The sequence below is a fragment of the Flavobacterium ovatum genome (assembly GCF_040703125.1).
Classification (GTDB): Bacteria; Bacteroidota; Bacteroidia; order Flavobacteriales; family Flavobacteriaceae; genus Flavobacterium; species Flavobacterium ovatum.
Map to the genome: position 1 here is coordinate 2,076,168 of NZ_CP160035.1, position 53,833 is coordinate 2,130,000.

General features: G+C 34.5%; 45 protein-coding genes, 5 tRNA genes and 2 rRNA genes (2 of these 52 only partly in view). 28 read left to right on the forward strand and 24 right to left on the reverse strand.

The genetic code is table 11. The annotated features are described in order from the left end of the window. Positions 1–449, forward strand: the 3' portion of a protein-coding gene (locus ABZP37_RS08860; RefSeq protein WP_366187377.1) for a hypothetical protein. Its footprint begins 1,357 nt before the window's first position; only the last 449 of its 1,806 coding nucleotides appear in the window; its start codon lies beyond the left edge, outside the window; the stop codon is at positions 447–449. A 492-nt stretch (positions 450–941) separates the two neighbouring features. Here ABZP37_RS08860 and ABZP37_RS08865 read toward each other — a convergent pair whose 3' ends face one another. Next, the gene (locus ABZP37_RS08865; protein WP_366187379.1) at positions 942–1,622 is read right to left on the reverse strand and encodes a Crp/Fnr family transcriptional regulator; all 681 of its coding nucleotides are present in this window, start codon (positions 1,620–1,622) and stop codon (positions 942–944) included. A 107-nt stretch (positions 1,623–1,729) separates the two neighbouring features. On the opposite strand from ABZP37_RS08865, the gene ABZP37_RS08870 reads away from it, so the two are divergent. From ABZP37_RS08870 to ABZP37_RS08910, 9 genes are all read left to right on the forward strand, one after another. Beyond that, the gene (locus ABZP37_RS08870) at positions 1,730–4,117 is read left to right on the forward strand and encodes a heavy metal translocating P-type ATPase metal-binding domain-containing protein (RefSeq protein ID WP_366187381.1); all 2,388 of its coding nucleotides are present in this window, start codon (positions 1,730–1,732) and stop codon (positions 4,115–4,117) included. Between the two features lie 84 nt (positions 4,118–4,201). After that, a complete protein-coding gene (ccoS, locus tag ABZP37_RS08875) occupies positions 4,202–4,420 on the forward strand; it encodes a cbb3-type cytochrome oxidase assembly protein CcoS (RefSeq protein ID WP_366187383.1) in 219 nt (72 codons plus the stop codon). 12 nt (positions 4,421–4,432) lie between these two features. Next, positions 4,433–6,610 carry a cytochrome-c oxidase, cbb3-type subunit I gene (ccoN, locus tag ABZP37_RS08880; protein WP_366187384.1) on the forward strand — a complete coding sequence of 726 codons (2,178 nt, stop codon included), beginning with the start codon at positions 4,433–4,435 and terminating at the stop codon, positions 6,608–6,610. Positions 6,611–6,698: 88 nt separating this feature from the next. Beyond that, the gene (locus ABZP37_RS08885) at positions 6,699–6,878 is read left to right on the forward strand and encodes a CcoQ/FixQ family Cbb3-type cytochrome c oxidase assembly chaperone (protein WP_366187386.1); all 180 of its coding nucleotides are present in this window, start codon (positions 6,699–6,701) and stop codon (positions 6,876–6,878) included. An 18-nt stretch (positions 6,879–6,896) separates the two neighbouring features. Continuing rightward, positions 6,897–7,787, forward strand: coding sequence for a cbb3-type cytochrome c oxidase N-terminal domain-containing protein (locus ABZP37_RS08890; RefSeq protein ID WP_366187388.1), 891 nt, complete (start codon positions 6,897–6,899; stop codon positions 7,785–7,787). Positions 7,788–7,804: 17 nt separating this feature from the next. Further along, positions 7,805–9,223 carry a cytochrome c oxidase accessory protein CcoG gene (gene ccoG / locus ABZP37_RS08895; protein ID WP_366187390.1) on the forward strand — a complete coding sequence of 473 codons (1,419 nt, stop codon included), beginning with the start codon at positions 7,805–7,807 and terminating at the stop codon, positions 9,221–9,223. 30 nt (positions 9,224–9,253) lie between these two features. Then, positions 9,254–9,754, forward strand: coding sequence for a FixH family protein (locus ABZP37_RS08900; RefSeq protein WP_366187392.1), 501 nt, complete (start codon positions 9,254–9,256; stop codon positions 9,752–9,754). A 398-nt stretch (positions 9,755–10,152) separates the two neighbouring features. Next, positions 10,153–10,854 carry a sulfite exporter TauE/SafE family protein gene (locus tag ABZP37_RS08905; protein ID WP_366187393.1) on the forward strand — a complete coding sequence of 234 codons (702 nt, stop codon included), beginning with the start codon at positions 10,153–10,155 and terminating at the stop codon, positions 10,852–10,854. Between the two features lie 270 nt (positions 10,855–11,124). Next, a complete protein-coding gene (locus ABZP37_RS08910) occupies positions 11,125–12,774 on the forward strand; it encodes a sulfatase (RefSeq protein WP_366187394.1) in 1,650 nt (549 codons plus the stop codon). 63 nt (positions 12,775–12,837) lie between these two features. Here the strand turns inward: ABZP37_RS08910 and hemN are convergent, their stop codons facing one another. Then, positions 12,838–14,202 (reverse strand): oxygen-independent coproporphyrinogen III oxidase, encoded by a 1,365-nt coding sequence (hemN, locus tag ABZP37_RS08915; protein WP_366187395.1) that lies wholly within the window; start codon positions 14,200–14,202, stop codon positions 12,838–12,840. A 275-nt stretch (positions 14,203–14,477) separates the two neighbouring features. Further along, complete coding sequence (locus ABZP37_RS08920) at positions 14,478–16,418, reverse strand: DUF349 domain-containing protein (protein ID WP_366187396.1); 1,941 nt, start codon at positions 16,416–16,418, stop codon at positions 14,478–14,480. Positions 16,419–16,867: 449 nt separating this feature from the next. On the opposite strand from ABZP37_RS08920, the gene ABZP37_RS08925 reads away from it, so the two are divergent. After that, positions 16,868–17,983, forward strand: a complete 1,116-nt coding sequence (locus ABZP37_RS08925; RefSeq protein WP_366187397.1) for a formylglycine-generating enzyme family protein — start codon at positions 16,868–16,870, stop codon at positions 17,981–17,983. Between the two features lie 186 nt (positions 17,984–18,169). Here the strand turns inward: ABZP37_RS08925 and ABZP37_RS08930 are convergent, their stop codons facing one another. Beyond that, on the reverse strand, positions 18,170–18,730 hold the full coding sequence (locus ABZP37_RS08930) for a DUF6642 family protein (protein ID WP_366187398.1): 561 nt from the start codon (positions 18,728–18,730) through the stop codon (positions 18,170–18,172). Positions 18,731–19,293: 563 nt separating this feature from the next. Between ABZP37_RS08930 and ABZP37_RS08935 the strand changes: the two genes are divergently transcribed. Both ABZP37_RS08935 and ABZP37_RS08940 read left to right on the forward strand, forming a co-directional pair. Further along, on the forward strand, positions 19,294–20,340 hold the full coding sequence (locus tag ABZP37_RS08935) for a DUF1852 domain-containing protein (protein ID WP_366187399.1): 1,047 nt from the start codon (positions 19,294–19,296) through the stop codon (positions 20,338–20,340). Positions 20,341–20,370: 30 nt separating this feature from the next. Beyond that, positions 20,371–21,417 (forward strand): methionine synthase, encoded by a 1,047-nt coding sequence (locus ABZP37_RS08940; RefSeq protein WP_366187400.1) that lies wholly within the window; start codon positions 20,371–20,373, stop codon positions 21,415–21,417. A 573-nt stretch (positions 21,418–21,990) separates the two neighbouring features. Here the strand turns inward: ABZP37_RS08940 and ABZP37_RS08945 are convergent. Continuing rightward, positions 21,991–22,983, reverse strand: coding sequence for a bile acid:sodium symporter family protein (locus ABZP37_RS08945; protein ID WP_366187402.1), 993 nt, complete (start codon positions 22,981–22,983; stop codon positions 21,991–21,993). A gap of 164 nt (positions 22,984–23,147) precedes the next feature. Between ABZP37_RS08945 and ABZP37_RS08950 the strand changes: the two genes are divergently transcribed. Then, positions 23,148–23,597, forward strand: coding sequence for an Lrp/AsnC family transcriptional regulator (locus tag ABZP37_RS08950; RefSeq protein WP_366187404.1), 450 nt, complete (start codon positions 23,148–23,150; stop codon positions 23,595–23,597). Positions 23,598–23,770: 173 nt separating this feature from the next. Here the strand turns inward: ABZP37_RS08950 and ABZP37_RS08955 are convergent. The 3 genes from ABZP37_RS08955 to ABZP37_RS08965 all read right to left on the reverse strand — a co-directional run bounded on the left by ABZP37_RS08955 (position 23,771) and on the right by ABZP37_RS08965 (position 24,080). Continuing rightward, a tRNA-Leu gene (locus ABZP37_RS08955) sits at positions 23,771–23,853 on the reverse strand. A 41-nt stretch (positions 23,854–23,894) separates the two neighbouring features. Further along, positions 23,895–23,967, reverse strand: a tRNA-Lys gene (locus tag ABZP37_RS08960). A 40-nt stretch (positions 23,968–24,007) separates the two neighbouring features. Beyond that, a tRNA-Lys gene (locus ABZP37_RS08965) sits at positions 24,008–24,080 on the reverse strand. 125 nt (positions 24,081–24,205) lie between these two features. Here ABZP37_RS08965 and ABZP37_RS08970 point away from each other — a divergent pair. Next, positions 24,206–24,724, forward strand: coding sequence for a shikimate kinase (locus ABZP37_RS08970; protein WP_366187406.1), 519 nt, complete (start codon positions 24,206–24,208; stop codon positions 24,722–24,724). Positions 24,725–24,946: 222 nt separating this feature from the next. On the opposite strand, the gene ABZP37_RS08975 is transcribed toward ABZP37_RS08970, so the two are convergent. Together ABZP37_RS08975 and ABZP37_RS08980 are read right to left on the reverse strand one after the other, a co-directional pair. Then, positions 24,947–25,444, reverse strand: coding sequence for a phosphoribosyltransferase family protein (locus ABZP37_RS08975; RefSeq protein WP_366187408.1), 498 nt, complete (start codon positions 25,442–25,444; stop codon positions 24,947–24,949). 49 nt (positions 25,445–25,493) lie between these two features. Then, on the reverse strand, positions 25,494–25,883 hold the full coding sequence (locus tag ABZP37_RS08980; RefSeq protein ID WP_366187409.1) for an RNA-binding S4 domain-containing protein: 390 nt from the start codon (positions 25,881–25,883) through the stop codon (positions 25,494–25,496). Positions 25,884–25,962: 79 nt separating this feature from the next. Here ABZP37_RS08980 and ABZP37_RS08985 point away from each other — a divergent pair, with 79 nt between their 5' ends. After that, complete coding sequence (locus ABZP37_RS08985; RefSeq protein ID WP_366187410.1) at positions 25,963–26,901, forward strand: FKBP-type peptidylprolyl isomerase; 939 nt, start codon at positions 25,963–25,965, stop codon at positions 26,899–26,901. A gap of 427 nt (positions 26,902–27,328) precedes the next feature. Here the strand turns inward: ABZP37_RS08985 and ABZP37_RS08990 are convergent, their stop codons facing one another. The 9 genes from ABZP37_RS08990 to ABZP37_RS09030 form a co-directional block, all read right to left on the reverse strand. Beyond that, entirely contained in the window at positions 27,329–28,282 is a 954-nt protein-coding gene (locus tag ABZP37_RS08990; protein ID WP_366187411.1) for a transketolase C-terminal domain-containing protein, read from the reverse strand. A gap of 35 nt (positions 28,283–28,317) precedes the next feature. Next, positions 28,318–29,166 (reverse strand): transketolase, encoded by an 849-nt coding sequence (locus ABZP37_RS08995; RefSeq protein WP_366187412.1) that lies wholly within the window; start codon positions 29,164–29,166, stop codon positions 28,318–28,320. Positions 29,167–29,428: 262 nt separating this feature from the next. Beyond that, the gene (locus ABZP37_RS09000) at positions 29,429–29,740 is read right to left on the reverse strand and encodes a rhodanese-like domain-containing protein (protein WP_366187414.1); all 312 of its coding nucleotides are present in this window, start codon (positions 29,738–29,740) and stop codon (positions 29,429–29,431) included. 4 nt (positions 29,741–29,744) lie between these two features. Next, positions 29,745–30,026: a rhodanese-like domain-containing protein gene (locus ABZP37_RS09005; RefSeq protein WP_366187416.1), complete on the reverse strand. Its 282-nt coding sequence runs from the start codon at positions 30,024–30,026 to the stop codon at positions 29,745–29,747. A 155-nt stretch (positions 30,027–30,181) separates the two neighbouring features. Continuing rightward, entirely contained in the window at positions 30,182–30,721 is a 540-nt protein-coding gene (locus ABZP37_RS09010) for a ferritin-like domain-containing protein (RefSeq protein ID WP_366187417.1), read from the reverse strand. A gap of 227 nt (positions 30,722–30,948) precedes the next feature. After that, positions 30,949–31,338 (reverse strand): hypothetical protein, encoded by a 390-nt coding sequence (locus tag ABZP37_RS09015; RefSeq protein WP_366187418.1) that lies wholly within the window; start codon positions 31,336–31,338, stop codon positions 30,949–30,951. A gap of 61 nt (positions 31,339–31,399) precedes the next feature. Then, positions 31,400–32,038, reverse strand: a complete 639-nt coding sequence (locus ABZP37_RS09020) for an HAD family hydrolase (protein ID WP_366187420.1) — start codon at positions 32,036–32,038, stop codon at positions 31,400–31,402. 11 nt (positions 32,039–32,049) lie between these two features. Further along, positions 32,050–33,486, reverse strand: coding sequence for a tetratricopeptide repeat protein (locus tag ABZP37_RS09025; RefSeq protein WP_366187422.1), 1,437 nt, complete (start codon positions 33,484–33,486; stop codon positions 32,050–32,052). 112 nt (positions 33,487–33,598) lie between these two features. After that, the gene (locus ABZP37_RS09030) at positions 33,599–35,161 is read right to left on the reverse strand and encodes a protein adenylyltransferase SelO (protein WP_366187424.1); all 1,563 of its coding nucleotides are present in this window, start codon (positions 35,159–35,161) and stop codon (positions 33,599–33,601) included. Positions 35,162–35,542: 381 nt separating this feature from the next. Between ABZP37_RS09030 and tgt the strand changes: the two genes are divergently transcribed. The 8 genes from tgt (at position 35,543) to ABZP37_RS09070 (ending at position 45,541) form a co-directional block, all read left to right on the forward strand. Continuing rightward, positions 35,543–36,673, forward strand: coding sequence for a tRNA guanosine(34) transglycosylase Tgt (tgt, locus tag ABZP37_RS09035; protein ID WP_366187426.1), 1,131 nt, complete (start codon positions 35,543–35,545; stop codon positions 36,671–36,673). A 69-nt stretch (positions 36,674–36,742) separates the two neighbouring features. Beyond that, entirely contained in the window at positions 36,743–37,831 is a 1,089-nt protein-coding gene (locus ABZP37_RS09040) for an LptF/LptG family permease (RefSeq protein WP_366187428.1), read from the forward strand. After that, complete coding sequence (locus tag ABZP37_RS09045) at positions 37,818–38,714, forward strand: DMT family transporter (protein ID WP_366187430.1); 897 nt, start codon at positions 37,818–37,820, stop codon at positions 38,712–38,714. Before ABZP37_RS09040 ends, ABZP37_RS09045 begins: the two co-directional genes overlap by 14 nt. 61 nt (positions 38,715–38,775) lie before the next feature. After that, on the forward strand, positions 38,776–40,710 hold the full coding sequence (locus ABZP37_RS09050) for a sulfatase-like hydrolase/transferase (RefSeq protein ID WP_366187431.1): 1,935 nt from the start codon (positions 38,776–38,778) through the stop codon (positions 40,708–40,710). Positions 40,711–40,722: 12 nt separating this feature from the next. Continuing rightward, a complete protein-coding gene (locus ABZP37_RS09055) occupies positions 40,723–41,316 on the forward strand; it encodes a dual specificity protein phosphatase family protein (protein WP_366187433.1) in 594 nt (197 codons plus the stop codon). Positions 41,317–41,499: 183 nt separating this feature from the next. After that, a complete protein-coding gene (locus ABZP37_RS09060; RefSeq protein WP_366187435.1) occupies positions 41,500–42,453 on the forward strand; it encodes an acetyl-CoA carboxylase carboxyltransferase subunit alpha in 954 nt (317 codons plus the stop codon). 139 nt (positions 42,454–42,592) lie between these two features. Beyond that, positions 42,593–44,137: a replicative DNA helicase gene (dnaB, locus tag ABZP37_RS09065; protein ID WP_366187437.1), complete on the forward strand. Its 1,545-nt coding sequence runs from the start codon at positions 42,593–42,595 to the stop codon at positions 44,135–44,137. Positions 44,138–44,278: 141 nt separating this feature from the next. After that, complete coding sequence (locus ABZP37_RS09070; protein ID WP_366187439.1) at positions 44,279–45,541, forward strand: asparagine synthetase B; 1,263 nt, start codon at positions 44,279–44,281, stop codon at positions 45,539–45,541. 36 nt (positions 45,542–45,577) lie between these two features. On the opposite strand, the gene ABZP37_RS09075 is transcribed toward ABZP37_RS09070, so the two are convergent. The 5 genes from ABZP37_RS09075 to thrS form a co-directional block, all read right to left on the reverse strand. Then, the gene (locus ABZP37_RS09075) at positions 45,578–45,952 is read right to left on the reverse strand and encodes a hypothetical protein (protein WP_366187440.1); all 375 of its coding nucleotides are present in this window, start codon (positions 45,950–45,952) and stop codon (positions 45,578–45,580) included. Between the two features lie 624 nt (positions 45,953–46,576). Next, positions 46,577–46,921 (reverse strand): 50S ribosomal protein L20, encoded by a 345-nt coding sequence (gene rplT / locus ABZP37_RS09080; RefSeq protein WP_086453231.1) that lies wholly within the window; start codon positions 46,919–46,921, stop codon positions 46,577–46,579. Positions 46,922–47,092: 171 nt separating this feature from the next. Further along, positions 47,093–47,290 (reverse strand): 50S ribosomal protein L35, encoded by a 198-nt coding sequence (gene rpmI / locus ABZP37_RS09085; RefSeq protein WP_022827375.1) that lies wholly within the window; start codon positions 47,288–47,290, stop codon positions 47,093–47,095. Between the two features lie 117 nt (positions 47,291–47,407). Further along, the gene (gene infC, locus ABZP37_RS09090) at positions 47,408–47,959 is read right to left on the reverse strand and encodes a translation initiation factor IF-3 (RefSeq protein WP_366187510.1); all 552 of its coding nucleotides are present in this window, start codon (positions 47,957–47,959) and stop codon (positions 47,408–47,410) included. A 23-nt stretch (positions 47,960–47,982) separates the two neighbouring features. Continuing rightward, complete coding sequence (thrS, locus tag ABZP37_RS09095; RefSeq protein ID WP_366187442.1) at positions 47,983–49,929, reverse strand: threonine--tRNA ligase; 1,947 nt, start codon at positions 49,927–49,929, stop codon at positions 47,983–47,985. 1,212 nt (positions 49,930–51,141) lie between these two features. On the opposite strand from thrS, the gene ABZP37_RS09100 reads away from it, so the two are divergent. The 4 genes from ABZP37_RS09100 to ABZP37_RS09115 form a co-directional block, all read left to right on the forward strand. Beyond that, positions 51,142–52,655 (forward strand): 16S ribosomal RNA (locus tag ABZP37_RS09100). A 221-nt stretch (positions 52,656–52,876) separates the two neighbouring features. Next, positions 52,877–52,950: transfer RNA gene (locus tag ABZP37_RS09105), tRNA-Ile, on the forward strand. 128 nt (positions 52,951–53,078) lie between these two features. Continuing rightward, positions 53,079–53,152: transfer RNA gene (locus ABZP37_RS09110), tRNA-Ala, on the forward strand. Between the two features lie 136 nt (positions 53,153–53,288). After that, positions 53,289–53,833: ribosomal RNA gene (locus tag ABZP37_RS09115) — 23S ribosomal RNA — on the forward strand (it continues 2,341 nt past the right edge of the window). The 16S and 23S rRNA genes sit together here with 2 tRNA genes alongside, the layout of an rRNA operon.

Genomic DNA, 53,833 nt, shown 5'->3' on the forward strand with positions numbered 1-53,833 from the left:
CTTGCTTGTGTGTAGGACTTGCCAACGCCTCATATCTAGAAAATGATATTAAGATCAAAGGTCAGGAGCAAGGGGTTATAATTTGTCCTGGACCCAATTTGGCATACTTTGACCATGAAGTTTCTTTGTCGGATATGGTACAACATATTTACGGAAATACGTCTGTTTTGAATGTGCCTAATCGTCCCAATTTATTTGTGAACGAATTGAAAATGTACGTGGATTATTTGAGAAATGAAATCTCAGATTTTACTGAAACACTTTCTGCGGGACAAGTGAAAAAATGGAAAGCTTTTAAAGAAAACATGCTAAACGGAATTCAGTATTACCAAGGTTTGCTGACTAATGCAACTGTTTTATCTGAAAGTAATTCAAAAGCGAAAGAACAATTTTCGTTTTATACGGCTGAGGTGGAAGCGATTGTGATTCCAGAATTGGCGGTGGCTTAGTTGGCGGTTTATTTTTTTGAACCATATAAGAAATAGAAGAACATTTAAGTTCTGGAAATCATAATAAACAGACAAAGTTTGTCATTCCGAAGGAATCTCACGGTCCGAAAGTGAAATGTACTTTAAACCATATAAGTCATTTAAGTTTTTGTACTTGTTTGACTAATTTCAGTTTAAAACATCTAAAGATGTAAGTTCATATAAGATAGGAGGATGTAGCTAGTTTAAAGAAATGATTATTGTTGTAAGGTTATAAAGTGATAAATATCGCCAAAATATACTTCCGTCACTTCGAGTGTTTTTTGCGAAACGGAGTGGAGAAAAAAATGTATCGAGAAGTCGTTAAGCTTTTCCAAAAGTTCTCGATACACTTCTATTTCCAAAAGCTAACGCATTTGTAAACAAAAGCACTCGAACTGACGTTTAGGGTAATTTTGATAAGTAATCAAAAAAACAGTAATAATAGTAAATGGTTGAATGATCTAAATTAGATTATTCAGCCATTTTTTTTAGGTTAGCGTGGTCTTTTATTATGATTCTTTTACCGTCTAGTTCAATGTAGCCTAGTTTTTTAAACTCAGATAATAAGCGAATGCAACTCTCTGTAGCCGTTCCTATCATACCCGAAAGTTCTTCTCTAGTCAATTGAATATGCAAAGAACTGTCTGGATTTTTACCAAAATTTGTTTCTAGGTTTAATAGTGTTTCAGCTAATCTGGATTTTACATTTTTCTGCGCCATTGAAATCATTTGGTCATCGGCTCCTTTCAAATCGCCACAAATGGATTTCATCACATTCATAGAGAATTGATTGTTTTTATCAAATAGTCCTAGTATTTCGGTTTTAGGAATAAAGCAAACTTGCATGTCTTCTAGCGCTATAGCGCTCAAGTTTGCAGGTTCATCGCTTATCATAGATCGTTGTCCTAATAGCTCTCCTGGTTTTACTAGTTTTACAATTTGATCTTTACCGTTTGCACTCAATTTGGATAATTTACAAACCCCTTCTTTAATGCAGTAAATTCCATTCACAGCTTCGCCTTCCGCAAAAATGGGATCTCCTTTTTTGATAGTGAAGGACGTTTTGCAGTCAGCTATTTGAAGCAATTCGTTTTTATTTAAAGCTTTTAGCGAACTAAATTCTCTAACGATACACTGTTCACATTTGCCCATTTGAATTGTAATTTGAATGATTTTCCAAATTTAAGAATTTATATGACAAATGTCATATTTTTTGTAATATTCATAACAGACCTTTGCAGTAGGTAAATGAGTAAATTATGGATGCATTAAATTGTTTCCATTGTGGATTAGAGATTGTAAAAGCAGATGAAATTGTTTTTGACGAGAGAAATTTTTGTTGTAATGGTTGTAAAACCGTCTACGAAATTTTTTCTGTTAATGATATGACATGCTATTATGATTTTGAAAATTCCCCTGGAGCAACCCCTTTAGATATTCAAGGCAAATATGACTTTTTGGATAATGACCAAATTGTGTCCAAACTATTAGAATTTGAGGAAGAACAAACGGCTATTGTATCGTTGAGTATTCCGCATATTCATTGTAGTTCGTGTATTTGGATTTTGGAAAACTTACAAAAATTAGAAAAAGGAATAAATAGCTCTCAAGTAAATTTCAATCAGAAAAAGGTTCGAATTGTCTATGATAAATCGGCTGTTGGTTTACAATCAATCGTGCTGTTATTGAGTAGAATTGGTTACGAGCCTTACATAAGTCTAGAGAATTATGAAACAGGAACAAAAAGCATTGACCGAAGTTTAACCTATAAATTAGGAGTGGCGTTCTTTTGTTTTGGTAACATTATGTTGCTTTCATTTCCGGAGTATTTTGAAGTAGGCGAATTTTGGTTAGACACCTATAAACCTTTTTTCAGAGGACTGATTTTTGCCATGTCTTTGCCAGCGTTTCTTTATTCTGCGAGTGGCTATTATGTTTCTGCATACAAAAGTATCAAAGCAGGACTGCTCAATATTGATGTGCCAATTGCATTAGGAATCATTGTCATGTTTGTTCGTAGTTTGTTCGATATTACTTTCGATTATGGTTCTGGTTTTTTTGATAGTTTGACGGGACTTATCTTTTTTATGCTTTTGGGGAAATCTTTCCAATTGAAAACCTATAATTTTTTGAGTTTTGAACGTGATTTTAAATCCTATTTTCCAATTGCTATTACTCGAATAGGACAAGGGAATTCGGAAGAAAGTGTTCCTGTGTATGAAATTGAAAAAGGAGATAGGCTTTTAATTCGAAATCAAGAATTAATTCCAGTTGACGGAATTTTGATGAGTGAAAATGCATCCATAGATTATAGTTTTGTAACTGGCGAAGCGGTTCCTGTTACCAAAAAATCCGGTGATAAGATTTTTGCTGGAGGAAAACAAATGGGAAAGGTGATCGAAATGCAGGTCTTGCATTCCGTTTCACAAAGTTATTTGACGCAATTGTGGAGTAACGATGTTTTTCAGAAAACGGTAGAGCAAAAACACAAAAGCATTACCGATACGATTAGCCGTTATTTCACTCCTATATTATTACTCATCGCTTTTGTGTCTTTTGGGTATTGGATTTTTATTGATACCAAAACGGCTTTCAATGTTTTTACTGCGGTTTTGATTGTGGCTTGCCCTTGTGCATTGGCTTTGACTGCTCCGTTTACTTTGGGTAATGTGTTGCGAATTGTAGGGAAACAAAAAATGTATCTCAAAAATGCTTTAGTAATCGAACAATTAGCTGCTGTGGATTCAATAGTATTCGATAAAACAGGAACAATTACAACCAATAAAAAAGCAGCCATTAGTTATAAAGGAAAAGAGTTGACAAGCGACCAATTGGTTTTAGTCAAAAACGGATTGCGTGCTTCCAATCATCCTTTAAGTCGAATGCTGTATGACTTTCTACCAGATACGGAAGCTATAAAAGTCGATGATTTTATCGAAATCACCGGAAAAGGAATTCAGGCAACTATTAAGGGCATTCTTGTTGAAATGGGCTCGGCTGCGTTTTGTGGAGCAGAAAGTAATGAAGAAGCAGAACTAAAGAACACCTCTGTTCATATCAAAATAAATGAAGTATATATTGGTGCATTCGAATTTAAAAATCAATATCGAGAAGGTTTAGAGCATTTGTTCGAAAATCTTAAAGGCAATTACCAATTAACAGTTTTATCTGGAGACAATGAAGGAGAAAGAGAAACTTTGGAACGAATTTTACCAGTTGGGACAGATTTGGTTTTTAACCAAAAACCGGATGAAAAACTAGAGTTTATCAAACGATTACAAGATTCTGGTAAAAATGTAATGATGGTAGGCGATGGGTTGAATGATGCGGGAGCATTAGCACAAAGCAATATTGGAATTTCAATTTCTGAGAATGTAAATGTTTTTTCGCCCGCATGCGATGGAATTTTAGAAGCCAATGAATTTCAAAAACTGAATTACTTTTTACAATTGTCCAAGAAGTCGATGTTTGTGATTAAAATGAGTTTTGGACTATCATTATTGTACAATGTAGTGGGATTGTCATTTGCGGTTACAGGTAATTTATTGCCTTTGGTAGCTGCTATTTTGATGCCATTGAGCACGGTCACGATTGTCAGTTTTGTTTCAATAATGAGTAATTATTATGCTAGTAAAATTAAAGGTTAGTTTTACGTTTTTTTTTAAACCATGATAAATGTCATGTTTTTCACCAAGTGCAAAGTTTAATTTTGTGCACACAAAATTTAAGGTATGAGTGTAATTTATCTATTAATCTCGATTAGTATAGTCGTTGCTATTGCTTTTTTTATCGCCTTTGTTGTGGCGGTCAAGACAGGGCAGTACGATGATGATTATACACCTTCAGTACGAATGCTTTTTGATGACGAATTATTGAAAACAAAAAAAACGACTACTGATGATTCCATTATCAATAAAGAGACGAAAGTAAATAAGGATTTAAACAATTAAACAAATTAATTTATGGAAATGCAACAGTTTTATTATGACAACAAAATTGTTAAAAAATTCATCTACGCCACCATTGTTTTTGGGGTAGTAGGTATGACAGTAGGGCTTACATTAGCCTTTATGTTTTTATTCCCTAATATGACCGATGGAATTTCATGGTTGAGTTTTGGTCGTTTGCGTCCATTGCATACCAACGCGGTTATTTTTGCATTTGTAGGGAATGCTTTTTTTGCCGGAATGTATTATTCACTGCAACGACTGCTAAAGGCAAGGATGTACAGTGATTTTTTGAGTACTCTTCATTTCTGGGGATGGCAATTAATTATCGTTGCAGCCGCAATTACATTGCCTTTAGGATATAGTAGTTCCAAGGAATACGCAGAACTAGAATGGCCTATCGATATTGCAATTGCTTTGATTTGGGTTGTCATGGGAATCAATATGATTGGAACCATCTTCAAAAGAAGAGAGCGCCATTTATATGTTGCTATTTGGTTTTACCTAGCGACTTTTGTAACGGTTGCCGTTTTGCATATTTTCAATAGTTTGGCTATTCCAGTATCTGCAATGAAAAGTTATTCTGTTTACGCAGGAGTACAAGACGCTTTAGTGCAATGGTGGTACGGACACAATGCAGTAGCTTTTTTCTTGACTACACCATTTTTAGGATTGATGTATTATTTTATCCCAAAAGCAGCCAATCGTCCGGTATATTCTTATCGTTTGTCTATTGTACACTTTTGGTCTTTAATTTTCTTATATATCTGGGCAGGACCACACCATTTATTATATTCGGCTTTGCCAAACTGGGCTCAGAATTTAGGTGTTGTTTTCTCAATTATGTTACTTGCACCTTCTTGGGGAGGTATGATTAACGGACTGTTAACTTTACGTGGTGCTTGGGACAAAGTACGTACAGAGCCGGTTTTGAAATATTTTGTAGTAGCGATTACAGGTTATGGTATGGCGACTTTTGAAGGGCCTATGTTGTCTCTTAAAAACGTAAATGCGATAGCCCACTTTACCGATTGGATTATTGCTCACGTGCATGTAGGTGCTTTGGCTTGGAATGGTTTTATGGCTTTTGGTATCATCTATTGGTTGGTTCCTAGAATGTCAAAAGGACCTTTGTACTCATTAAAATTGGCTAATGTCCATTTTTGGATTGGAACTATTGGAATTATTTTATATACGTTACCAATGTATGTTGCAGGTTTCTTACAGGCTTCTATGTGGAAACAGTTCAATCCAGACGGAACTTTAACTTACGGAAACTTCCTTGAAACAGTAACTCAAATTATACCAATGTACTGGATGCGTGCTGCCGGTGGTACACTCTATATTACAGGAATGTTTGTGCTGGTGTTTAATATTTATAAAACGATAAGAGCGAATAACGTAATAGAAGATGAATTGGCAGAAGCTCCTGCATTAGAAAGAATCAGTAGTACAAGATTACGTGGAGAGAAATTTCATACTTGGTTAGAAAGAAAACCAGTGCAATTAACAATATTGGCTACAGTAGCAATTTTAATTGGTGGAGTGATTCAAATTGTACCTACTATCATGGTGAAATCTAATATTCCAACTATTGCAAGTGTCAAACCGTATTCTCCATTGGAGTTAGAAGGACGTGATTTATACATTCGTGAAGGTTGTGTGGGTTGTCACTCTCAAATGGTAAGACCTTTCCGTTCTGAGGTAGAACGTTACGGACCACAATCCAAAGCAGGTGAATTTGTTTACGATCATCCATTTTTATGGGGATCAAAACGTACTGGTCCCGATTTGCTGAGAGTAGGTGGTAAGTACAATGACAACTGGCATTTCAACCATATGTGGAATCCACAAAGTACGTCATCAGGTTCTATCATGCCAGGATACAAATGGTTGTTTGATAATGAAGCCTTAGATATTACAAACATTGAAGATAAGATGAAGGTAATGCAAACACTTGGAGTTCCTTATACGGACGCTGAGGTTGCTAATGCTAAAAATGCAATAAAAGCACAATCTTTAACAATTGAAGAAAATCTGAAAGCAGATCCTGATTTTGTAAAAAGTTATGACGAAAGTAAAAAACGTGCTTTAGCAAAAGGAGAAACATTTGTACCAATGCAAGATCGTGAGATTGTAGCCTTGATTGCTTATATCCAGAGATTGGGTACAGATATTAAAGTGAAGAAATAGTTTATTTTATAGTTACTAAGGTTCTAAGTCGCTAAGATTTTGAACTTAGAACCTTAGCAACTTAGTAACTAAATAAAAAAACAAAAAAATGTTCGAACAAATCAAACACAATATGGAAACGATAGCTGGGGTCTCAATTTACCCTATTCTATCCTTACTGATTTTCTTCTTCTTCTTTGTAGGACTTGGTATTTGGGTTGCTACCTATAAAAATGAAAAGATGGAGGAGTTGAGTCAACTTCCCTTGAACGATAAAATAAAAGTATAATTTCAAAAAATAAGTATAATGAAAAAAATAATTCCTAACTATCTAAGAGTACTGCTGATTTTCTTTTTGATTTTTGGTGCAATGGAATTTTTTATAGACTCAGGTGGTCAACCTGCGTTTATCAAATATCCAATGGTCTCTGTGTTTTTATTTGTCTTTATGTTTCTTTTAATAGCAATCGAAATCACGATAAGTGCAATAGATAACATTACTTATAATTTGCTCTCAGACGAAGAAAAAGCAAAACTAGCGACAGAGGAACAGGTACCAATGATTGAAAAGGTATGGTTCAAGGATTTAATGCAAAAACTAACGAGTACCAAGTCAATGGAAAGCGAGGAAGAGATTATCTTGCATCATGATTATGACGGTATTCAAGAGTTAGACAATAATTTACCACCATGGTGGGTATATTTGTTCTATGCTTGTATTGTTTTTGCGGTAGTATATTTTGTTCGTTTCGAAATCATGGGAGGAGACAATCAAGAAATGGAGCTGCAAAAAGAGTTGGCTCAAGCCAAAATTGATGTAGCAGAATACATGAAAACGGCTCCCGATTTGATGGATGAAAAATCAGTAACCTTGTTAACTGATCCTGCCGAATTAGATTTAGGGAAAACCATATTTACGACTAATTGCGCTGCTTGTCATAGAGCAGATGCAGGAGGGCAAATTGGACCAAACTTGACTGATGATAATTGGATTTTGGGTGGAGGAGTCAAAAATATTTTCCATACTATTAATAATGGTGGTCGTGACGGAAAAGGAATGATTGCCTGGAAAGGAACTTTGAAACCAAAAGAGATTCAAAAAGTTGCCAGTTATATCATCTCACTTAAAGGCAGTAATCCTGTAGATCCAAAAGCTCCAGACGGAGACGTTTGGGTTGAAGAAGCTGCAGCAGAATAATTTAAATAACAAATATAATGTCAAACTTACCCAACGAAGCCTTTAGAGATACCATCGGAACTATTGATGTCGATGGTTCAAGAAAATTTATTTTTCCTAAAAAACCATCGGGTAAGTTTTATGATTATCGCAAGTGGGTAAGTTATTTTTTATTACTGATTTTAGTTGCCAATCCTTTTATTAAAATCAATGGCAATCAGTTCATGTTATTCAACGTGCTAGAACGCCGATTCAATATTTTTGGATTCCCATTTTGGCCACAGGACATTTATATTTTTGTCTTGTTTATGATTTTGGGAGTGGCATTTCTTCTTTTATTTACCGTTGTTTTTGGGCGAATATTTTGCGGATGGATTTGTCCACAAACCATTTTTCTCGAAATGGTTTTTAGACGAATAGAATACTGGATTGAAGGTGATAGAGGCGCACAAATACGATTGGCCAAACAAGAATGGAATGCAGATAAAATTAGAAAAAAAGGGTTCAAATGGACGCTGTTTTTGATTATTTCTTTTGCCATAGCTAATGTGTTTTTGGCCTATATTATTGGTAGTGACGTATTGTTCCAAATGATTGAAGATGGACCCACGACGCACCTAAGTACGCTAATTTCATTATCCATTTTTACAGGAGTATTTTACTTTATATTCGTTTGGTTTAGAGAGCAAGTGTGTATTATTGCTTGCCCTTACGGACGTTTACAAGGTGTTTTACTAGATAATAAATCCATTAATGTAGCCTACGATTTTGTTCGTGGCGAAAAAGAGGAAGGTAGAGCCAAATACAATAAACAAGAAAATAGAGAAGAAACCGGAAAAGGAGATTGTATAGATTGCAAACAATGCGTTAACGTATGTCCAACGGGAATAGACATTCGTAACGGTACGCAACTAGAATGTGTGAATTGCACTGCTTGCATTGATGAATGTGATGTTATAATGGAAAGTGTAGGCTTGCCAAAAGGATTGATACGATACGCTTCTGAAGAGGAAATAGAGAAGAAAGCGCCGTTCAAATTTACTGCTAGAATGAAGGGGTACACTGCAATTCTAGGTATTTTGGTAGGGATATTGCTTGGTTTGTTATTTTTAAGGAACGATGTCGAAGCTACGATTTTGAGGCTTCCAGGACAATTGTTTCAGCACAAAGGCGAAAATATCAGTAATATTTACACCTTTAAAATTATCAATAAAACCAATGACGATTTCAAAAACATTCATTTCGAATTAGTAGGAATCAAGGGTAAAATGAATATTGTTGGGAAATCTGATTTCAATGTGCCTAAACAAGGTATGAGCAGCGGAACTTTATTCATCGAAATCAATAAATATTTATTGGAAAGCGATAAAACCAAGTTGAAAATTGAAGTGTTTGAAGGCAATCGAAAAGTTGAAACTACCACGACAAATTTTTTAAGTCCTCGGAGTTTTGATTGATTCCTATTCACTTAAATAAATTAAAAGAATATGAAAAACGACAATACAAGCACATCGGTGGGAGCTTCTAGTTCCCGTTTTAAAATCAACTGGGGAACAGGAATTGTAATCGCAATAGCTTTGTTCATGAGTTTTATATTGTATTTTGTTATTAAAGTACAAACCAATTCAAAATATGACAATGAGTTGGTGGTAGAGGAATATTACAAACACGATGCTCATTTTCAAGATGAATTGGAACGTATGCAAAACGCATATGATTTAAAAAACAAACCCACATTTACAATAACAAATAAAGGAGTTACAGTTACTTTTCCAGCCGAATTTGAGGCTTCAAAAATAGAAGGAAAAGTGTCCCTCTACAGACCGTCCAACAAGAAGTTTGACTTCGAAATTCCCATTTCGTTTTCAGACTCTAATCCAACTTTACTCATACCTAAATTAAATTTGGTGGACGGTCGTTGGGACATTACTATGGAATGGCAATACGATGGAAAGTTGTATTTGTCGAAGGAAACGCTGTATCTTTAATTGAGTTATGAGTCATGAGTTATGAGTTTTGGATTAACGATTGTAGATTTAAAAAATTAACGATTGTTGATTAACGATTTCTGATTTTTGATTTGTTGGAGTAGATTTACAAAGCTTCAAATTTAATTTTTGATTTTTGAAATTGCCTTTTGAATTAGATTTTTGATTTGTTGGAGTAGATGTACAAAGCTTTGAATTAGACTTTTGCTTTTTGAGATTGCCTTTTGGTATGATATAAAAAATTAACGATTGTTGATTAACGATTTCTGATTTTTGATTTGTTGGAGTAGATGTACAAAACGTTGAATTTGACTTTTGAGATTGACTTTTGATTTTTGAAATAGTCAGTTAACCGATTAAACATTTAAACTTTCTTAAACCATTAAACAATAAACCCATTGCTCTACACAGCATTCATATTTGGCTTAATAAGTAGTTTTCATTGTATTGGGATGTGTGGTCCTATTGCGATGATGCTTCCTGTGGACCGACAAAATCCTGCCAAAAAAACGACACAAATTCTAACCTATCACTTAGGGCGATTAACTGCTTACGGAACCATAGGATTGTTATTTGGGATTCTTGGTCGCGGATTGTTTATTGCAGGTTTTCAACAAAAGCTTTCTATTTTTATAGGTGTTGCCATGATATTGGTTGTTTTAATTCCAGAGAGAAAATTGGCGGAGTATAACTTTTCAAAACCTATCTTTCGAATAATATCTGGTATTAAAACCAAATTGGGACAACAATTCAGAAACAAAAGTTATAAATCCTTATTTACTATTGGTCTCCTCAACGGATTCTTACCTTGCGGAATGGTTTATGTGGCTTTGTTTGGTGCCATTGCTATGCAATCGGCTAGTTTAGGAGTAGGGTATATGTTGCTATTTGGATTGGGAACTGTGCCTATGATGAGTGCAGTTGTTTACATCAATTCTTTCTTAACAATTCCCATTCGAAACAAGATTCAAAAAGTAATTCCTTATGTCGCCATTCTTATTGCAGTCCTTTTTATTTTAAGAGGTCTAGGACTTGGGATTCCTTACGTTTCTCCAAACAATATGAGTTTGTTTGTCCAAGCACAGGCGAATTGCCATTAACTAAATAAGATCTGCTATTTAGTTTAAAAAAGCGGTCTTCTATTTGCGATATCCCTTGATATTTCAGGGCTCTCAAGGCTAAAGAGCTATTGTTTTACTTTTTGATAGTATCTGTAAAAAGTACTTAAATAAAGTCATGGGGTAAATTAGGAATACTAGTAGGTAATTTGAAGCAACTAAAATTCAGAAAAAATTCACTACTTTGTATGTTCAAGAGTGTTCCTGTTCGACTTTTTAATAAAAGTCGAATCCAATTAAAATTTACAATAAATGAAAAATAGAGTTTTTTTTAGCTTCCTTTTAGCGACAGTAGTATTCTCAACAAATGTTTTTTCACAAAAAAAGAAACAACCCAATATCCTTTTTATAGCTGTAGATGACCTTCGTACCGATTTAGGATGTTACGACTCTCCAGTGGTAAAATCACCGAATATTGACGCTTTGGCCAAAGCCGGAATACAATTCAATCGTGCGTATTGCCAAGAAGCAATTTGTGGGCCTTCACGTGCCAGCTTAATGACTGGAGCACGTCCAGAAACAATCAATGTAATAGATTTGTTCCAAGATTTTCGATTGAATTGCCCGAGTATCAAAACCATTCCGCAGCATTTTCGTGAAAACGGATATGAAACTGTTTATACAGGGAAAGTATTTCACGGAAAATATACCGATGATGCGCTCTCATGGAGTCGTAAACCAATACGCGTAAAAGCTAGTGGGGAATCAGAAGAGGTGACTGGTGGATACTCACTTCCTGAAAGTCAATTAATGTATTTGAAAAATAAAATCGCTTTAGAATCCAAATACGGCGAAAAAATGATTCGCGAAAACTGGTTGGCGAAAGGTCCAGTTACGGAATGTGCTGATGTTCCAGACGATGCTTACGAGGATGGGCAAAATACAAACTCCGCCATTGCAACCTTAAAAGATTTGGTTAAAAAAGAGGACAAACCTTGGTTCTTAGGATTAGGATTTCATAAACCACATTTAGATTGGATTGCACCAAAAAAATATTGGGACTTATACGATGAAGCCAAAATTCCAATCGCAACTCAAGTAAATCCTCCAACGAATGGAGCTGCAATGGGATTGTCAGAATCGATGGAATTAAGAGTTGGTGCAGATGTACCTAAAACAGAACCTTTTTCACCTGAATTACAACGCAGATTACGTCATGGCTATTACGCCTGCATTAGTTATGTGGATGCGCAAGTGGGTAAAATGGTTCAAGCCTTGAAAGATTCGGGAGAGTATGATAATACAATTATTGTGTTATGGTCTGACCATGGATTTAATCTTGGTGAAATGGGGTATTGGGGAAAAGCGACCAATTATGAATTGGCAACTCGAGTACCCTTTATAATTGTTGCTCCAGGAGTTACTGACAAAGTAAAAGGACAAAAATCAGATGCATTGGTAGAGTTGGTAGATATTTTTCCAACTTTAAGTGATTTAGCGGGGCTTAAGCGTCCAGCTCATTTAGAAGGGCATAGTCTGGTTCCCGTTTTGAAAAATCCATCCATAAAATGGCAAGATGCTGCATTTAGTTTGTTTCCAAACCCTGCCATGCGTGAGTGGGCTGCAAGACCTTATACACCGCCTTTTAGAAATTCATTTTTTGCTCCACTTATCAAAAAAATCGAAACTAGAATCGAAAACCAAATGGGAGACAAATGGGATCGTGAAGTTTTTGAAGATTTTGTAATGGGTTATGCTATGCGAACAGATCGTTATCGTATGGTAGTCTGGAAAGACAGACGTTTTCCTGAAAAAGAACCGTTGTTTGTTGAGTTATACGACCACGAAAAAGATTCTCAAGAAACTACAAATATTGCTATGAATAACCCACAATTGGTAAAGAAGTTAATGGTTACTTTCAACGGTGGATGGGAATCCAGTTTAAAAGGATATAAGAATTAGTTAGTTGGTTTTTGTTAGAGTGAAAAAAGGTGAAAGAAATATTCTTTCACCTTTTTTTGTACGCTAAATCGTCATTGAGAACAATTGTGTTTGTGGTGCTTTTCGTTTTAATCGAACATCAAAAGCCATGCATAGGTTACGTACGTAAGGTTTTCCTTTTTCGGTAACATCCAAATGGTTTTTATGAATTTGAATCAGTCCATCTTTTTCCATTTCGTCTAATTGTGAAAGTATTTCGGGAATTTCATTAAAATAATCAGCTTCAGTTGCCCAAGAGGTTGTGAATTGACACATCAAATTCAAAATATGTTTGCGAATTAACAAATCTTCGGTTGACAGAAGATGTCCTCGATAAACAGGCAGTTCGTTTTGTTCCAATATTTGGTAATACTCTTCAATAGTTTTTACATTTTGAGCAAAACTATACCAACTGTCACTGATGGAAGATACTCCCAATCCAATCATTAATTGTGTTTTTGAAGAACTGTAACCCATAAAATTACGATGCAATTTTCCCTCGTTAAAAGAATGATACAAACTATCTTCTCGAAGTGCAAAGTGATCCATTCCTATTTCATGATAACCATTTTTAGCTAATAGGATTTTGCCTATTTCATAAAGTTTTCTTTTTTCCTCATCTTTAGGAATGTCTTCGTCTTTAAAACCGCGTTGTCCATTACCTTTTATCCACGGTACATGTGCATAACTGTAAAATGCCAATCGATCGGGTTGTAGTGATTTTGTTTTTTCAATAGTATCTGCCACATTTTCAATAGTTTGAAAAGGAAGGCCAAAAATAAGGTCATGTCCTATGGACGTATAACCAATTTCTCTTGCCCATAAAGTTACCTTGGCAACATTATGAAAAGGTTGGTAGCGATGAATGGCTGTTTGCACTTTTTCAGAGTAATCTTGAACCCCAAAACTCACGCGTCTAAAACCTATATCGTATAGTTTTTGTAAATGCTTACGACTGGTATTATTAGGGTGACCTTCAAAACTAAATTCATGTTGAGGTGCTTTTTCTGCAGTTTTGAAAATGCCGTTTATGAGTAACTCTAAATTTTCTATTGAAAAAAAGGTTGGAGTTCCGCCACCTAAATGGATTTCTTTGATAATTGGTTTTTCTGAAAGTAAAGTGCAGTACATTTTCCATTCTTTTAAAACGGCTAGAATGTACGGACTTTCGAGTTGGTGGTTTTTGGTGATGCGCTTATTGCAACCACAAAAAGTACACAAGCTTTCACAAAAAGGAAGGTGGATGTACAAACTAATACCTTCGGTTGTATTACTTTCTATAAATGATTTCCGAAGTGTTTTTGTCCAATCGTCAGTAGTGAAATTAGCCTCGTCCCAATAGGGAACGGTTGGATAACTAGTATATCTTGGACCGGGAACATTGTATTTTTGTAACAGCGACTTTTTCATTTTCAACTCATTTATCAATAATCAAAAGTAGGGTAGTACTGCATGATTAAAAATGATAATTGTCATGTTCAGAAAAAATCAAAAATCAAAAATCAAAGGTCAATGTCAAAAGTCAATGTCAAAAGTTAAAAGTCAAAAAATCAAAGAGGTTAATTTCAAAAATTAAGAATTAATTTTTGAAATTAACCTCTAACCTCTAACCTCTAACCTCTAACCTCTAACCTCTAACCTCTAATCTCTAATCTCTAATCTCTAACCTCTAACCTCTAACCTCTCTATTCCTGGTTTAGATTGCGTAACTGTGCTAGTTTTTCTTTCCAAGTGTCAAGGCTTTCCTTGTGAATGGCAATGTTTTTGCGCACTTCTAATACAATTGAATTCTCTTTTTTTGCGTTTTTTGTATTGGCAAAAAACTGAATGTTATTTTCTAATTGAAAAATTTCATTTTGCACTTCATCAATTTTACGAATGATAAAAATCTTTTCGTTTTCAATTTTGCGAGTATCGTTGTTTTCAGACAAGTTGTCCAAACGATTTGCAAAACGCATCATATCACCTTCTTTTTTGCTTAAACTTAGTTTGTCAAAAAGGGCATCCAATATTTTATTGAATTTACCTTCGATATGTCTTCTTTGTTGTGGAACTCTTCCAAAACTTTTCCAAGTTTCAATATGAGCCTTGATAGCATCCAAATCGGTTTTGTGTTCTCCTACTAATTGAAATTCTCTTAACGATTCCAAATAGGCTTTCTTTTTATCAAAAGCTTCAATTTCTTCGCTATTTTCTTCGTGTTTGAACTCTTTTAATTGGTCAAAATAATGGTTGCAAGCGGCTTTAAATTCTTTCCAGATTTTATCGGAATATTTTCTTGGCACATGACCTATTTGTTTCCATTCATTCTGAATTTGCTTCATGATAGGCGTGGTAATAGCAAAGTCAGTACTGTTTTGTAATTCTACTGCTTTGGCTACTAAGGCATTTTTCTGGGCTAGATTATCGTTTTGATCTTTTTTGATTTCTTTGTAAAAAGAATTTTTAAAAGAATTGAAGTTTCGTACGGCAGTTTTAAAAGCAGCCCAAGTTTCTTCATTGACATCAGCAGGAACTTTTCCAGCATTAAAAAAAGCAGTTCTTAAAGCTTCTACTTTTTCAATTTGAACTAACCATTGGGAATGTGAATTCACTTTTACAGTTCCTAATGTTTCAATTTCAGCAATGATTAGTTTTTTGTTGCTAAGGTTTTCAACTTCGTTTCCTCTTTGTTTTTCAAAAAGTTGCTCTCTTTTGTCGTGAATTTGTTTGGTGTAATCACTAAATTGATTCCAGATTTCATCACGGTGCTCTCTAGAAACAGGTCCAATATCTTCTTTCCAAATACGGTGAAGATCTTGAAGTTCTCTAAAGGCTTTATTGATATCTTCTTCGTCTGCCAAAATAGCAACACGTTCAATAATTTTATGTTTTTGTTCTAAATTGTGTTTAAAGTCTACATCACGAGCTTCTCTATCCAAGTGCAAAATGTCGTAGAAATTTTCCACATGAAAATGGTAGTTATTCCAAACATGGTTGTATTTGTCTTTTGGAATAGGGCCAGCATTTTTCCATCTTTCTCTTAATTCATTAAAATGTTTTAAGGTGTCTTTGATGTGTTCTTGTGGATTGATGAGTTCTTTTAGTTCCTCAACAATAGCTAATCTGTTTTCAAGATTGGATTTTAGATTGGTTTCTAAACTTTTGAAATGAGCATTTTTTTTGTTTTTATATTCGGTATAATGATGATCAAAGGTTGATTTTAAAGGCAAATGATATTGGAAATCTTCAGTAGTATCTGGGTTTTCATTATGAAATTCTTCCTTTTTTTCTTCAATAAAATGATAGTATTTAGCTAAAAACGATTTTTTAATTTCATCTATATGTTCTTTAATAGACATCACTTTGTCTGTGGTAACTAGTTTATGTAGTTCATCCACAAGAGATTCCATTGAAAGCGTGTCGTAATCCAACAAAGGGATTTCATGACGCTCTCTTAGAGTTTCATCTTCGCTTTCTTCTGCATTAGATTCGTCTATAGCATTTAATGCATTTTGGTTTTTGTTAGCCTCGGCTACTGGTGTGTCCTCGGTCTCTTCTACATCTGCTGTTGGTGATGATTCATTAGAGTCAGTAATCAAATTTCCATCTGCATCTTGCAGGTTATCGTGTTGTTCTTCTAACATTGGTTCAATGTTTAAGGTTTTTATTTATTGAACACGAAAGATAGTGAAGAGTGGTTGAAATACAAAATAATTCTAATATTTAGGACAGATTTGTATGTAAATTAAGATATTTGAAGTTCTTGTGCTAAATGGTTAAGAATTAGATAAATTACGGTTTTAAAGATATTTAGTGGTGTATCGGTTTGCTTTTTTAAACCATTTTATTTTTTTTGAGTCTAAATTAAACTAGGAGACCTTTTAGATTTAGTAATTCCCCTTTTTTCGATATTTAATTAAGGATGATTCTTTACTGTAAGTTAAAGTTTTTTAAAAAAAGTAATAATTGATAGTATATTCGATTAGAAAATAAGAACTTTGTTTGTCCTAAACTAAAAATTAACCAAAATAACGGCTATAATTGAGCTATAATAATTAAAATAAAAGTGAATAAACGACAAAAAAAAATCGGGTTGTACGCATTAGTGACACTCGGTATTATTACAATTGCTTTTGGATACTCAAAATGTGTTAATACTCCTAAGCAAGATATAGCCCAAGACTGTATTGATGATAATTCGGTAGAAAGAAGCTCATTGTACAAGCCAACTATCGAAAATAAAAAGAATAGACCTGCAACAGCTGCTCCTAAAGGAATGGTGTGGATTCCAGGAGGAGAATTTTCAATGGGAAGTGATATTTCTGATGAAAGCTTATGCAGTGTTAAAGGGATAACTAAAGATGCATCACCTATACATCAAGTATATGTAGATGGTTTTTGGATGGATGAAGCAGAAGTGACAAATGATCAATTTGAAGCTTTTGTAAAGGCAACAGGCTATGTAACGGTTGCGGAAATAAAACCAACAACTGAGGATTTACCAAATGTGCCAGAAGAATATTTAATTGCGGGTTCTGCTATTTTTAAACCAACATCGAGTAAAGTTGATTTGAATAATTTCTTGCAATGGTGGGATTTTGTTGGAGGAACCGATTGGAAACATCCATTAGGTCCTAATAGTGATCTGAAAAATAAAGGAAACTATCCGGTTGTTCATATTGCTTATGAGGATGCTGTAGCATATTCAAAATGGGCAGGAAAGAGATTAGCGACTGAAGCCGAGTGGGAATTTGCAGCTCGTGGTGGTAAGTCTGGTGAATTGTATTCTTGGGGAAATACATTGAAAGTGGATGGAAAATTCCAAGCCAATATTTTTGAAGGAACTTTTCCTGTTGAAAAAGGAGATACGGGTGAAGATGGATTTGTAGGGATTGCACCAGTGAAACAATATAAACCAAATGCATATGGATTATATGATGTAGGTGGAAATGTTTGGGAATGGGTACACGATTGGTATAGTGAAACTTATTATGCTGAAATTAGTGAAAGTAGCAAAGTGGTTCGTAATCCTCAAGGTCCCGAAACTGCTCCTTATGACACGTCTGGAAACAATGAGTTGAAACGTGTACATAGAGGAGGTTCTTTTTTATGTACAAGTGAATATTGCAGTCGTTACATGGTAGGAACTAGAGGGAATGGTGAAATCAAATCAGGAGCCAATCATCTTGGTTTTAGATGTGTGAAATAGTTAGGATTTGAAATAGAGTTAAAGCCCCATGAACTGTTGTTTTTGGGGCTTTTTTTATAAAGTTAATAGGCTAAATTTAATTAGAAGTTGTACACGAAGGTTTTTAGCTGAAACTTAGAATACTTCATTGTGGTTTATGAAAATTATTGGAATTGTAGTTTAAAAAGGATATTAGTCTGTTTGGTATTAATAATACAATCTAAAATCAAGTAGTTTGCAAAGGGCATAATGTTTCTGGTGCAGTTCCTCTACAATTGTTCTCAAGTCGTCTTCGTCTTGGCACAAATTAAAAAAAGCATAGTCAAGATGATGGCTAGGAAATTGTTTGCTAGCCATTCCATATCCCGAAACGGCGCTTGCTCCAGTGACATCCAAGAAGTATTGTGCCTCTTCGGTGCTTAAATTGACTAGTTTGGTGTTGGCAAAATGAAGAATCTTTCCTTTCATCTTTCCTTCAAATAGTTCTGCTATTTCTTCAAAGCTGTAATAGTAGTTGTTTAAGCAAATACTATTCGCTTCACCAGGCATTACTAAATAAATAATTTCGTAGTCCTTAAAATTATGATCGTCATACAATAAAGTTTGTAGGCTTTCTTCAAGTCCTTCAATTGTATCACAGGTTTTGTGAATACTAGTAATTCCTAGATGAAAAGCTAGATTTTCAAGGTTTTCAAGTGTTTTAGTAGTGGTTTCTATTTCAACGTCGGCTACTGCTTCGAGGCAGAAAATAAATTTATCCTGATCCATTTTGTTTATTGATGCGATTAGTTCTGCAAAAATATAATTTCATGGAGAAATAGAGTAGTTGTATAGTCATAAAAAAACGCCCTAGATCATTTTAAGTAGGAAGTTGATTGATGTTGTCTCTTGTGATTTTAATAATTGTGACACTAAAGACACAAAATTCGAATCTTTTAGTAGAAGATTTAAAGATTTCAAATGACTTTTAATTTCTAATTAAAAGTCATTATAAATATGGGTTAAAGTCATATTGGATATACAAACAAAAACGGCAGATTAAGTTAAGCTACATTTTTGGAATTAATTTGACTAGTAGATTTCTTCAAAAATTGCCTTATACAACGCAGAATACCTTAACCTTCTGTGGCACTTTTGTAGGCAACTCCATAATAAAATCTAAGTTCTCTAAAGTGAAATTATCTTTTTTTTCGCATAGCATATTTATGAAAAGATTAAAAATCTTTAAAAAATCTTTAAAAAAGAATAATTATCTTAATTTAAATTAAAACTAGAATAATTCATCTTTTATTTTCAAATTTGCAAGGTAAAAATACTAAATATTTTATCTCATGAAAGCGAATTTACAGGAAGATTTAAGAATAAAAGACAAGAAAAATATTGAAAATACCCACAATACAATGAGGAATGAATTTACATTCACATTAGAAAGTATTTATTTCAATGAAAACTATATTCCATCCAACAGTACACGCGCAACAACCAATTTTGCTAATTTGGCAAGAGGAGCGAGTCGTCAAGAAAATCTACGCAATACGATTAATATGATTAACAATCGTTTTAATACCTTGGCGAATTGGGATAATCCTAATAATGATCGCTATTCGGTTGAATTAGAAATAGTTTCTGTTTATATTGATATTGATGGTAGTGGTAAATCATTCCCATCGATTGAGATTTTAAAAACACATATTATCGATCACAAAACAGGAAAACGCATCGAAGGTATTGTTGGAAATAATTTCTCGTCTTACGTCCGTGATTATGATTTTAGCGTATTGCTTTCAGAACATACCAAGGATGAAAATAATAGTAGCATGCCTGCTAATTTTGGTGAATTACACGGCAATATATTCAAGCATTTTGTAAATTCAGATACTTACAAAAAACACTTTACCAAACCACCGGTTATATGTTTAAGTGTATCAAATAATAAAACGTATCATCGTACAGGAAACCATCATCCGGTATTAGGTTTTGAATACCAAACCAGCGATTCTTCTTTAACAGATCAATACTTCAAAAAAATGGGTGTGCAGGCTCGTTATTTTATGCCTCCTAATAGCGTGGCTCCTTTGACGTTTTATTTCTTTGGCGAGCTACTAACAGATTATACAAACCTTGAATTAATCAGTACCATTAGTACAATGGAAACGTTTCAAAAGATTTATAGACCTGAAATTTATAATGCCAATTCTGCTGCAGCATCCTGTTTTAAGCCAAGTTTAAATAATCAAGACCATTCTTTAACAAAAATTATATACAACCGAGAAGAACGATCTCAGTTAGCAATTGAGCAAGGTAAATTTGCAGAAAAGCATTTCATATTACCTAACAAAAGTGTCTTAGAGCAATGGTCTGCTAATTTTGCTATTTAATTAATTACAACACATTAAATTTATTTGATTATGAAAAAATTATTACCAACCTCAATTGTTGGAAGTTTACCAAAGCCTTCTTGGCTTGCACCACCCGAAAAACTTTGGTCACCTTGGAAATTAGAAGGGGATCAGTTAGTTGAAGGGAAACAAGATGCTTTGCGCATTTCGTTCCAGGAACAGCAATTAGCAGGGGTTGACATAATTAGTGATGGTGAGCAAACACGTCAACATTTTGTAACGACTTTTATCGAGCATTTAAGCGGTGTCGATTTTGAAAACCGTAAAATTGTAAAAATTCGGGATCGTTATGATGCGAGTGTACCTATTGTTGTAGATGAAGTTAGACGTCAAAAAGCAGTTTTTGTTGATGATGCTAAATTTTTACGTACACTGACTAATAAGCCTATAAAATGGGCATTACCTGGCCCGATGACAATGGTAGATACCTTATACGATGATCATTACAAAAGCCGAGAAAAGCTGGCATGGGAATTTGCGAAAGCGCTTAATGAGGAGGCAAGAGAACTTCAAGATGCAGGAGTAGATATTATCCAGTTTGATGAACCTGCATTTAATGTATTCTTTAATGAAGTAAACGATTGGGGAATGGCAGTACTAGAAAAAGCTATTGAAGGTTTAAAATGTCAAACTGCTATCCATATTTGTTACGGTTATGGAATAAAAGCGAATAATGATTGGAAAAAGACATTAGGATCAGAATGGCGTCAATATGAAGAAATTTTTCCTAAAATTCAAAAATCTAACATTGATATTGTGTCATTAGAATGTCATAACTCACGTGTACCTTTTAATTTAATGGAACTTATTCGTGGTAAAAAAGTAATGGTTGGTGCCATTGATGTAGCAACCAACACTATCGAAACACCCGAAGAAATAGCTGACACCTTGCGTAAAGCGCTGGAGTTTGTGGATGCCGAAAACCTTTATCCTAGTACAAACTGTGGTATGGCTCCATTATCTCGAACTGTAGCTAGCGGTAAGTTAAGTGCTTTAAGCGCGGGAGCAGAGATTATACGTCAAGAACTTGGTGTTTCGTCACAATGTATTGATTAGGTAATGTGGTTGAAAATTGATGATGATTTTTACTCTCTATTGATTTTAGATTCATGTCAAATTGAAGAAGAGATTTGTTCTGTAAGGAACAACCAATGACCAATAAGTTTGATACGTATAGAATATAAAAAGGCAGTTTTCACTGCTTTTTTTTGTTGCCTTTTTTTAAATGTTCTTTAGTTAAAGAATTCTACTTATAAATTTAATTTTTAGAATAAAAAGACAATTCTAAAGAGTTTTTTCTCCTTCTTCAACTCAACTCGCGATGTCATTTAAGTTTTCTTTCAGCTTTCTGATAAATGATTCTTTTGATTTTGTTGAGGTTGTATTATTAAGTTATGTATGACTAGTTATTGCCTATATCGCAATTAAGTTCTGCATGTTTATTTTTTAGGACACTAAGCGAATAGTTTTAATCATTTAAATATTGAAAAACTTTAGACAGGACTTTTTCGGGTTTTTCATAAATAAAAAAAAGTTTACTGAAACGAATTTCAATAAACTTCTTCTAACATCCTGTTCTATAACTTCTAAATGCTTTTTATAAAACCAAAACAGCATAAGGCAAAAGCATTATTCTTCATTTCGTCGGGCCATCTTCTGAGCGATGATGCTGGCTGCAGTCAATTGCAAGGCATGATAGAGCATTAGTGGTAACAATATGATACCTGTGATGGTACTGTGCGGGAAAAGCACTTTTGACATGACGGTTCCATGTACCAATGACTTTTTAGAGCCGCAAAATAAAACGGTGATACGATCTTTAACTGAAAAGCCAAAAAGTGTACTGAGTAGACCTACACAAAAGAAGACAACCAAAAATAAGGTCATCATTGCTACGGCGAGTGCGGCAAGCTCAAAGGCTGTGAAGCCTTCAAAAATATGTTCGGAGAATGACTTACAAAACGACGTATAAATGATGGTAAGGATGATTGCTTGATCAAACTGTTTGAGCTGTTTCTTGTATTTTTCGGCTAGGGCACCAAAACGAGAGTTGAGGCAGATGCCAATGATGACAGGCAATAGTACTTGAAGAATTAGCTTTATGAAGATTTGAGTAACATCAAAATCGCCTGTTACAGAAGCTATGAACAGTCCAACCCATAGCGGCGTAACCACTACTCCTATCAAACTAGAGATGCTCGAATTGAAAATGGCGGCGGGGATGTTACCCTTGGCTATAGAAACCATGACCACGGAAGAGGAAACTGTGGACGGTAAAGCTGCTAAAAAAAACACACCCAACCAAAGCAATTCGTACTCGGTGTTCATGAACAAAGGGCGAAATGCCAAAACAAGGAGCGGAAAAAACAAAAACGTTGTTAGCTGAACGATAATATGCATTTTCCAGTTGACAAGTCCGGCTTTAAGTTTCTCAACACTTAGCCGCAAGCCATAAAACAAGAAAATCAACGACACGCCTACATTGGCAATCTCCTCTAGAGAAACAGGTTCTTTGATCATGCCTGGCATCGGGAAAAAATAAGCTAGTAGGATCATGGCGCCTATCATTAACAAGAAACTGTCAAAACCTACTTTACTTAATGCTTTTAATAACTTCTTCAAGGTGATGTTGCTTTTTTTAGATTTTTATACTGCAAAAGTAAGTTTTACAGGTCATTAAAACTTATATTTAATCATAATAAGGTTTTTGTGTTTGCTTTTGATATATTTGAAGATTATTGTTCTTTATTCACCAATTAATTTAACCTTTTTAAGTAAAATATTCTATGGAGCAAATAGACGCTGTTGATCTTCAATTATTAAATATTCTTCACGATAATTCTAAATATACAGTAAAGGAGCTTGCTAAGATGGTAAATCTTTCGGCATCTCCTGTTTTTGAACGTATTAAAAGATTAGAGAAAAGCGGTTATATTAAAAAATACATAGCCCTGCTGGATGCGGAAAAACTAAACAGAGGGTTCATCGTTTTCTGTAATATCAAACTTAAACAGCACGATAAAAATATCGGGAATCAGTTTGTTAATGATATTATGAAAATAGAAGAAATTGTGGAATGCTATAATATCGCAGGAGATTACGATTTTTTAATGAAAGTCTCTGCTAAAGACATGAAGCATTATCAGGATTTTGTCTTTAATAAATTAGGGGCAGTTAAAAGTATAGGTAGCACCCATAGTACATTTGTCATGGCAGAGATAAAAAATATGTATTGATAGTTCCGCTATGCTTTATTTATATGAAATTGGTAAAGTGGACATGTAAATGAATATTGGAGATAGTATTTAGATTGTATCCTGTAAATTATCATCTTTTAAAACTTCAACTGAAATTTCGAACCATAAAAAAAGCCTGAGAATCTATTTTCTCAAGCTTTTAGTTTTTATAGTGACCACGGTGGGATTTGAACCCACACGCCCTTGCGAGCACCAGCCCCTCAAGCTGGCAAGTCTACCGTTTCTCCACGTGGCCTAAATGAAAAAAAGGTCATTCGAAAAACGAACGACCTTTTGTGACCCGACTGGGGCTCGAACCCAGGACCCCATCATTAAAAGTGATGTGCTCTACCAACTGAGCTATCGAGTCAATGCTAAAGGAAAGAAAATTTATTTTGAATCATTATATGTGACCCGACTGGGGCTCGAACCCAGGACCCCATCATTAAAAGTGATGTGCTCTACCAACTGAGCTATCGAGTCATATTCTTTCCTTGTTGCGGGTGCAAATATAAGGACTTTATTTAGAGTTTTCCAAGAAAAAATGTTTTAAATTTGTCTTTTTTTTAATGTTTTTTTTAAATACTTAATTTGCAACGTTTTAAATTATGAGTAAGATTATACTATTGGGTTATATGGGTTCTGGAAAGTCAACAATTGCCAAATCATTGTCCAAAATTAAGCAACTTCCTTTTGTAGATTTAGATAATTATATAGAAGAAAAAGCAAAAATGACTATAAAAAATATTTTTGAGACCAAAGGTGAGATCTATTTTAGGAAATTAGAACACCAATGTTTCTTAGAATTACTAGATAACGACCAAGATTATATCATTGGTTTAGGGGGAGGGACTCCATGTTATGCTAATAATCATGAATTGTTAATAGGAGAGGGGAGAATCTCTATTTATCTAAAAGCATCAATCGATACCTTATTTAATAGATTGGTGTTAGAAAAGTCTCAAAGACCTTTAATCGCTGATAAAACAGACGAGGAGATGAAGGAGTTTATAGCAATACATCTTTTTGAACGTAGTTATTTTTACAACCAAGCCCAATATACTGTGTCAGTTGATCAATCTGTTGATCTAATAGTAGCCGATATAATCAAGGTTTTAAACGCTTAGAGTGTTTTAAATAAAATGTAGCAGGTAATACGTATTTAAATAAAATTAGGACTTATAACGAAATTCGTGGAATTAGTTTTTAGGTTAAAAATTCGTGACAATTTAGGATAATTAGTGTTTCCTTTTTTTGGTAGGATTATAAAAACAAAGGCTCAAAGTCACTAAGTGTAAATAAAACTAAGTGACTTTGAGCCTTTGTGGCTATAAAAAGTAAAACAGGTATTAATTCAAATAAGCGTGGCTGTCTTTTTCATCAAAAACAACATGAACATGCTCTAATAGTGAAGTAGAAAGGGAGATTCCTTTAAAATCTGCTTTTACGGGGTATTTTTTGTGGTTTCTATCTACAAGTACCGCAGTTTTGAATTTCGACAAAGGAACATCTAGAAAGTGCCTTACCGCATAAATCAAAGTAGTTCCCGAGTTTAGGACGTCATCTACTAATATTAACCCTTTGTTGCTATATTCTTCTTTGGTTAATGAAGTATGTACAGCTGACTCTGGTTTTTGTTTGTCAATTTGAACCTCGCAAAGGCTTATCTTTAAATTAGAAATTGCTTGGAGTTCTTGAGCAATTTTCTCGGCAAAAACGAAACCATTTGGCGCAATTCCAGCCAAAACTACCTCTTCGTTATCTACAAAAGTTTCGTAGATTTGGTAAGCAATACGTTTAATTTTATGATTAATCTCTTGATGGGTAAGGATAATATTTTTGCTCATTTTTTGTTGAGTTATAAAGTTTAAATTTTGTGATACGTAGTGTTTTGAACTACGACACTTCGTCTTCTTCGGGAATATCATTGCCAAATTCGTCTATATCTCTACGGTCTTTTTTGGTCGGTCTTCCGGTTCCAGTTTTTCTGTAATGTTCTTTTGAAAGTTTTAAAAGTTCCAGATGTTGATAGACTTCTGGTGCTGTATCATTACGTCTGTAAATATCCACTAGTTTAGCACCCACACGACTTTCCGGGATATCCAGAACTGTGATAACTTGTATGATTTGGTCTTTTCTAAAGGTAATTTTATCTGTCGGAAATACTTCTTTAGAGGGCTTGGCAACCTGACCATTTACAGTGACGTGATTCTTTTTGCAAGCTTCCGTCACCATGTTTCGAGTCTTGTAATACCGTACACACCATAAATATTTGTCAATTCGCATAATAATTGTAAAATCAAAGTTAAATAGTTTACAAAAATAAATCAATATTGTATCTTGCGCACTTAAAAAATCAGTTATAATGAACAAATTTAAGTTTTATTTTATTTTATCAATTACAACAGTACTATTATTTTCCTGTTCAAAAAATTCAGATACTATAGAGGCAGTTCCATTGCGAGATTTTCAAGAACAATTTACGGCTGAAAATGTGATGATTGAAAGCTACTTAAAAACACATTATATTACCATTACAAATGCTCTTGGAGACCAAACCGATCAAGATGTTGTCTTTACGAAAATTGACAACAATCAACCATCTGTTTACTCTTATTTAACAAGCACATCTGGTCCTAAATTATACACAAGAGAGGTGCAACTGCACGGAATTACCTATTCTGTATATTATTTAGTACTAAGACAAGGTACAGGAGAATCTCCTTCTAATGCTGATAATATATTAGCGGCATACAAAGGGTATTATTTAAATCAATCTGACTCTAATGATTTAACAACATTAACGGCTACTTTCTTTGAAGAATCTAAATTTCCACAGTCCATGTTTAGTTTGTATAGTGATGTAATTAGAGGTTGGGGCGAAATTTTCCCTAAGTTTAAAACAGGAACTCTTCCAAGCGAAGGTACCAATGGTCAAGTTGTTTATAATGGTTTTGGGGCAGGCGTAATGTTTCTTCCTTCAGGATTGGGGTATTATAGTTCAGGAAGTAATTCTATTCCATCTTATGCTCCACTAGTGTTTAGTTTTAAATTATATGCCTTACAAAGGTTGGATCAAGATGGCGATGGTGTTCTATCTTATCTAGAAGATTTAAACAATGACGGATATGCTTATAGTTATTTAAATACAACAACCTACCCTGTAGTGCCTACAAATTATGACGATACTGATGGTGATGGCATTCCTAACTTTTTAGATGTTGATGATGATGGAGATGGCTATACTACTAAATTAGAAATTACTAAGGGAACTGATTATTTAGATAAAAATAAGCATCCTTAAATAATATAACACCACACACAAAATATAGATCCCGTTTCTTTTGAAGCGGGATTTTTTAATTAGGACGTGCCACCATCCAAAAAAAAGGGCCAATTCAGTTTACGCTTATGAGCCCTTTTCTCTGGCCGCTGTCGTGCTATCCGCGCTACTTTGGTAGCTAGCTACTATCACTCACGTAAAAATTTGTAAGTAACAAGTAGAAGTTTTTATATGAGGATAAGTCACTGGAGATAAGTTGTCTAAATAATGCCTGAAAACAAATTGCTGCAATTTATGTGATTTTCAGTTTGAGCCTATCGAAAACCTCGTTAGATAGATTTTTTAATGAAAATTAGTTGTGGAAATAACAAACAAAATTAGTTGCAACCAATAAAAAAGCCGCTTCTTTTATAAAAAAGAGCGGCTTAGTAGGTATTCAAAAAAGCTATTATTTTCTTGCAATCACTTTTTCAGCAGCAGCAAAAATCGCTTGATTATTCAATTTGTATTTTTCCATTAATTGCTCAGGAGTTCCAGACTCACCAAAGCTATCTTGTACAGCAACAAACTCTTGTGGAGTAGGATTGTTCAATGCTAAAACTCTAGCAACGCTTTCTCCAAGACCTCCAAGGATGTTGTGCTCTTCAGCAGTAACAATACATCCAGTTTTAGCAACCGATTTCAAAATTGCTTCATCATCTAATGGTTTTATTGTGTGAATGTTGATTACTTCAGCAGAAATACCTTTAGCTTCTAGTGCCTCAGCAGCAATCAATGCTTCCCAAACTAAGTGTCCAGTAGCGACAATAGTTACATCAGTTCCTTCGCTTAATAAGATTGCTTTTCCTATTACGAATTCTTCGTCAGCAGGTGTAAAGTTAGCTACAACAGGACGACCAAAACGCAAATAAGCAGGTCCTTGAAGTTTAGCTAGTGCAATAGTAGCAGCTTTTGTTTGGTTGTAGTCACAAGTATTGATAACTGTCATACCTGGTAACATTTTCATCAAACCAATATCTTCAAGGATTTGGTGTGTTGCACCATCTTCTCCTAAAGTCAATCCCGCGTGTGACGCACAGATTTTTACATTTTTTTCTGAGTAAGCTACTGATTGACGAATTTGGTCATAAACTCTTCCTGTAGAAAAGTTAGCAAAAGTTCCAGTAAAAGGAATTTTACCACCAATAGTTAATCCAGCTGCAATTCCAATCATATTTGCTTCAGCAATTCCGATTTGGAAAAAACGCTCTGGGTGATTTTTTTTGAATTCGTCAAATTTTAATGAACCAATTAAATCAGCACAAAGTGCTACTACATTTTCATTTGTTTGACCTAATTCAGTCATTCCCGCTCCAAAACCTGAACGAGTATCTTTACTTCCTGTATTTGTATATTTTTTCATTTTATGCTGAATTTATTTCAGTATCTTTTTACTTATTAGTAATCACCTAAAGTTTCTGGATTTTGAGCCAAAGCATTTTCTAATTGTGCATCATTAGGTGCTTTACCATGCCAAGCATGACTATACATCATATAATCTACTCCGTTACCCATTTCAGTATAAAGCAATACACAAACTGGTTTTCCTTTTCCTGTTCTTGATTTAGCATCATTCATTCCAGCTATAATGGCGTCTAGGTTGTTTCCTTCTTTAATTTCAAGAACATCCCAATCAAAAGCTTCAAATTTTGCACGTATGCTTCCCATTGGCAATACATCGTCAGTTGCACCGTCAATTTGTTTTCCGTTTAAATCGACTGTTGCAATTAAGTTATCAATTTTTTTAGCAGATGCATACATAATAGCTTCCCAGTTTTGACCTTCTTGCAATTCACCGTCTCCAGTTAAAGCATAAACTATATGGTTGTCATTGTTTAATTTTTTTGCTTGAGCCGCACCAATTGAAACTGATAAACCTTGTCCTAATGATCCAGCAGCTACACGTACACCAGGTAAATGGTCGTGCGTTGTAGGGTGTCCTTGTAGTCTTGAGTTGATTAAACGAAATGTAGCTAATTCAGAAACTGGAAAATATCCGCTTCTTGCTAATACGCTATAAAAAACGGGAGAAATATGCCCGTTTGAAAGAAAGAAAAGGTCTTCACCAATTCCGTCCATATCAAATCCTTCCTTACGTTCCATAAGGTTTTGGTAAAGTGCTACTAAAAATTCTGTACAGCCAAGAGAACCTCCTGGATGCCCGGAGTTTACAGCATGTACCATTCTAAGAATGTCTCTTCTTACTTGGATTGTTAAATCGCTTAATTGTTGTGTGTTAGGCTTCATTGTGTGTGTAAAAGTTAAACTGATTGCAAATGTAAATTTTATTTTGTGTTAAGACAAATGATTTGGGAAATTGTTTGGTTTTATATAAAAAGCATAAAAAGCCCTATAATAAGGACTTTTTATGAATTCTAAGTACTTTCTTTTGTACTTAACTAATTTTATTACCACTTTAATTCTGATGATGGAATTTCGTTTTTTATATCAGAAACTTAATTTAAATTAAGAATGAAAATGGTTGATTTACTTTTTTTAATAGTTGGGACTATATTTTGTTTTGAAGACTTGACCAGCCACCACCATTATAAATGGTAGAGAAATTGTTTGATTTTAGAATATTTTTGGCCGAAGCGCTACGCATTCCAGAAGCACAACACGTTATTATGGTTGCGTCTTTTTTTATTTTTGAAATATGATTAGGCAACTCATTCAAAGGAATGTTTTTCGAACCTTTTATATGCCCTTGTTTGTATTCAGATGGGCTTCGTACATCCAGTATTATAGCGCCTTCTTTTACTAATGATGCAAAATCTACTTTTGGTCCAATACCAAATATCTTTTTTAATGTGTTAATCATTTTTTTAATTTTGAGATTGATAATAATTCACGTCTAACCAAGAACCACCGTTATGACATTCTATTCCTTGTTGAGAGAGGAAGTGTTGTGCTTGTCCGCTTCTGTTTCCAGAGGCACAACAAAGTACTAAAGGCATTTTTAGAATCTTAATTTCTTCTATTCTCTCTGGTATTTCGTTTAAGGCAATATTAATAGAACCAGATACATGACCTCCACTAAATTCAGCGAAGGAACGAACATCGATTATAGTTCCTTGGTTTTCTTTTATGATTTTTTCTAAGTCCATTTTGGTTTATGTTTTTTAGTAACTGTTGTGTTTGTTTCTTGATGTAAAAGTAGTTCGAGATAAAGGCAACCACAGTAACTTTTGTTACATAAATAAAAAAAAGACAAAAAAAAGCCTGAATAAACAGGCTTTGTGTTAATTTATCAAATATGAAATTACAAGAAAGCAGTAGTTATAGCATTTGCGTAATAAGCCTTTCTGTTAATTGTATTCATTGCAATTCTGGATAATACTTTATCTGCTTTTTTGTCTTCATTAAGGGTTTTTTTTAGTAAACCTGCTGCGTTTTTTTCCCCCAGTGTATTCGCAAAGGCACATAAAGTTCCATAAGTGGCAATTTCATAATGTTTCATCTTTTGTTCAGATGAAATAATCCCTGCATCTCGTACAGTACCAATGTCGGTTGTTTTTAATAATTCGTTTGTTTCTTTTACGATTCCACTCATGGCTTTACATTTATGGGTAGTAGGTCTAATACCTGTAGATTTGAAAATTTCTTCCAATCGAATAAGATGTTTTTTGTTTTCCGCTAAGTGGTTTCTTATCGCTTCGACTAACTCGGTATTTGATGCGTTTTTTATCATCTTAGTTAGGGTTTTGCCTAATGCTTTTTCTGCGTGATAAATGTCTTTTAATCCGGATTCAAATAAATCTCGTAATCCATGTGCAGAATCGTGTACGGTTAAATTTTCCATGATATTTATTTTAAATTAATATTTAAAATCCAATCAAGATGGAAAAATTCCATTTTATGGATTTAACGCATTTTTATTATTGACATACTTAAGCCTTTTTTTAGGTTGTTACAAAGTTAATGATTTTATGTGTTTAATTTTTAGTAACTTAGGGCTAATAAGTGTTAATTAACTAAAAATAATTAAGAGGTTTCTTTATCAAAACCTCTTTAGAGTTTGCAATGAAATTATTCTTTTTGATAGGTACTCAAAAAACAGTCATTACATTCTTCGTTTAGGAATAATTGATTGTTTTTTATTTCAAAAGAAGATTTAGAATCATTTTCATAAATGATCATCGGCTTTTCTCCTCCAAAGATAGAAGGTTCTATTTGGATAGTATACGTTTGCTCGGATTCTAATTTTCCATCTACATATTTACCAATAGTTGTTTTAGTAATCTCAAGTTGAATTGTGTTTCCTGTTGATTGGGGAGTTAGCGGCATGCCTGCAATCCCTCCCGTTGATTCAATCCAATTCCATTTACCAAAAACAGCCTGGTATTGGGGTACGTTTCTGTCTGTGGAGCAACTTCCAATCAAAAATCCAGTTACAACTAGTAATAGTATCTTTTTCATTACTCGATAATTAAAGTAGTTATTATAAAGTTAGCAAAAAAAGGCAAGAAATACTATTCTATTATTCTGATAGTAAGTTGTCTAAGTTTTTCATGTCCTCAAATACAGGAATATTAATTTTAGAAAACTCATTTTTGTTATGTGAATTTAGATAACCAAAAACAGCAAAACCTCCTGCCAAGGCAGCTTGTACTCCTGCGGGGCTATCTTCTATAACAACACATTCTTCTATAGCATAGCCCATGGTTTTGGCAGCGTGGAGATAGAGTTCTGGGTTTGGTTTCCAACTGTTGATGTCATAAGCACTGAATATTTTATCTTCAAACTTATCGATCAGTTTAACGGTTGTCAAATTCAATTTTATCTTATCTCTAGGGCCATTGGAAGCTACGCAAAAATCAATTTCAATTTTGTCTAATAATTCATGAATGCCAGGAATGGGTTGCAATTGTGTTTTGAAAGCATGAAAAGTACGTTCTCTGAATTCAGCTTCAAAATTATCAGGTAATTTTTCTGCGCTTTGATCTTGTATGTATTGAAAGCAAAATGCTAACGATTTTCCTAAAAAGTGATTCATGACAAAGGCTTCAGTAAGAATTACACCAACTGTTTTTGCCATTTCAATTAAGGTTAGGTTTGAGATGCTCTCGCTATCTACGATGACTCCATCACAATCGAAGATGATGCATTTGTATTTCATTTTTATAAAATTTATTCTTTTATGATTTTGAATGTATAAGGCAGTTCGTTATTAAAGATTTTGAGGATATAAAATCCAGAGACTAATTTGCTTGTGTTGATGGTGCCATCAACACTGTGACCATGTAAAACGGATATTGATTGAAAATCAAAAAACTCATAATCAAATGTCTTGTAGGGGTATTCCGTTATCGATATAAGATCTTTTATAGGATTAGGATACACATAAGGTGTTTTTGTTTTAGAAGATTGGACCGCTAGCCCATTGCAAGCGCTCTTCATTAAATCTTCTAAATCATCTTCGTCAAAAACTTTGGTGTAATTTAATTCTTTTGCTTTTTGAAAAAGTTGACACGCCTCATTATACTTTTTTTGGTCTAGGTAAATAATGCCCAAGTTTTTCATGGCATACGAGTTGTTTTTTGCCTTAGAAAGAACCTCTTTTAAATCGGTTATTCCTTTCTCAGTTTCTCCTAATTTATGGTATGCAAGACCTCTTATTGTTTTTAAATTGCAACCTTCGTCATAATTCCCAGAGTTTCTACTGATGAGTCCTGCTTCTTTTTCTAGAGCCAAATTAGCAAAATGCAATGCTTTATCGTACTGTTCCATTTTTTGGTACAAACTGGCCATTCCCCATTGTGCATGCGTATGACCGGGTCTTTCGGTTACGATTCGAGTTAAATATGTTTCTGCCAGTTTATACGATTTGTCCCGTACCAAATAATTAGTAAAGTTATATAAAACACGATAATCTTCTGGTGATGTTTGGATTGCTTTTACGTAATAATGTAGCGCATTTTCTTCCATTTCAAAAGTGGAATATAACTCGGCTAACGCATCATATATAACAGTCTTAGCTTTGATTATAGTTGCTTTGCTTGTTTCGGTTGTTGGTTTTTTATTACTGTATTCATATTGATCAAGATAAGCTTCGGCTTGCTTGTAATCCTTAATCGATAAAGTATTATTGTGTAGTTTTTTGTGTAAATGCGCTCTAGCGTAAAGGTCGTTAAAGTTGGTAACCTTATAATTTGATTTTTGGTTTAAGAGGTTGAGTTTTTCTAAAGCAGCTTTAGAAACTTCTTCTTGACTTGTATTTGCCAAAGGTAGTTTGAAATCGTTTCTGATTAGAAGTTTTCCATGTTCAAACGTCCAACTTACCATTTTTTCGCCGTCAAAATTAAATTGCGTAGCAGTACCGTGAAGCTGCCCCGAAGTATCATAATAAAAAACTTCATTTTTCTTTCCGTTCGAATAAAAAGACTGAAGACTGTCTATTAAATGATCATTTCCATACCATTTTTGATAAGAAACAATACTATCTCTAAAATAGTTTATAACTGTTTTATTTGCACTGTTTTTACTCGTTTTTTCTGTCTTAGTACTTTGTTGTGCTCCCATAATTATTGGGAAAAGTAAGAGTATGAAGTGATTTTTTATTTTCATCGTTAGCTATAATTAATAAAAAATAGGGTTGTGAGTTTTGGTTTTTTTACAAATGGAAAAGTAATACTTTTTATCCAAAAAATCATACACAATTATTTCGATTCTGTTTTTGTTAAGAACTGCATGAAAGCATAGAGCATCCTACTTTATTACGTGCCCAGTCAGGGCGTTTAGCAAACCATTTTTTACTTTCGGGTTGATCCATATAGGGATTTTTTAAAAGTTGAAACAATTCGTCAATCAAACTGTAATCTTCTTTGTCAGCTGCGTCAATGGCGAGTTGCGACATATAGTTTCGCAAAACATATTTTGGATTTACTAAATTCATTTTTTGAGCACGTTCCACATTGGTTTCTTTTTCGAATGCTAATCGAGTACTGTATCTATGGAACCAGTTGTTCCAAGTTTGAATGATTTCTGGAAGTTGTTCCAATGATTCATAAAATGCGTCTTGGATAATCAAGGAACCATTGTCTGGATTTTCTTTTTCAAACTGACTCAGATTTCTGAAAAAGATAGTCATATCAGTTTCTGTCAAATGTAGGTTTTCTTCTAGTTCTTGTATTAGTGTTGCATCGTCTTCGATTTCGGTAAACAACCCGATTTTAGAACGCATCATATCAAGATACTTTTCGTCATATTGCGTTCTATAATTTTCTAATATAGCTTCCAATCCTGCAGCCTCTTCGATCAATGGATACAAAGCGTTGGCAAGTTGGTATAAATTCCACAATACCATTTCGGGTTGTTTGCCGTAACGGTAGCGTTTATTTTGTGCGTCAGTTGTATTGGGTGTCCAGCCATAATCATAGCCTTCCAGCCAACCGTAAGGACCATAATCGATCGTTAATCCTAGTATCGACATATTATCGGTATTCATAACGCCGTGTACAAAACCGACACGCTGCCAATGCAAAACCATGTCGAGACTTCTACTGGAAACTTCTTGAAAGAACTGTAAATAAGTTTCTTTGGAAGGAGATCCTAAGTTGGTATAAAAATGTTTAATGGTGTAATCGACTAATGTCTTTAACGATTCATGATCTTGGCGAGAAGCGAAAATTTGATAATTTCCAAAACGCAAAAAACTAGGGGCAACGCGGCTTACAATTGCACCTTTTTCATAAGCAGGATTTCCGTTGTACAATACGTCACGCAAAACTTGATCACCAGATAATGATAATGATAATGCTCTAGTTGTAGGAACTCCTAAATGAAACATGGCCTCACTACATAAATATTCTCGTACTGAAGATCTTAAAACAGCCAATCCGTCTGCGGTTCTAGAATAAGGTGTTTTTCCAGCGCCTTTGAGTTGAATTGCCCAACGTTGGTTGTTATGAACGACTTCGGTTAAGTTGATGGCGCGGCCATCGCCGAGTTGCCCTGCCCAATTACCAAATTGGTGACCGCCGTAACACATAGCATAGGGATGCGTATTGGGTATAATTTCGTTTCCTGTAACTATGTTTTTGAAAAATTCTGTTTGAGTGTCTTCAATTGAAATTCCTAGATTCTCTGCCATTTCGGGAGAAACATGAAGTACTTTTGGGTTTGCTGTTTTGGTGGGAGTAACGAAAGAAAAACAAGCCTTTTCTACCTGTCTGATGCTGTTGGTTGCAATAGGATCAGCGGGTAGTTCTTTGTTGAAAGTATCTTGAATGTTGAGTTTCATGGCTTGTTTTGTTTTATACAAAGATACAAATACTAATGTTGTGCTGACTAGGAACTATTTTGAAAAAAAGCTTAACTATTAAGAAATTAAGATACATTAAGTCTTAATTTCTTAATAGAAAAAAAATATTATAGATGTATTCTGGTGGTTTTGCATGAGGGATAGCAATGAAAAGCCCGCAAACAAGTGTAGCGATAGCGGAACTTGTTGAGGACTTGTAATGTATAGCCCGACGCTGGTGGAACGGAGTGGAAGCAGGGTCATGCCCAAATGATTTTGAAAAGGCTATTTTTTTATGAAAGACTTTAGGTTTTTAATATGGAGATTTTTTCTAAATTAAACTATCTTTGCCCGCCGAACAATCGGTACAAAACAGTTAGTATGAAGTTTGATTTATTAAAGAAAGATCCGCAGTCTCAGGCTAGAGCAGGAAGTATTACCACTGATCATGGTGTGATTGAAACCCCAATTTTTATGCCCGTTGGTACGGTTGCTTCTGTCAAAGGAGTGCACCAGAGGGAATTAAGGGAAGATATTAATCCAGATATTATTTTGGGAAATACCTATCATTTGTACTTGCGTCCAAAGACAGAAATTCTTGAAAAAGCGGGTGGATTGCATAAATTCATGAACTGGGAGCGTCCTATTTTGACAGATTCTGGTGGGTATCAAGTGTATTCGCTTTCTTCAAACCGAAAAATTAAGGAAGAAGGAGTGAAGTTTAAATCACATATTGATGGTTCATACCATGTTTTTACACCGGAGAATGTAATGGAAATTCAGCGTACGATTGGAGCTGATATTATCATGGCTTTTGACGAATGTACGCCTTATCCTTGTGATTATCATTATGCACGTCGCTCGATGAATATGACCCACCGTTGGTTGGATCGTTGTATTACTCATTTGGATAAATTACCAATGAAATACGGCTATAATCAACATTTTTTCCCGATTATTCAAGGTAGTGTTTATAAAGATTTAAGAGAGAAATCGGCAGAATATATTGCGAATACCAATCAAGTTGGGAATGCGATTGGTGGATTGTCTGTTGGAGAACCAGCGGAGGAAATGTATGCGATGACGGAAGTGGTTACAGCTATTTTGCCCGAGGATAAGCCTCGTTATTTGATGGGTGTTGGAACTCCAATTAATATTTTGGAAAATATTGCACTCGGAATTGATATGTTTGACTGCGTGATGCCGACTCGAAACGCTAGAAACGGAATGTTGTTTACGGCTAACGGAACCATCAATATCAAAAATAAAAAGTGGGAAGATGACTTTTCGGTAATTGACGAAATGGCTCTTACTTATGTAGATACGGAATATTCTAAAGCCTATTTGCGCCATCTTTTTGCTGCCAATGAGTATCTAGGAAAGCAAATTGCTACGATTCACAACCTTGGTTTTTATATGTGGTTGGTTCGTGAGGCTAGAAAACACATCATTGCAGGTGACTTTAGAACTTGGAAGGATATGATGGTTAAGAATATGAGTCAGCGATTGTAAAAAAAGTGTTTAAAAGTTTAATCGGTTATTCGGTTAAGCAATTAAGCAATTAACCGATTAAACTTAACGATGCTAACAATACTAGATAAGTACATTTTAAAAAGATATTTGGCCACTTTTGTGACTATGTTGGCGATGTTTGTTCCCATTGGAATCATTGTCGATGTGTCGGAGAAGATCAATTACATGATTGAGAACGATGTTCCTTTTCTCAAAATTGCTGTTTATTACTATCATTTTACGATCTATTTTGCTAACGCATTGTTTCCTATATTTTTATTTTTATCGATTATTTGGTTTACTTCTAAGTTGGCGAATAATACGGAGATTATTGCAATATTGAGTTCCGGAATATCTTTTACTAGATTTTTAAGACCTTATATTATCGGAGCTTCTTTAGTGTCCGTTTTTGTATTGATTATGGGCTTTTTTGTGGTTCCAGTCTCTAGTGAAGGCTTCAATAATTTTAGATATACTTATTTAAGAAGAGGAGGGCAAGAAGCAATGCGTGGGAATAATACCGATGTGTACCGCCAGATAAATGATCATGAGTTTTTGTATGTTAATAGTTTTAATTCTTATTCAAAAACAGCCTTTAATTTTGCTTTAGAAAAATTTGATAAAGAAAAATTAGTTTCAAAAATTACTGCCAGCAGAATTCAATGGAATCCCGCTGATAGTACTTATACAATGTATGATTACACCAAAAGAACGGTTGGAGAATTCGGGGATAAAATAGAAAAAGTTTCCGAAAAGAAAACCGTATTCAGTTTTGATTTAGAAGATTTAACTCCTGTAGTATATATTGCTGAGACCTTGACTCTGGACAAGCTAAATAGTTTTATTGACAAAGAAAAAGCAAGAGGTTCCTCAAATGTAAATGTTTATATGGTTGTTTTGTATAAAAAATATAGTGTTCCTATATCAGCATTTATATTGACAATTATAGCTGTTTCAGTTTCAGCAATGAAAAGAAGAGGAGGTATGGGAATGAACTTGACCATAGGGATTGCTATTGCCTTTGCTTTTGTGTTTTTTGACAAAGTTTTTGGTGTTATTGCCGAAAAAACTACTTTTTCGCCATTTATAGCGGTTTGGTTTCCAAATTTTGTTTTTGGAATCTTGGCATTATATTTATTACGTAATGCAAAGCGCTAATATAAAAAGTTATTTAATACTCCATTTAATCGTTTTTATTTGGGGGTTTACAGCAGTGTTAGGAGCGCTGATGACAATTGAAGCTAGTGTTATAGTTTGGTACAGAATGCTTTTGGCCTCAGGCTTTTTAGGGCTGTATATTTATTATAAAAAAATGACTTTTCGCATTCCATTTAACGTGTTTTTAAAGTTGACTTTTGTAGGCTTACTCATTGCACTCCATTGGATTTTATTCTTTCAGGCGATTCAGGTTTCAAATGTTTCTATTACACTTTCTATTTTTTCTCTTGGTGCTTTTTTTGCGTCTTTGATAGAACCACTCTTTTTTGGTCGAAAAATAATTGGGTATGAAGTGGTTTTTGGTTTAATAACAATTTTAGGATTAGGATTTATCATTAACGTTGAGGTTGATTATCTCGCTGGAATGATTTATGCTTTGATTTCGATAATCTTGGGAGTCTTATTTACCATTTTTAATGGGAAACTAATTCAAAATCATGATGCTGCTTTAATTACTTTTTATGAGTTTGTAGCGGGGTGTTTTTTTATCTCTATTTATTTTTTAGTTCAACAGAAGTTTACGACAGATTTTTTTGTTTTGACTCAAAATGATTGGGTATTGTTATTGCTATTATCTTCCATTTGTACAGCTTATGCTTTTGCGGCATCCGTAAAAGTAATGGAGAGACTAACTCCCTATACGGTCATGTTGACTACTAATTTGGAGCCTGTTTATGGAATTATATTGGCTTATTTTATTATTGGAGATAAGGAAAAAATGAGTTTTTCTTTTTATATAGGTGCGTTAACAATTCTGATGATGGTATTCTTAAATAGTATTTATAAACATAGGAAAACCAAAAAAGAGAGAAGTTTGAATTAGATTCTTTAGGGCTAAGTTATTTATAATACCTTTGTCCCGCTTATAAATTAATAGATATAAAATGCAACAACATTTGCGCTTAAATGAATACAAAGTCTTATTATACAGACTTATTCTTGCTTATTTTTTTTACTTCATTGCTCGAGTTCTGTTTTATTTTTATAATGCAGATTTACTAAGAGTAGAGTCGGTTTCAGATTTCGTGTCTCTTTGTTACTATGGGATGACCTTTGATACTACGGCTATTTTGTATGTGAATTTACTATTTATAGTTTTTTCGGTTTTACCAATTTTTAAAAACACAAATCAAGGATACCAAAAATTTCTTTTTTACCTCTATTTTTCGACCAATTTACTAGCATATGCCACTAATTTTGTGGATTTTATCTATTATAAATACACATTTGCAAGAACAACAAGTGTGGTTTGGGAAGTATTGAAACACGAGACTAATAAAAATACGTTACTCTTTAGTTTTATTTTTGATTATTGGCATGTGGTAGCATTATTTGTCTTATGTACCATTTCATGGATTTACTTGTATAAAAGAGTAAGTGTTAGAACCTTTAAACCACATAAATTACTACACTATTTTGGGTTCTCAACTGCTGGATTTTTATTGGTGATTTTATTAGTAATTGGCGGGATAAGAGGAGGCGATTTTAAAAAATCGACTCGTCCTATTAATCTTTTGGACGCCAGTCGACATGTGAAGAATATAGTGCATTCTGACCTAGTTCTAAATACACCATTTGCATTAATTCGTACTTTGTTTAGTAATGGGTTTGTAAAGCAACATTATGCAGGAGTAACTCCGGAATTGACTGAACAAGTTGTTCAGCCTGTCAAGGAGTACCATAATAATCCAAAAACAAAGCCTAATGTAGTACTTTTTATTTTGGAGAGTTATGGGAGAGAATATATAGGAGCTTTTAACAAAGATGTTAATATACCTAATTATAAGAGTCATGCTCCTTTTTTGGATTCCTTGGCACAACATAGTTTAATTTTTAACAATGCTTACGCAAATGGACGTCAGTCTATTCACGGAATGTCGTCAGTTTTAGCGGGTATTCCAGCTTTTAAAGACGCTTTTACTTCATCGCCTTATCCTAAACAGAAAATAGAATCTATTGTCTCTACACTTGAAGGAGAAGGATATGATACTTCCTTTTTTCATGGTGCGGCCAATGGTTCGATGGGGTTTTTAGGCTTTAGTAATATCTTAGGAATCGATCATTACTATGGACGAACGGAATACAATGATGATTCGGAATTTGATGGTTTTTGGGGAATTTGGGACGAACCCTTTTTGCAGTTTATGAAAAAGACTTTGGATACCAAGAAAAAGCCGTTTTTTGCTACGGTTTTCACGGTTTCTTCACATGAACCTTATATTATTCCAGAAAAATATAATAACAAATTTAAAGAAGGTGATGTGCCTATTCATAAATGTGCTGAATATACAGATTATGCTTTGAAACGATTTTTTGATGAAGCGAAGAAAGAAGCTTGGTTTTCAAATACCATATTTGTACTAGTTGCGGATCATTGTAATCAAATTTTTTATGATGAATTCAGTAAGCCAATTAACCGATTTGCAGTACCTATTATGATTTACCAGCCCAATAGTAAATATGTGGGTGTCGATACTGATTTGGCTCAGCAAATTGATATTTACCCAACAATATTAGATATGATAGGTTACGAAAAACCATTTAGAAGTTGGGGTAGAAGTTTATTAGATAAAAAATCAAGTACTCCATTTGTAATAAATTCAACGGGAACAATTTATCAGTTCATTAGAGGTAATTATATTTGTACCTTTGATGGACAAAAAGTATTGGGTTTTTATGATAAAAATGATTTAGCACTTAAAAATAATTTAATAAAATCCAGAAATCCAGAAATGAATGCCATCGAACTCAATTGCAAAGCATTTATTCAAGATTATATGAACAGAGTGGTTGATAAAAATTTAGATACTAAAAGATAAGAATCTTTAAATATGACGAAAAATAGAAAGGTAATTGGGTTTTCAGTTTTAGCAATCATTTTGATTTTTGCTGCGAAATATGGTTATGATATGAATATCAATCATAATTTTGAAACTATAACAGATGGAAAGGTTTATAAATCAGGAGTGATTCCACCAGATGAGATAGAAAGCTACGTAAAAAAATACCATATTAAATCAATAGTAGATTTGCGTTTTCCTGGTACAGCTGATTTAGTAAATAATCCAGAAATTCCAGTTGAGTTAACCGCTGAACAGGAAGCAGTGGCAAAGTTAGAGGGAGTTAATTATTTTAATAATGGTTCTGATCAAGTTCCTGATCAAAAAAATTTAGATGTTTTTTTTAAAATAATGGACAACAAGGATAATTATCCCGTATTGATTCATTGTTACCATGGGACAGGAAGAGCTGAAATGTATTCCGCTATTTACCGAATAGAATATGAAAAATTCACAAATGAAAAAGCCCGTCAGGGAGTAAGGACTTTGGTGAAGTTTAGTTCATTTGATGATGGGAAACCCAAAGGTGAATATTTAAAAGCCTATAAGACTAGAGAACAATTAGCTAGAGAAGTGAGGAATTAATTTTTTAGTAACTTATTCATTTATTACTTTTTAAGTAGTTTTAAATTGTGATATTGAATAGTTATGAAAAAGATTATAATCTAGCTTTGTTTAAGTTTTTAAGAGTTAAACAAAAAATAAAACTATTAAACGATATAAAATTTTATATTTGCAGTCCAAATTAAATTTAAACGCACAAATCCTATGGAATATTTAGATTTTGAGCTTCCAATAAAAGAATTAGAAGAGCAGTTAGAGAAATGTCAAGTTATTGGGAAAGAGTCAGATGTTGATGTTACCAATACCTGTAAGCAGATTAATAAAAAGCTATTAGACACCAAGAAAGATATTTATAAAAATTTGACCGCTTGGCAAAGAGTACAATTGTCTAGGCATCCTAGTAGACCTTATACTTTAGATCATATTAGAGCAATTTGCGGAGACACTTTTTTAGAGCTTCATGGCGACAGAACTTTTAAAGATGATAAAGCCATGATTGGTGGTTTAGGTAAAATTGGTGGTCAATCTTTTATGATTGTTGGCCAACAAAAAGGATACAATACTAAAACACGTCAATACAGAAACTTTGGGATGGCAAATCCTGAAGGGTATAGAAAGGCATTGCGTTTGATGAAAATGGCCGAGAAGTTCAATATCCCTGTATTAACTTTAATTGATACTCCTGGAGCTTATCCTGGATTAGAAGCAGAAGAAAGAGGACAAGGAGAAGCTATTGCTAGAAATATTTTCGAAATGGTACGTTTAAAGGTACCTATCATAACGGTAATCGTTGGCGAAGGTGCTTCAGGTGGTGCTTTAGGAATTGGTGTTGGAGATAGAGTATATATGTTAGAAAACACCTGGTACTCTGTGATTTCTCCAGAGTCTTGTTCGTCAATTCTTTGGAAAAGCTGGGAATACAAAGAAAAAGCTGCTGATGCTTTGAAATTGACTTCTTCAGATATGAAAAGACAAAAATTAGTTGATGATATTATTCCTGAACCATTAGGAGGAGCTCATTATGATAGAGAAACAACTTTCAAAACAGTTGAAGAATATGTTTTAAAAGGTTTCAATGAATTAAAAGATTTATCAACAGAAGAGTTAATCGCTCAGAGAATGGATAAATACAGTAAAATGGGAGAATTTAAAGAGTAAAATCTTACTTTTACGTAATCAATCCGAAGCCTTTAAGTTTCGGATTTTTTTTGGTTATAAACAAAAAAACAGAAGTTGTAAACATTTATTTGTAACAACTAAATTCAATTAATTTTATAAATTAAGTTACTTTCGTTGCATGGAAAATTTCAAAAATATTAACCCTGTTAAGGTGGATAAATCGACAATAATAAGTCTAGAAAAAGGAAAATTACCACCTCAGGTAATAGAACTAGAAGAGGCTGTTTTGGGCGCCATGATGATTGATAAAAAAGGGGTTGATGATGTTATTGATATTTTACAACCTGATGCTTTTTATAAAGAATCACACAAACATATTTTTGAAGCAATTGTTCAATTGTTTACAGAAACACAACCAATCGATTTGTTGACAGTTTCTGCTCAATTAAAAAAGAATGCAAAGTTAGAGCTAGCTGGTGGAGATTTTTATTTAATTCAGCTTACTCAGAAAATATCTTCTTCTGCTCACATTGAATTTCACTCACGAATCATTCTTCAAAAGTTTATTCAGAGAAGCTTAATACGTATATCATCCGAAATCATTGAGGAGTCATATGATGAAACCACAGATGTTTTCGATTTGTTAGATAGAGCAGAATCAAGATTGTATGAAGTAACACAAGGAAATATTAAACGAAGTTCAGAAACGGCACAAAGTTTAGTACTTCAAGCCAAAAAGAAGATTGAAGAAATTAGTAAACAAGAAGGGCTAAGTGGGGTCGAAACAGGTTTTACTCTTTTGGATAAATTGACATCAGGCTGGCAGCCAAGTGATTTAATTATCATTGCAGCAAGACCTGCGATGGGAAAGACGGCATTTGTACTTTCAATGGCTCGAAATATTGCTATCGATTTTGGTCACCCTGTTGCTTTATTCTCCTTGGAGATGGCTTCAGTGCAATTGATTACCCGTTTGATTTCTTCTGAAACAGGATTGCCCTCCGAAAAATTACGTACAGGTAAGTTAGAGCCACACGAATGGACGATGTTGAGTACCAAAGTAAAAAATCTTGAAAAAGCGCCGCTGTACATTGACGATACACCTTCACTTTCAATTTTTGACTTACGAGCAAAAGCGAGACGTCTGGTTTCACAACACGGAATCAAAATTATCATTATTGATTATTTGCAGTTAATGACCGCTGGTGGAAACGGAAAAGGAGGAGGGAACCGTGAACAGGAGATCTCTACAATTTCCCGAAATTTAAAAGCATTAGCAAAAGAACTAAATGTTCCCGTTATTGCACTATCACAGCTATCACGTGCGGTGGAGACTCGTGGTTCTAGTAAACGACCTTTACTTTCTGACCTTCGTGAATCTGGTGCAATTGAGCAAGATGCTGATATTGTATCTTTTTTATACCGTCCAGAGTATTATAAAATTGAAGAATGGGATGATGACGAAGCTTCGCCAACGGCTGGACAAGCTGAATTAATGATTGCAAAACACCGTAATGGTGGTATTGAAAATGTTCGTTTAAAATTCATAGGACACCTAGGTAAGTTTGATAATTTAGATGATTTTAGTGGAAACTATGATGATTTACCTTCATCAATGAACCAAGATGAAAACTCATTTATTACAAAGAATTTACCATCAGCAAATGAAGCTTTTGGCAGTACTTTCAATAACGATGACGATGATAGTGACATGCCTTTTTAATTTGCTTATACTATAAAAGAGTCTAAACTTTGCTAATGTGGATACACAATGGCAAAGTTTTTTCTTTTTAGATAGCATTTGTAGAAAAGTCATTGCTACAAAAAATATAAAATCCAGTATCTTTGAGTAAAATACTTAATGATGGGTTTCAAAAATACAGTCGTGCTAATTTTAATTTTGATTTCATTTTCTACTAAAGCATCTTTTGTTTTGTTGCCAATGGATGAAAGCACGCAACAAAATCACCTTAAAGCTTACGGAATTACATTTTGGTGTTTGGACAAAAAATACAAAGCCAGTTGGTTGCTAAATTATCGAGGAGGTTCTTTTTTGCTACCCGATACACCAGAAATACGTAAAGAGTGTCAAATTAGAGGCGTGAGCTTTGAAGTGCTCTCAGATTCTGAAACGAATACAATTTTAAATGAAATTGCTAGTCCATCACAAAATATGGAGACTGTAGTTCTTGAAAAAGCTCCAAAAATTGCTGTTTATACTCCAAAAGGAAAACAACCTTGGGATGATGCTGTAACGTTAGTTTTGACTTATGCTGAAATCCCCTTTACACCAATATATGATGAAGAAGTACTAAGTGATCAACTCATATTGTATGATTGGCTGCATTTGCATCATGAAGATTTTTCAGGACAGTATGGTAAATTCTATGGAGCCTATAAGAGCACACCATGGTATATAGAACAGAAAAAATTAGCTGAGGATTTAGCGACCAAATTAGGTTATGTAAAAGTTTCACAAGAAAAAGTTACAGTCGCAAAGAAAATTAGAGATTTTGTAATTGGAGGAGGTTTTATGTTTGCGATGTGTTCTGCTACGGATAGTTTTGATATTGCACTAGCTGCAGATGGAGTTGATATTTGTGAACCTATGTTTGATGGAGATCCCTCTGAAGCAAATTACCAGTCTAAATTGAATTACTTAAACACCTTTGCTTTTAAAGATTTTATATTAGAAAGAAGACCTGAAAAATACGAGTTCTCGGATATTGATATGACTGAGAAAAGACGAATCCCTATGGATAAAGATTATTTCACACTTATGGAGTTTTCTGCAAAATGGGATCCTATTCCTAGTATGTTATGTCAAAATCATACACAATTGGTAAAAGGATTTATGGGACAAACTACAGCATTTGATTCTAGTTTGATAAAGTCAAATATATTACTAATGGGAACTTGTGAACTCAATGGTGAAGCTCGTTATATTCATGGTGAAAAAGGAAAAGGTATGTTTACTTTTTTTAGTGGTCATGATCCGGAAGATTATCAGCATCAAGTTGGAGATGCGCCAACTGTTTTGGATCTACATCCAAATTCTCCCGGATATCGTTTAATACTGAACAATGTTTTATTTCCTGCCGCTAGAAAAAAGAAAATTAAAACCTAATCAAATTTGAAGTAACTATAAATTTTAAAGGGAATGTTATTTTATTTTTAGATAATATTTATTACCATCTGTATCTGTTGCTAGTAATTTTCCGTTTTCGGTTGATTCTATAACAATATTAATTTCAGGTTTACCTTTGGTATGGTATAGTTTACCCTCTCCATGTTCGCCTTCAATATTGATGTTTCCATAAATTTCCTTTCCTTTTTCATCAATTCCAACTACTTCATTATCATAACGAAATTCAGTACTCTTAAAGTTGTATGCATCAATTTGGATATTGTTTAATCGGTTGTGAAAAGCGATACTTTCCTCCTTAGTATCGTCTTTCTTTGCATTATTACTACAAGCAAATAAAAGAACTAAGGATATTCCAGTGACTAATACGAGAGCATTTTTTCTTAAAAGCATTTTTTCTTTCAAAAATAAGATTTCTTATTCTATGTTTTTTACGGAAAACCTCATTTTTAATGTTTTTTATAAATAAAACACATTGATAATCCTTAAGTCTATTTGGTAATCAATAGTTTTTTATTTGAGCCCTAAATCCTTGGATTGGCTATTAATTGTACATTGTTATTCGCTTTAAACACATTTTTAGGTTTGTTATTCTTAAAATCAGCTGATATTTCTTCAAGTGTATAACCTTTAGACATTAACTGTAATATTGAAATATCATAATGATCTATTATGTTTTTTGTTTTTTTAGCTATTTCAAGGTGAATAATTGGATTGGTACCTAAGTGTTTTTCGGGTATTGTTTTTTAACTTAGGGATACTATTTTCCTTTTGTTATAAAGTAATTAATTCCTGATTTTATAACAATGGTTTTATGCTTTTGGTTTTGTCTTCAATGCTATATACGATAATTTGGATGTGTAAATAAAAACTGTAAATTTAGTTAAGTTGTTTTTTTATAATAGTGTTTTAGTTTTTGTAGAATTCAAATTTTTATCATAAAACATAAAAAAACCCCAATCTTTCGATTGAGGTTTCTATATAAGTAAGTAGTCTTAAATTGAGTTGATAAAACGTTTATTTTACTTTATTAAGTACAGCTTTGAATGCTTCAGGATGGTTCATAGCTAAATCGGCAAGAACTTTTCTGTTCAATTCGATTCCGTTAGCTTTTACTTTACCCATGAATTGTGAATAAGACATTCCTTCTAATCTAGCTCCAGCGTTGATACGTTGAATCCATAAAGATCGGAAATTTCTTTTGTTCACTTTTCTATCACGGTAAGCGTAGCACATTGCTTTCTCTACCGCATTTTTAGCAACTGTCCAAACGTTTTTACGTCTACCAAAGAAACCTTTGGCTTGCTTCATTATTTTTTTTCTTCTTGCTCTTTTAGCAACTGAATTTACCGATCTTGGCATAATTTTATTGTTTTTTTGTAGCAGGCGTCCCGAATTAAATCAAGAGAACTTAAAGGCCATACTCCAAGGTTATTTTAATTTGTTTTAACCTAAAGAATAAAACAGTTAGAGGTTAGAAGTTAGAGGTTACTAGTTTAACACTATTAACGAATAACTTTTAACGATTAACAATTATATAATTCTTAATTGTTGTTTGATGCTTTTCATATCTGTTTTGTGAACTAGCGCTGAGTGTGTCAAAGCTAATTTACGTTTTTTAGATTTTTTAGTCAAGATGTGACTTTTAAAAGCATGCTTTCTTTTAATCTTTCCAGAACCAGTAACTTTAAATCGTTTCTTGGCGCTAGATTTGGTTTTCATTTTAGGCATTTTTTCCTAGTGTTTTTTAATTTATTCTTACTTACTTATCTTTATGCTGAATTTATTTCAGCATCTTTTTTTATTTCTAGTTTCCAATAGTCATAACTGAATACTTAAAACTGAATACTATTTCTTCTTCTTAGGAGCTATGAACATAATCATTCTCTTTCCTTCCAAAACAGGCATCGCCTCCACTTTACCATATTCTTCCAAATCTGTAGCTAATCTTAACAATAAGATTTGACCTTGATCTTTATAGATGATTGAACGACCTTTAAAGAATACAAATGCTTTTAACTTAGAACCTTCTTTTAAGAATTTTTCAGCATTTTTTCTTTTGAATTCGTAATCATGCTCATCTGTTTGAGGTCCAAAACGAATTTCTTTTACAGTAACCTGAGTCGATTTAGCTTTTAAGACCTTATCACGTTTCTTTTGTTCGTAAACAAATTTCTTGTAATCCATAATCTTGCAAACTGGCGGCTCTGCATTTGGCGAAATTTCAACTAAATCCAATTCAAATTGGTCAGCTAATCTCAATGCTTCAGCAAGTTTAAAAACCCCTGGCTCAATGTTTTCACCAACAAGTCTCACTTCTTGCAACCCACGAATATGTTGGTTTATTCTATGAGCATCCTTCTTTTCTACGCGAGGTTGGTAACCTCTATTGCTTCTTATTGCTATGGCTTTATAAATTTAAGTTAAACTGTAAATACTTTTAATGTCTTTTTTATTTCTTCGTCAACAATAGCAGCAAAAGCCTCTATCGTTATTGTAATATTTCCCTTCCCTTCTTGTCCATGACGACGGATAGAAATCGTACCGTTTTTCTCCTCTTCCTCACCTACAATCAGCATGAAAGGAATTTTTTGCATCTCTGCATCTCTAATTTTCTTCCCAATTGTCTCATTTCTGTTGTCAATCTGGGCGCGAATTTCGTGATTTTCTAGCAAATCTAAAACTTTTTTGGCATATATTTCATATTTCTCGCTCAAAGACAAGATTATAGCCTGTTCAGGCATAAGCCAAAGTGGGAAATTACCTGCAGTATGTTCTAGTAAGATGGCAATGAAACGTTCCATAGAGCCAAATGGAGCTCTATGAATCATCACTGGTCGGTGCAATTCGTTGTCAGAACCTTTATAAGTCAATTCAAAACGTTCAGGAAGATTATAATCAACCTGAATGGTTCCCAGTTGCCATTGTCTTCCAAGGGCATCTTTGACCATGAAATCCAATTTAGGGCCGTAGAAAGCAGCTTCTCCATACTCCACAACAGTTCTCAAACCTTTGTCTGCAGCTGCGTTGATAATCGCGTTTTCTGCTTTCTCCCAGTTTTCATCAGTTCCTATGTATTTTTCTCTGTTTTCTTTGTCTCTTAGCGAAATCTGAGCCGTAAAATCTTCGAATCCTAAGGATCCAAAAACATAAAGAACCAAATCTATTACTTTTTTGAACTCTTCATCTAGTTGCTCTGGAGTACAAAAAATATGTGCGTCATCCTGAGTAAACCCACGTACACGTGTCAAACCATGAAGCTCTCCACTTTGCTCGTAACGGTAAACAGTACCAAATTCAGCGTAACGCTTTGGTAAATCTTTATAAGACCAAGGACGTACGTTGTATATCTCACAGTGGTGAGGACAGTTCATTGGTTTTAATAAAAACTCTTCTCCTTCATGAGGAGTGCTTATCGGCTGAAAACTATCTGCACCATATTTAGCATAGTGACCAGAAGTTACATACAATTCTTTTTGTCCAATATGAGGCGTAGCTACTTGTTCGTAACCTGCTTTTTTCTGTGCTTTTTTCAAAAATTGCTCTAATCTTTCTTTTAAAGCAGCTCCCTTAGGCAACCATAATGGTAAACCTGCTCCAACTTTTTGCGAAAAAGCAAACAATTCCAATTCTTTACCCAGTTTTCTATGGTCTCTACGTTTAGCCTCTTCCAGCAACGCAAGATATTCAGTCAATTCTTTTTGTTTCGGGAACGATGTACCGTATACACGAGTCAACTGTTTGTTTTTTTCGTCTCCACGCCAGTAAGCTCCGGCAACACTCATCACTTTCATGGCTTTAATAATTCCAGTATTCGGAATATGTCCACCACGACATAAGTCGGTAAAAGTATCGTGATCACAAAATGTAATGGTACCATCGTCAAGATTAGTAATCATTTCGGTTTTGTAAACATTGTCTTTGTATAATTCTAAAGCTTCCGCTTTAGTCACAGGACGCAATTTAAACTCATGTTTTCCTCTTGAGATTTCCAGAACGCGGTCTTCAATTTTCTTAAAGTCGGCTTCGGTAATTTTTTGTTCTTCAAAATCTACGTCATAGTAAAAACCATTTGAGATGGCAGGTCCTAGAGTCAATTTGATTCCTGGGTACATTTCTTCAAGAACTTGCGCCATAACGTGCGAAGTCGAATGCCAAAAAGCTTTCTTTCCGCCCTCGTCATTCCAAGTATATAAAACAAGACTTCCGTCCGTGGTCAATGGAGTAGAAGTTTCAATGGTCGTCCCATTAAATGAAGCCGAAATTACATTTCTAGCAAAACCTTCGCTAATACTCTTAGCAACCTCCATCGGAGTAGCGTCAACCGCATACTCTCTAACTGACCCATCAGGCAAAGTAATCTTAATCATTGTTTGTTAAATTTAAGACTGCAAATATATACCATTACAAAAATACATACAATATATATATAAGGTTTGTTTGGGTGATTTTCTAAACATGTCTTTATATATAGGTAGAGCTATAGAATTAAGCTGATTATTAGGAGCAGAGTGATTCGTTTTTATCAGTAAATATGGTCCCGCTATCCGCTGTATCTGTTGTTTATGCTATCGCAACACAACAGGATGCCACTTCTATCGGGGCTCAAGAGGTTGTTTTTTTGATTTTTTGGAAGTATACTATAATAGATAGGATTTAGACAAAGGTTTCAACCGAATCAATATAGGAATTAAGACAAAGAAAGATTGAATAGCGTCTGGCTTTAGCCAGATGATTATAATAGTTGGAGAGGGGACTTTAGCCGAAAATCATCTCCTACCTATATATAGATAAGTAAATTGGACAAGAGAAAATGCCTTTAGCTATCAAAACTGGACTTGATAATAGGTGAAAAAGCCAACAAACCCAATCAAACCGCTGTGAAACGCTAGCTTCAATACCATAAAAATCCATTTCAAAGTCCGACACCAGGGATTATAAAGAACAAAACTCCCAAGCAAAAGAATAGAGTAGGCCTTATTTACCACAAAACCTACTATAAAACAACTCCAAAATCTTACAAACATAAAAAACAGCAAAACTCAAACACCGCTTTTTCAGCCCATTAAAAAAAAGATTAAAAAAAGGTTATTAAAAAGTATTGTTTAAGCGAAGAGACTCACTACTTTTGCACCCGCAACAACGAATACGTTCACTGACAGACTGACAAGCAAATGAGATATTAAAGAGGAAAATTTCTTCAAAAAAAATATCAAATAAAGCTTGTGAGATTAGAATTTACGTTTTACATTTGCACCCCGCAAAACGATGAAAGTTCCTTGAGATACTGGTAAGAAAGAATAAAGAAATTAGGATTTAAATTCTAAAAAAAACTTTAAATTTTTCTTGCGAGAAACAAAAGAGTTTTTTACTTTTGCACCCGCTTCGAGAAACATGTTTAACATGACAACGAAACGGAAAAACAAGATAAGAACACGTTCCTAGACATATTGAATTGACAGCCGCTTTAACAGAGATGTTAGAGCACAAGAATAAGAGTAATAGAGTCGAGAGATTCGAATAATAACCGATAGAAACTGAGTCGACAATTAATAGTTTGAATTTATTCAAACGCACAATATACGATGAAGAGTTTGATCCTGGCTCAGGATGAACGCTAGCGGCAGGCTTAACACATGCAAGTCGAGGGGTATAGGTTTTCGGACCTAGAGACCGGCGCACGGGTGCGTAACGCGTATGCAATCTACCTTTCACAGAGGGATAGCCCAGAGAAATTTGGATTAATACCTCATAGTATAATGACTCGGCATCGAGACATTATTAAAGTCACAACGGTGAAAGATGAGCATGCGTCCCATTAGTTAGTTGGTAAGGTAACGGCTTACCAAGACTACGATGGGTAGGGGTCCTGAGAGGGAGATCCCCCACACTGGTACTGAGACACGGACCAGACTCCTACGGGAGGCAGCAGTGAGGAATATTGGACAATGGGCGCAAGCCTGATCCAGCCATGCCGCGTGCAGGATGAAGCATCTATGGTGTGTAAACTGCTTTTGTACGAGAAGAAACACTAGTTCGTGAACTAGCTTGACGGTATCGTAAGAATAAGGACCGGCTAACTCCGTGCCAGCAGCCGCGGTAATACGGAGGGTCCAAGCGTTATCCGGAATCATTGGGTTTAAAGGGTCCGTAGGCGGCCTTATAAGTCAGTGGTGAAATCTCCCGGCTCAACCGGGAAATGGCCATTGATACTGTAGGGCTTGAATTATTAGGAAGTAACTAGAATATGTAGTGTAGCGGTGAAATGCTTAGAGATTACATGGAATACCAATTGCGAAGGCAGGTTACTACTAATATATTGACGCTGATGGACGAAAGCGTGGGTAGCGAACAGGATTAGATACCCTGGTAGTCCACGCCGTAAACGATGGATACTAGCTGTTGGAAGCAATTTCAGTGGCTAAGCGAAAGTGATAAGTATCCCACCTGGGGAGTACGAACGCAAGTTTGAAACTCAAAGGAATTGACGGGGGCCCGCACAAGCGGTGGAGCATGTGGTTTAATTCGATGATACGCGAGGAACCTTACCAAGGCTTAAATGTAGATTGACCGGTTTGGAAACAGACTTTTCGCAAGACAATTTACAAGGTGCTGCATGGTTGTCGTCAGCTCGTGCCGTGAGGTGTCAGGTTAAGTCCTATAACGAGCGCAACCCCTGTTGTTAGTTGCCAGCGAGTCATGTCGGGAACTCTAACAAGACTGCCAGTGTAAACTGTGAGGAAGGTGGGGATGACGTCAAATCATCACGGCCCTTACGCCTTGGGCTACACACGTGCTACAATGGACGGTACAGAGAGCAGCCACTATGCAAATAGGAGCGAATCTACAAAACCGTTCTCAGTTCGGATCGGAGTCTGCAACTCGACTCCGTGAAGCTGGAATCGCTAGTAATCGGATATCAGCCATGATCCGGTGAATACGTTCCCGGGCCTTGTACACACCGCCCGTCAAGCCATGGAAGCTGGGGGTGCCTGAAGTCGGTGACCGCAAGGAGCTGCCTAGGGTAAAACTGGTAACTAGGGCTAAGTCGTAACAAGGTAGCCGTACCGGAAGGTGCGGCTGGAACACCTCCTTTCTAGAGCCTTAGTGTTAGCTTATTTATAAGCACGGTAGGGAAAAAGACGAAGAATCTAAAGGATTTAGAATATTAAGAATTTATTACTCTTGCTGTTAATTTAAAAAAATTGAATAAAATTTAAGTTAAAGATAAACGATTTAAGATTGTTGATTAACGATTTTTGATTTCAGATTTAGATCTGCAATCGTTAATTTAAAATCATAAATCCCAAATCACCTTGTCTCGTAGCTCAGCTGGTTAGAGTACTACACTGATAATGTAGGGGTCGACAGTTCGAGTCTGTCCGAGACAACTAATTTAAAGTTATAAGTTATTAAATATAATTTATAAGTTTAAAAAAACTTAAAGGAAATTTTAGAAGTTGAGAATGTATGAGATATGAATTCATAACTCAAAACTAATAACTCATACTTAAAAAATGGGGAATTAGCTCAGCTGGCTAGAGCACCTGCCTTGCACGCAGGGGGTCAACGGTTCGACTCCGTTATTCTCCACTATCTATCTACGAAAGTAGAAAGAAAAAGTTCATTGACATATTGAGATAAGAAAAATATTAAAAGTAGAAAGCGTTTTTTACTAGTAATAGTAAAAGACAAACAAAAACGGTCTTAATTAATTTTAAGATTGGTACAATAAGCAAAATAAGGGCGTATGGGGGATGCCTTGGCTCTCAGAGGCGATGAAAGGCGTGATAAGCTGCGAAAAGCTACGGGGACGGGCACACACCGATTGATCCGTAGATACCTGAATGGGGCAACCCACTAGATTGAAGATCTAGTACACCGATAGGTGGGCAAACCCGCTGAACTGAAACATCTAAGTAGGCGGAGGAGAAGAAAACAAAAGTGATTCCGTAAGTAGTGGCGAGCGAACGCGGATTAGCCCAAACCAATGTTGTTACGGCAATGTTGGGGTTGTAGGACCACGACATTTTATGTATGAAGAATTAGAATTTACTGGAAAGTAAAGCCAAAGAAGGTGATAGCCCTGTATAAGTAATGAATATAATAGATAGTGGTATCCTGAGTAGGGCGGGACACGAGAAATCCTGTCTGAATTTGGCGGGACCATCCGCTAAGGCTAAATACTCCTGAGAGACCGATAGTGAACCAGTACCGTGAGGGAAAGGTGAAAAGAACCGTGAATAACGGAGTGAAATAGATCCTGAAACCATA

Coding starts and splice junctions, on each gene's coding strand:
- ABZP37_RS08865 (WP_366187379.1), bottom strand. CDS start 1,622: ATGGGCAAATGTGAACAGTGTATCGTTAGAGAATTTAGTTCGCTAAAA.
- ABZP37_RS08870 (WP_366187381.1), top strand. CDS start 1,730: ATGGATGCATTAAATTGTTTCCATTGTGGATTAGAGATTGTAAAAGCA.
- ccoS (WP_366187383.1), top strand. CDS start 4,202: ATGAGTGTAATTTATCTATTAATCTCGATTAGTATAGTCGTTGCTATT.
- ccoN (WP_366187384.1), top strand. CDS start 4,433: ATGGAAATGCAACAGTTTTATTATGACAACAAAATTGTTAAAAAATTC.
- ABZP37_RS08885 (WP_366187386.1), top strand. CDS start 6,699: ATGTTCGAACAAATCAAACACAATATGGAAACGATAGCTGGGGTCTCA.
- ABZP37_RS08890 (WP_366187388.1), top strand. CDS start 6,897: ATGAAAAAAATAATTCCTAACTATCTAAGAGTACTGCTGATTTTCTTT.
- ccoG (WP_366187390.1), top strand. CDS start 7,805: ATGTCAAACTTACCCAACGAAGCCTTTAGAGATACCATCGGAACTATT.
- ABZP37_RS08900 (WP_366187392.1), top strand. CDS start 9,254: ATGAAAAACGACAATACAAGCACATCGGTGGGAGCTTCTAGTTCCCGT.
- ABZP37_RS08910 (WP_366187394.1), top strand. CDS start 11,125: ATGAAAAATAGAGTTTTTTTTAGCTTCCTTTTAGCGACAGTAGTATTC.
- hemN (WP_366187395.1), bottom strand. CDS start 14,202: ATGAAAAAGTCGCTGTTACAAAAATACAATGTTCCCGGTCCAAGATAT.
- ABZP37_RS08920 (WP_366187396.1), bottom strand. CDS start 16,418: ATGTTAGAAGAACAACACGATAACCTGCAAGATGCAGATGGAAATTTG.
- ABZP37_RS08930 (WP_366187398.1), bottom strand. CDS start 18,730: ATGGATCAGGATAAATTTATTTTCTGCCTCGAAGCAGTAGCCGACGTT.
- ABZP37_RS08935 (WP_366187399.1), top strand. CDS start 19,294: ATGAAAGCGAATTTACAGGAAGATTTAAGAATAAAAGACAAGAAAAAT.
- ABZP37_RS08940 (WP_366187400.1), top strand. CDS start 20,371: ATGAAAAAATTATTACCAACCTCAATTGTTGGAAGTTTACCAAAGCCT.
- ABZP37_RS08950 (WP_366187404.1), top strand. CDS start 23,148: ATGGAGCAAATAGACGCTGTTGATCTTCAATTATTAAATATTCTTCAC.
- ABZP37_RS08970 (WP_366187406.1), top strand. CDS start 24,206: ATGAGTAAGATTATACTATTGGGTTATATGGGTTCTGGAAAGTCAACA.
- ABZP37_RS08975 (WP_366187408.1), bottom strand. CDS start 25,444: ATGAGCAAAAATATTATCCTTACCCATCAAGAGATTAATCATAAAATT.
- ABZP37_RS08980 (WP_366187409.1), bottom strand. CDS start 25,883: ATGCGAATTGACAAATATTTATGGTGTGTACGGTATTACAAGACTCGA.
- ABZP37_RS08985 (WP_366187410.1), top strand. CDS start 25,963: ATGAACAAATTTAAGTTTTATTTTATTTTATCAATTACAACAGTACTA.
- ABZP37_RS08990 (WP_366187411.1), bottom strand. CDS start 28,282: ATGAAAAAATATACAAATACAGGAAGTAAAGATACTCGTTCAGGTTTT.
- ABZP37_RS08995 (WP_366187412.1), bottom strand. CDS start 29,166: ATGAAGCCTAACACACAACAATTAAGCGATTTAACAATCCAAGTAAGA.
- ABZP37_RS09000 (WP_366187414.1), bottom strand. CDS start 29,740: ATGATTAACACATTAAAAAAGATATTTGGTATTGGACCAAAAGTAGAT.
- ABZP37_RS09005 (WP_366187416.1), bottom strand. CDS start 30,026: ATGGACTTAGAAAAAATCATAAAAGAAAACCAAGGAACTATAATCGAT.
- ABZP37_RS09010 (WP_366187417.1), bottom strand. CDS start 30,721: ATGGAAAATTTAACCGTACACGATTCTGCACATGGATTACGAGATTTA.
- ABZP37_RS09015 (WP_366187418.1), bottom strand. CDS start 31,338: ATGAAAAAGATACTATTACTAGTTGTAACTGGATTTTTGATTGGAAGT.
- ABZP37_RS09020 (WP_366187420.1), bottom strand. CDS start 32,038: ATGAAATACAAATGCATCATCTTCGATTGTGATGGAGTCATCGTAGAT.
- ABZP37_RS09025 (WP_366187422.1), bottom strand. CDS start 33,486: ATGAAAATAAAAAATCACTTCATACTCTTACTTTTCCCAATAATTATG.
- ABZP37_RS09030 (WP_366187424.1), bottom strand. CDS start 35,161: ATGAAACTCAACATTCAAGATACTTTCAACAAAGAACTACCCGCTGAT.
- tgt (WP_366187426.1), top strand. CDS start 35,543: ATGAAGTTTGATTTATTAAAGAAAGATCCGCAGTCTCAGGCTAGAGCA.
- ABZP37_RS09040 (WP_366187428.1), top strand. CDS start 36,743: ATGCTAACAATACTAGATAAGTACATTTTAAAAAGATATTTGGCCACT.
- ABZP37_RS09045 (WP_366187430.1), top strand. CDS start 37,818: ATGCAAAGCGCTAATATAAAAAGTTATTTAATACTCCATTTAATCGTT.
- ABZP37_RS09050 (WP_366187431.1), top strand. CDS start 38,776: ATGCAACAACATTTGCGCTTAAATGAATACAAAGTCTTATTATACAGA.
- ABZP37_RS09055 (WP_366187433.1), top strand. CDS start 40,723: ATGACGAAAAATAGAAAGGTAATTGGGTTTTCAGTTTTAGCAATCATT.
- ABZP37_RS09060 (WP_366187435.1), top strand. CDS start 41,500: ATGGAATATTTAGATTTTGAGCTTCCAATAAAAGAATTAGAAGAGCAG.
- dnaB (WP_366187437.1), top strand. CDS start 42,593: ATGGAAAATTTCAAAAATATTAACCCTGTTAAGGTGGATAAATCGACA.
- ABZP37_RS09070 (WP_366187439.1), top strand. CDS start 44,279: ATGGGTTTCAAAAATACAGTCGTGCTAATTTTAATTTTGATTTCATTT.
- ABZP37_RS09075 (WP_366187440.1), bottom strand. CDS start 45,952: ATGCTTTTAAGAAAAAATGCTCTCGTATTAGTCACTGGAATATCCTTA.
- rplT (WP_086453231.1), bottom strand. CDS start 46,921: ATGCCAAGATCGGTAAATTCAGTTGCTAAAAGAGCAAGAAGAAAAAAA.
- rpmI (WP_022827375.1), bottom strand. CDS start 47,290: ATGCCTAAAATGAAAACCAAATCTAGCGCCAAGAAACGATTTAAAGTT.
- thrS (WP_366187442.1), bottom strand. CDS start 49,929: ATGATTAAGATTACTTTGCCTGATGGGTCAGTTAGAGAGTATGCGGTT.